Below are 46,961 nucleotides of genomic sequence, written 5' to 3' on the forward strand. Positions count from 1 at the left end.
GGATTTGAACAACATTACAGCGGCGGTGGCGGCCCCGCCTAACATGGTGCGCCGGCTGATCTTTCGTTTACTCATAAAATCACGGTTAGCGAACCTCCGGCCCCCCATGCCGGTTATCCGGTACAAATAATTTTTTTGCAGGCATGGTCACCTTTGGTAAAGATGCTGCGTTCATCACTGTTTGCGCGGTAATAATATTGTTGGCATGTAAGAGGTAAGCGGTAAGGCTGTATACCTCATTATCCGTTAAGGTACCCGGCGCATTGTATGGCATGGTTCTGCGTACATAATCAAAAATAGTAGTGGCATAGGGCCAGTAGTTACCAATGGTCTTTAGCTTGTTACGGTCTGCGCCGGCGCTGTCATTCATCAATACAGGGCCCTGGAGCTTCACATCCACCGGTTCTGCACCGGCGCCATGGCAGGCGGCGCATTTGGCCATGTAAATGGTTTTGCCGGTAGCGGCATCACCGGCGCCGGGTGGTAATCCTTTTCCATCCGGCCGTACATCTATATCCAGCTTTGCTATTTGTGCCTGCGTGGCCGGCCGGCCCAATCCAAAGGTAGCCGGCCAGTTAGCAGTATCCTGTAAAACCACTGTGCTGTTACTATTGTGCTTACAGGATATGCAGAGCAGCATATAACCGTACAGCATATACGTTTTAATATTTACCTGCATCCAACGTACTGGGTTTTACCTGGTAGGGCCGGTTTATGCGGTCCAGCACTACGTAAATAGAATCTTTATGCTCATCCACGCCTTTCAGTATTACGTGCGATCCGTCTGTTGTTTCATATTGCAGCACCATACGGTTCCGGTGCTCATTTTTGAGCGGCACTGCAAATTCACGGTCGCGGCGCGCTGTCCATACTGTTTTATCGATCATGTGGTTCTCATCGCCAATATGCGCCCAGGCTGCCTTCGAGATCCAGTTACTGCCTGAGGTATCTTTGTCGCGTTTGCGGTTTTCTTTAGCCAGCGGCCTGCCTGCATTCAGATCATAGTTCTGATCGCCGCCCACACCGGCTACGCGGTTCCTGCGGTCGGGGATAGCTTTGAATTTATCCTGCAGGTATAATACATGATCAATGCTATCTGCATAGTAATGGAATACCCGCTGCCCGCCACCGGTACCGGTAAGCTCAAAGGTGCGGTTAATATCCCGCATAGGATCGCCACCACCGTTAGAGAGATCAATGAACGTTGCACGGTTAACCGTATACGTAAGGCTGGTCCATTTTTCAAAGGTTACCCGCTGCCAGCGGATGCTATCCGTAGGATCGTAAGGAATAACCCTGTTATTAATGCGGAACTCCGTTACCCGGTAGTTGCCTCTTAAAGCACGCACACCGGCCGTGGAGGGTTGTTTGTAGGGATCATACTTATAGTTCACCAGCTGCAGGTAATACAACACACCCAGGAACAATACTATCACACCGGCTTTCAACGCTACGCGCGCATATTGCCAGCTTTTTGATAATACGGGGAAATGGTATACCGGAACGGTATATTCTTCTTTGATCCAGTAGCGGTACAGCTTAGGCACATCCTGCACCAGCAAAAAGCCGCCTAACAGCACAAAGTAAGAGCTGTATACGTGCACACCGCCATCATAGGCAAAGTTCACATATACAATATCGCCTAAAGCGCCTACCAGCAGGGCTGCGCCCAGGGTAGTGGTTTTGCGGAAGAACAGCAGCGTACCGGCCGTTACCTCCACTATGCCTGCAAATACCTGGTACCAGGGTACTATGCCAATGATAAGCCAGTAGATCTTTTGTGCGGAGAAATCGCCAAAGTTAGTGTTCAGCAATCCCAGGGAGGGGAAAGGCATTTGCACCGGCAGCAGCTTGGTAAAGCCAAAACCAATAATACCGATGCCTGCACGGTAACGTACCACTACCCGCAGCCAGTAATACAGCTGGTTATATTCCAATGGCGGATTTTTCCGGCGGCTGTCGATCACTGTCCATATCAGCCCTCCTGCAACAGATACCAGGAACGTAATGATCCAGTTAGCATAACCGTATAAGGGACTGCCAAAGATGGTGTTGCCAAAAACATTGATCCCTGAGCCAAACCGCGCAATATCATACAGGTCGCGGTAATGCAGGCGCGCCCAGTTAATATGAAATACATGGCTATACCATTCCGCATTATTGGGAATGGAGATGGCCACAAAAAAGATGAATGCAATGCGGAAAGCAATCAGCTCATATGTTTTCCAGGGCGTGGAAATGCCGGGCAGGGGCGGAAGCTGGTTGTTCCGTGCAGCATGTATTTCAGGAATGGTGATGGTAGACATAACAATATTTTTCAGATGAACCGATTATAGTTTGATGGACCTGCTGCGGCCTTTTTTAGTTACCTCTTCCAGCAGGTATTTCTTATGCACCCTGTCTAATACCACGTACACGGAATCTTTGGCCTGGTTAGCGCCGGACAGGATGAGCGTACTATCATTGGGGCGCTCATAATGCAGCAGCCATTGCTCCGTACGATGGTGCGGGTTGCGGTTTTGCAGCACCAGCAGCTGATGTACGGTATCGGCCTGATAGCTGTAGTAATGCCTTGCAGCACTGCCCTGCAGCTCAAAGCTGCGGTCCTCGTCGGCAGTATAAATGCTGTCCACATTCGTGGAATCAATAACCACCGGGCGGTTGGAGCGGATGCTGAGCGTATTCCATTTTTCGAATACCACATCCTGCCAGCGTACAGGATCAATATCACTGTAGGGCAATGTCTGATGATTGTAACGGAACTCGCGTACGTTATATAAACCTTGTGCGCCAGCCAAACCAGGCGCCGCAGGGTATTGATATGGATCATGCTGGATGGCGGCATAGGTTTGCGCGCCATAGATAACGCCAAAGAACAGCACTACAAAAGCTTTCAGCGCCAGGCGGGCATACCGCAGCCTGGGCCGGGTGAATGAAGGCCGGTAATTATTGGGTGCGGTAGGGCGGCCAAAAGCAAGCAGGTTGGTAAGCTTGGGCACATCATATGCAAACAGGAACAACGCAATTAATACCAGGTAAAAGCTATACACCGCTTCACCACCGCCATAAGCCAGGTTAGACATAAACACGTTGCCGGTAAAAGCCAGTACAATGAATGCACCCAGCGTAGTGGTTTTGCGGTATAGCAGCAGCAGGGCTGCGATGATCTCCACCAGGCCCAGGAAAGTTTCATAGCCCGGTACAATGCCCAGGCTTAAGGAAAATAATTTCCACTCCGTAAAATCACCGTAAGGTGTATTCAGGTTACTCAGGGAAGGAGGAGGCGACTGCAGCGGGAAGAATTTTATGAACCCGTAGGCCAGCAATGCAATGGCCAGGCGGTAGCGCAGCAGCACGCGCAGCCAGTAGTACAGGGCATCGTAATTGGTGCTGTACTGGTTCTTCTTATCTAAATAGCTCCATATTACGGTGCCGGCAGCTGCAATGCCCAGAAAGATCGCCCAGTCTGCAAAACGCGTTTGCCCGGCAAAGAAGCTTGGCGTGTAATGCGCGATGTTAAAAATATCTGCATACTGCAGGTGCAGCCAGTTAATGGCAAAAAGGTCCCGGTAAAATTTCCAGTCCAGCGGTAGTACCTGTACCAGGAAATAAATAAAGAAGAACCGGAAGAGGATCTTCTGATATGCTTTCCACCCCGTGGATGCAGGAGGCGTATGTGCGGGATTGTAGGTGGCTGTTGTCATGTTTTAAAATTTATGATGACACATTAATATCCTTTGTTCTGTTCAAGGTCTGTATCGTTCAGCACTTCACCGGCAGGTATGGGCAGCACCAGCTTGTTAACATTGGTAACACCCAATACAGCGGCGGCCCTGTTGGTACGCACCAGGTCGTACCAGCGGTGCCCTTCAAAAGCAAATTCCAGCCGTCTTTCATTTTCAATGGCCAGCAACAGGGCGCTTTGCGTGGCTGCTTCGCTGGGCGGCACACCGGCCCGGCTGCGTACTGCATTCAGATCGCTGACAGCGCCGCTTAAGTTATTGAGCTGTGCACGCGCTTCTGCACGTATCAGCCACAGCTCCGCAATACGTATTACAAATGCAGGATCCGTAGCAGGGCTGCGGTAGTACAGGTTGCCATACCAAAGACCGGCAGATGTTTTTGCTACCAGCGCGCTGCGGTTACCGCCAATAGCAGGATCATTTACCAGCGCCAGGAAAGCATCATTGGGCGCCCATTGGCGCGTGCCGCCATTAGCGGGCGGCTGCCAGCTGTTGCGGTGTGAGTTGGGATAGGTGGCGCTGTAAGAAAGCTCCAGCACAGATTCAGAGGTGGCAGTGGCATTGTTGGCAAAAAATGCGCTGTAAGGCTGCACCAGCTTATAGTTGGCAGAATCGGCAATCACTTTGGTGGCATAGGCTTCTGCATCGGCCCATTGCTGGCGGTATAAATGATAGCGCGCGCGTAAGGCCCAGGCAGTTTTTTGCGTGGCGCGGAAACGGTTGGTGGTGGCCGGCAGCAGGGAATCGGCTGCTACCAGGTCGCTCAGCACCTGGTTATAGGTTTGATCCAGGCTGCTGCGTTTAATGCCATATTTATCAGCCGGGGTAATGGTAGGTGTAAGCGTGATCTGCACCCCGCCCCAGGTACGCGCCAGGTCAAAATAGCCCAGGGCCCTTACAAAATAAGCTTCCCCGGTAAACTGGTTTTTCAGCTGCTGTGTAAGCAACGGATCTGTAACAGCCGGTACTTTGGCAATGATATGATTGGCGCGGTTAATAGTGGCGTAAATGCCGGACCATGCGCTGGCAATATTGGCATTGTCGGCCCGCACATTATGGCTGATGAACTGCTGTATAATGGATTGGGAGCCGGTCCATACAATATTATCGCCGGATAAATACCCGATGGAAACAAAGTTGCTGCCATAATAGGCGTCGGCGGATAAGGCCCTGTAAAGCCCCCTGGTTGCGGTTTCTGCGGATGCTTTATCCGTGATCACTGCTCCGCTTTCATCTGAAATAGCATCCTGCGGCTGCACGTCCAGGAATTTTTTGCAGGACAGCAGCAGCACGGAGGCCAGTAAAGGAAGGATGTATTTATGTGTTTGCATTGTGTTCTTTTTTAACGGTTCATTAAAGCGTTACATTCACTCCAAACTGCACGGTGCGGGGCTGTGGCGCCGTGCCCAGGTCAAGCCCCTGTACGTTCTGCAGGGAGGTTACATTCACTTCCGGATCAGGCCCTGAGTACTTTTTAAGCAGTAACAGGTTGCTGCCGGTGAAGTATACCCGCACGGTCTGGAAACCTGCACGGGAAGTAATGCTTTTAGGAACCGTGTATCCCAAGGTGAGAGAGCTGAGCTTCAGGAAAGAGCCATCTTCCAGGAAACGGCTGTTCTGCTCCAGCGTATAGTTGTTACCGTAAGCAGTAACGCGGGGCACATCGGTGATATCGCCGGGTTTTTGCCAGCGTTTTAGCTGGTCGGCAAATAATACGCGGTTGGCGTCGCGGGTACCGCCTCCTTCGCCAAAGAAACGGTTCAGGTTATATACATCGTTGCCATACTGGAAGGTGAAGGCAAGGCCCAGGTCAAAACCCTTATAGGTGAAGTTGTTGGTAATGCCGCCAAAGAATTTGGGAATAGCGCTGCCCATGATCTGCCGGTCGGCCACGGTGATCTGCCCGTCCTTATTCACATCTTCAAACACGGCGTTACCGGTTTGCGGATCCACATACAGCTGTTTATACAGCCAGAAGGAGTACATAGAGTAACCCTGCTGCAGCCTTACCCAGTCGCGGTTGTAGTAAGTAACCGGTACGGGCAGCTTTTCGATCTTATTGGTATTACCGGAGATATTGAAGTTGGTTTGCCAGGTAAAATTGCGGTTGCGGATGTTGATGGTATTAATGGCTACTTCATATCCTTTGTTACTGATCTCCCCGGCATTGCTGGAGTAGGAATTAAAACCGGAAATAGCGTTCACCGGTAATTGCAATAATGCATCGGTGGTGTATTTGGAATACAAATTCACCTCAATGCCTATACGGTCATTCAGCAGGCCCAGGTCCAGACCAATGTTGGCCTGCCTTGTTTTTTCCCAGCGCAGGTCAGGATTGGAGAGCTGCAAAGGGTAAATACCCGGCTGGTCGCCGCTGGTAGTATTATCAGGGTATCCTGCGCCGCCGGACCATAAGCCCTGAGCGGCAAAGTTGTTAATACCATTCTGGTTACCGGTAAGGCCAATGCTGCCGCGCAGCTTAAGGTCGCTGATGGTGTTCACCTCTTTCAGGAAATTCTCTTCCTTCAAACGCCAGGCGGCGCCTACTGCCGGGAAATACCCGAACTGGTGATTGGCGCCAAAACGCGAAGATCCATCTGCACGCATGCTGAACTCTACAAAATATTTGTTGGCATAATTATAATCTACCCTGCCAAAGAAAGAGGCCAGGTTGGCCTTGCTCCATAATTGTGAGGAGGTGCGGGTAGCAGCAGCAGAGATGAGCTTAAACGCGTTACTGGGAAAACCGGAACCCTGTGCAGAGGTAGTGCTTTGGATATTACTTTGTAAAGTATTACCTACGAGGATACCAAAAGTATGTACCGTGTTCAGTGTTTTGCGGTAAGTTAATGTTTGCTCATTGATCCAGGTAGTGTTCTGCGTAAGTGCAGAAGTGGCCAAACCATTGGTAGGCGCGGCGCCCAGCTGGGTAAGGTTGTTCCAGTACTCTGATTCATCATAGTGGTTATAATCCAGGCTCCAGCTGGTGCGGAACTTCAGGTCGGGGATGATCTCTGCCTCTGCATAGATATTGCCGATGTAACGCAGGCTGGTAGTATTTACATCGTAATTATTCAGCAGCACATCCAGGTTATCAAAGCCCGCATAACGGGCTGGCGTACCATCCGGATTCACTTCCGGTAAATAAGTAGGCGTGTGCAGGGCTGATTGTAATAAGCCACCCTGCGGGCCATCGCCGGAGCGGGCCTGGTTGCGGAAGCTGCGATACAGGCTGTTGCTGGTGCCTACGGTAATTTTATCGCCTATCTTCTGATCAAAGTTGAACTTTAAGCTGGCGCGGTTAAAATCAATGGGCTTAATATCCGCCTGCTGCTGCGTGTAGCCGGCGCCGATATAATATTTATTGGTAGGGCTGCCACCCTGCAAAGCCAGGTTATAATTATGCAGCAAGCCGGTGCGGAACAATTTATGCAGGCGGTCGTAGGTTTGCTGTTGTTCCGGTGTGCCGCGGCCACCGTCTGATACAGGACGGAAGGGCACCTGTGCATATTTTTTTATGCCTGCCTGGTCGCCGGCTGCAATAGCATCAGCTTCTGAGTTCCTGTAAAACTCATTCATGATCTCCGCATGTTGCGGGCCGGTGGTAAGATCCCACAGCTGCGGCGCCCATGCCCAGCCATGTGAAGTATTAAAAGTAACGGTGGGCCTGGTGCCAAACTTACCACGTTTGGTAGTAATGATCACTACCCCGTTGGCGCCGCGTGAGCCGTAGATGGCGGTGGCGCTGGCATCTTTCAGCACTTCAATGCTTTCAATATCTGCCGGGTTAATATCTGCGATGGGAGAGGTAGCGCGGCCACCGGTGCTTACGGTTTGCAGGCTGGTGTTGTTAATGAACACTCCATCCACTACATACAAGGGATCATTACTTGCGTTGATGGAGGTGGCGCCGCGCACGCGTATAAACACTCCATCGCCCGGTACGCCGGTGTTGGAATTAATTTGTACGCCGGCTGCTTTGCCCTGCAGCTGCGCATCTACACCAGCTACCGGAATATCCTTGATGCCGCTTGCATTTACTTTTGAGATAGAGCTGATGAGGCTTTTACGTTGCTGTGTACCATAACCTACTACCACAACATCATTCAGCTGTGTGTTGGCAGCCTCTAATGCAAGCACAATACCGGTGCGCTGGTTGGCGGTTATTTCCGCCTGTTTATAGCCGATGTAAGAGATCTGGAAGGTTACCGGTAAGTGCTGGCCGGTTAAGAAATTAAACTCACCCTTGTCGTTGGTTAAACCATCGTGCGTAGTGTTCTTAATATGTACGGTGGCGCCGGGTAAAGGTGTTTTTGTTTGTGCATCGATGACTACGCCCGAAAGCGTGATGTTATCCTGGTTCTGTGCATAGGTAAAGAGCGGGAGCAGCACGATCCACGATATAATGGCAATCTTCATTATATTTGTATTGGTAATAAATAATAAGGCAGGCAGCTAGTGATCTATTCACTAACAGCCATTAGCTCAGCCTTTTTTTACTCGCCGGAATTGTTGCAGCAATTCCGGTTTTTCATTTTAACGTGCGTTGTAACATAGGCAGTCACGCGGCCTCACACCACCTGCGCGGTGAAGGCCATTTCCTTTAGTTGTGTTCATGTTCCCCGATGTATTATTTAGTATGAATAAGATCCCAAAGACCTGTATACAGCACTACAGCTATGCTGCTGGGTAGTGGTGGGCTTAGCGGCAGCATATTACCTGAAGGTGTTAAATCTGTCACAATATTAGATAAAAAATATTTAGTCTACAAGAGTGGTGGACTATTTTTTATTAATTAATGGATGAACGGTGCGGGTTGGGCGTGGAGATACACTCAACGGAGCGGTAAAAAAACTTTTAAAAAAACACGGTTTTCCCCGGTCCTTTCAATCAGCCCCTTCGTCTTTATACCAGATGGCCATCTATTTTGAAAAACTATATTGTAGTATGTACCCTTACTCGCATTGATTAACACTAAAATGGAAAACTATGAAACCCAAAGTAATGAAAGCATTCATTGCAGGATGTTTGTGCCTGCTGGTGATCGCCTCCTGCAAAAAGGAAGAAGCAGCACAATCCCCATCAAAGGGGAAGGCAAAAACTGAGCTGGCTATTGTGAGCTACTATGTTAATGGCGCCTCCGGTAACGACGCTAATGCCGGCACCAGCACCTCTACTGCTTTAAAGACCATACAGGCTGCATTGAACAAAACAACAGAGGGTGTAGGCGCTACCATTTATGTAGTGGCAGGCACCTATAAGGAAAGGCTGTGGTGGCCGCATTCAGGCGCTTCTGCCGACGAGCCTATTACGCTCACCAACTATAATGACGGCGTGGTGATCCTGGATGGGGTAAATGCAACGAACGATGCACAGGCCCAGATGATCGCTGTTAGCAGCAGAAGCCATATCCGTATTGACGGGATCCGGATAGCGAACAACATCCGCGATTTTGCTGCCGGTATTTATATTATCGGGTCCGGAACAGATGTAGAGGTATCTAACTGCAAGATCTATAACATTGGCTGGACCACTGATTCCACTGCTGTACCTTCTTCTTCCAAGAATGCCAATCCGCTGGTAGTGGTTGGTTCCGGAGCTGATTCCTACAACGAGATCTTTGTAGGAGATAATGAAATATACAGCTGCAATACCGGTTATAGCGAAGGGCTTACCATGGCCGGCAACGTGGAGAACTTCCTTATAGAGGGCAATATTGTACACCATATCAGGAACATAGGTATTGATATGACGGGACATTACTCCTGGACAGGCGCGCCGGATAATGTGAACTTTGCGCGTAACGGTAATGTAAAGTATAACATTGTACATCACTGCGTATCGCCGGTGGCTACCAATGGCGGTATTTATGTGGATGGCGGCAAGTGGATCAATGTAGAGGGCAATACCTGCTATGAGAACCTGGCTGGTATTACGGTTGGCTGCGAGAACAATAACTACACGGCTGATGGCATTAACATCCGCGACAATTTTATCTATAATAACAAGGATGCGGGCATCATTTTCGGTTCCAATGCTCCCAACAGTAAAGTGATCAACTCAAGCATCACCAACAATACCTTCTTCAAGAATTATACGAAAGGAGGATGGGGCGGCGAGATCAGCCTGCAGAACACAGATGAAGCTACCATCAGGAATAACATTGTACAATCCAACAGCAATATTGTTGTGATTGCGCTTTCCGGTTATACTTCTACTAACCTGCACATGGATTACAACCGTTATTATTCTGTTTCCGGCAGTGCAGCAACTGTTACTTTTGACTGGGCGATGACCGCAACAACCTATGGATCGCTTGCTGCTTTTGTAAGCGCCACCGGGCAGGATGTACATTCTACTTATGGCATCCCGTCTTTTGTGAACAGCACCCTGGCCACGCTTAACCTGCATCTTGCCAGCGGCTCTGCTGCTGTGAATGCGGGCGATCCGGCATTTGTGACAGGGTACCAGGAGTTTGATATTGATAAACAAACGCGTGTAAGGAATGGGAGGGTGGATATTGGTGCGGATGAAACGTCGTTTTGAGAAATGTAAAATGTAAAATTTTAAATCATAAATGTAAAAGTGGAATGCAGCAATTTGGTTCCGGCCAAACTTCGCTGCATTCCACTCTATGAACCTCCTTCGTCGGTTTAAAATTTTACATTTATGATTTTACATTCTTTCAGCTCCTTTACAGCGGGCAATTCTCGTGGTAATCGATCAGCTCAATGGGCGTTCTTTGCAGCTCAAACCCGGCATAGGTTGTTAGGATCTCGTTCAGCACGGCTTCTACTTCTTCTACTTCTGTTAGCCGGTTCAGCCGGTTGCGGTACTCTTTAATATTGGGTAAGCCTTTGAGGTAGCTGGCATAACGGCCCCGCATTTCGTTGATGCCTACACGTTGGTTCTGCCATTTAATGGCTTCGCGTAAATGTTTTCTGCAAACGGCTACTCTTTCCTCAACGGTGGGCGGGGGCAGTAATTCGCCGGTTTGTATATAATGTTTTATTTCACGGAAGATCCAGGGATAGCCAATGGCGGCGCGGCCTATCATTACGCCATCCACGCCGTAGCGGTTCTTATAGTCCAGCGCTTTTTGCGGGCTGTCTATATCACCGTTGCCGAAAATGGGAATATGAATGCGGGGATTGTTCTTTACTTTGGCTATCAGGCTCCAGTCGGCCTCCCCTTTGTACATCTGGCTGCGGGTGCGGCCATGGATGGAGAGGGCCTGTATGCCCACATCCTGCAGGCGTTCGGCTACTTCTTCAATGTTCTTGGTTTGCTCATCCCAGCCCAGGCGGGTTTTTACGGTAACCGGCAGTTTTGTGGCCTTTACACAGGCTGCGGTTAAGCGCACCATGAGGTCCACATCCTTTAACACGCCGGCCCCGGCGCCTTTGCAGGCTACCTTTTTTACCGGGCAGCCAAAGTTAATGTCCAGCAGGTCGGGGTTGGTTACATCCACAATACCGGATGCCAGCGCCATGCTTTCCTCATCCCCGCCAAAGATCTGGATGCCTACGGGGCGCTCCTCCTCAAAAATATCCAGCTTGCGGCGGCAGTTAATGGCGTTGCGGATCAGGCCCTCACTGGAAATAAATTCCGTGTACATGAGGTCTGCCCCGTTATCCTTACACAGGATGCGGAAAGGCGGATCGCTCACATCTTCCATGGGCGCCAGCAGCAGCGGGAAATCCGGCAGTGATATGTTTCCTATTCTGATCAAAACTCTTTGTAAATTTGCGCCCGCAAAGATACTCAATTTTCAGGGATGGAACTTAAAGACGCAATTGCACTGGTACAAAACAAGGGGATTAATACGAACAACAGCGCCACATGGGCCGATCTGGGCTGTGGCGGAGGCTTATTCACGGCGGCTTTAGCCAGCCTGCTGCCTGCTAACAGCACTATTTACGCGGTGGACAGGGCGCCTGTAAAATTACAAAACAACGACTTTCCGGCCGGAGTGAAGGTGCAGCCCATGCGGCTGGATTTTGTGGCGAATGAGCTGCCTTTCCAGGACCTGGATGGGATATTAATGGCCAACTCCTTACATTATGTAAGCGATCAGCCGGGGTTTATCCGCAAGCTGAGCCGGCACTTGAAGGAGGATGGCTGCTTCCTGATCTGTGAATATGATACGGATAGCGCTAACCGCTGGGTGCCTTACCCGCTGAGCTATCACACACTGCTACGGCTGTTTCACAAGGTTGGTTATACTACTATTGAACGGCTGCATGAACACCCTTCCATTTACGGCCGCGCCAATATTTATTCCGTGAGGGTTAGCCGGTAAAGCTGCAGCTGCAAAACCCATATATGCAAAGAAAGGCACAGCGTTTCCACTGCACCTTTCTATTATAATTTATTGCTACCTCAGAAATTCATTTCATCTGCACTGGGGCCATAGCTGCCGGGGATGGGCACATCCAGCAGGCGCAGGTACACGCCTAACTGGGCGCGGTGGTGCACGGTTTGGCAGTATGCCATGCGGAGTACCTCTGCCTTGGACCGGGAGCTATAAACCTGGTCGCCATTGCGTAGGGTCCAGCTATCGGCAAGCTGCTCGTCTTTACCGCCTAGCAGGGCAGCTTTGCCCTTGGAAAGGCTCCTGTTAAAATAGGCTAACAGGTCATCGGTGCTTTCTATTACTTCCTGTTTGTAAGGGTTATTGGCAAAATCCAGCCCGCTGGTGTGCAGGGTCATTTCTACCCAGCCTGGCAGCTCCGCTATATGGGTGGCTAACCATTTCAGCGTACCGCTTTTAGGATGGGGTTTCCAGTCAAATTTATCCGCTGGTACGCGTTCCAGCATTTTAAGGGTGGTGCTGGCTTCGTTTTCGAGTTCTGTGAGTAACAGTTGCATTTGTGTCATGGTAGGTAGTTTTTTGTTTGTTGATACAAAGGAACTACCGGGTTGTGACAACCTTATGTCAGCAGGTTTTTAGAAAGTTTAATTATTTTTTCCAGACCAGGTCATTGCCATTACGCCGGTCTATGAGCAGGCTGGTTTTAGTGGCGGCATCCCGTACAAAGATCTTGCGGCCACGCTGCCCCTTTATATAAAATACATTCTCTGTTTCCGGTATCAGCTGTACGGCGGCCCGGCCATTCCGCTGCCCCATTAACTGATTGCCCTGCAACGTAATGGTATAGATTACTTTCGGTGAAAGGTGATAGACGCCGGTATACTTTTGCAGGATGGCTGCCGGCACGGCGGCTGGTGTGGGATCGGCAAACAGCTCAAATATTTCAGATGCAACCAGCTGGAACTGATCCCCGGTTTTCAGGTAGGTTTGCGTTTCAATATACCGCGTATGAATATGCTGCCGGTACAGGTCCAGGTTTTCATCTGCCACATAATTTACAATGTAGGTATTGCCAAAAGCCAGCACATGCGGCTGTGTAACCTTAATGCTGCCCACATAGCCGGCCGGTAAGGGCTGCAGCTCCTTTATCAGGTCTGGCTTGCGTTTTACGGCGCCGTCTTCCGCGGTATAAATACAGCCGGGGTGCAGGTATTTGATCCACACTGCAGTATCGCCGGGTGCAATAGCATCCACCAGGGCCTGGGTAATGCCAATGAGTGTGGCGGAATCTTTTTCAAACTGTTGCGCAAAAGCGCCATTGCTGATCAACAGCAGCAGGAAAAATACTGTACGCATATCCTAATATAAGGCTTTTTAAAAGCGGCTGCGGGGCAAAACCGGCCATACTGATCATGTGGCCATGCCTGATGTCAAGTATTCCATTCCCCTTGTCAAGACCCGCCAGGGAGCATTAACCGAATGCTGTTGCTTTGTGGTGAATAACAAATGATCCTTCACCTCAAAAACATGATCGTATGCAACATGTAGCTTTCAAACAAACCCTGTTAAGAACCGGCCTGCTGGCCTTTTTATGCCTGGCGCTGTTCTCCTTTAAAGCGCCATTCGGGGTAGACAGTTATGAAATTTACCTGAACAACAAGCTAGTATTAAAACAATATGCTTCCAAGGAGATCAGCTTACAAAGCCTGGCGCTGGATAAGGCCAGTCCCGATGATCAGCTGGTAGTGTATTACACACATTGCCGCGGTAAAGCATCCGGTACAGGCCGCAGCCTTACCATTAAAGATGATGGCGGCCGCATTGTAAAAGAATGGAAGTTTGAAGATGGTAAAAAAGGAATGAGCATCCCGGTAAAGGCATTACAGCAGCTGGAAAAAAATAATGCCCAAAGCCACCTCACCCTGTACTACGCAGCATCAGAGCTGCCGGGCGGGCAAATGCTGGCTGCTTTATAGCAGGCTAAATATTCAGCCAGTACACCAGCTTTAGCACCAATGCCCTGTTCTTTACATAAAAAGGCGCGGGCAGGTAGTTATCGGTATATACAATGAACAGGTCCGATGCCGGGCGGTAACGCCACTGGAAGCGGGTATTAAGGTTCATATTCTTCAGCTGTTCATTATACTGCATAAAACCGGTAAAGAACAGGGTGTTGGTCATGGTAACATCCAGGCGGGGACCTACCAGCCAGAATTTATTATTCCCCCAGGGCTGTGGCAGGCGGATATCATTATAGGTGGTGCTTAATGCAATGCTTACATAGGGCTGAAAGCGGTAACCCAGCTCAGTGCCCAGCGTGGTACGCGTACCATCTGCATAATAGCCGCCATAGCGGCCGGAGAAAGAGTAAGTGAAAAGGCTTTGCGGTTTGGATACATAATCTACCCCCACTGTATTCCAGTTATGCTGCGAGCCGGTTGGCAGGCTGTCCTTACCGGTGTTGGTAGGGTCAAAAGGTAATAACAGCTTAATGTAGTTGTTGGATGCCCAGGCTGTGAGTGTATTGCGTTTGCGGAACACAATGGCGTAAGAGAGCATGGTTTCATTATCCGTACGCTTCATGTGCTCATCATAAAAGCTGGTAGATATAACCTGCGGCCCATGGCTCAATACCGGGCCTGTTTTCGGAAAAAAGAGGCGCGTGACCTGCGGCACCAGCTTTATATAACCCTGGCGGGGTACATACCCTACTTCTGCATTATAGTTACGGCCCACGTATTCATGCTGCCAGCCAATGTTCCAGGTGCGGCTGGTATATTGCAGATTAGCCGCCTGCGCCCAGTCATGCCCGCTTTTACCCGGGCTGGCGGATTTTAATAACAATGCTTTACCGGTCCAGAAATTATTGGCGGAGGCCAGGTTATACTCCAGCCCCAGGTTGCGGTTGTAACGGGAATACAAAGGTTTTTCCGAAGGATTATCCGGCGTATAGTTCAGGGATTCTTTGTTGATGAAGAGGAAGCCAACATTGGAGCGGGCAAACACGCGGCGCTGCAAAGCTGCTACGGTAAAATTCTGCGCCGGCAGGCCCAGGCTTTCATCCTTAGCCGTTTGCATGTTCATAAAACCCATGCGCCAGTTGCGGTTCAGCTTTCCGCTCAGGCGTGCGCCAAAACGGATAGGCACTCCTAACCCAATACGGCGCGAGAAAAAAGGCCGCAGTGTAGCGTATCCAAAATTGGTGAACTGATCGCCATTCTCCAGGAAGAATTGCCTTTTCTCGGGGTAAAACAGTTCAAAGCGGTCCAGGTTAGTAACCTGTTTATCTACATCCACCTGGGAAAAATCCGGGTTTACGGTGAGGTCCAGGTTCAGGGAAGAGGTAACGGCTATCTTGGCATCCACACCGGCTTCACGGCGGTAATTATTTTTGGTGCCGGCTGCATAATCTTTATTGATGCCGCCCAGCAAATAGGGAATAATGGAGATATTAGGCCCGGGGTCAGGCGGCGGCACATCCCATACCAGCACGCCGGTATAGGCCAGGGAAGCGGATGGGAACTGCCGTGGCACAGGCGCCCAGCTGCTTTTCTCTGTTGTTTTCAGATCATTGCGGCCAAAGTTAATACCCCATTTACTGATGCCTTTTTTATAACGTATAGTCTTAAACGGTATGGAGGCTTCAAACACCCATTTATCCGGATAGTTCTTCACTACAGAGGTCCATTTGTTATCCCAGCTCAGGTCAACCTTACCGCCATCATACATCAGGCCATCCCACTGGGCCCCGGCGGCATTGGCGCCAAAGGAAAAACCATTGGTCTGGTCGTCAAAGGGATCCATGAACAACAAGAAATTATCATTCTTCAGGAAAGCAAAATCTCGCTTAAGAGATTCCACCATGTAAGGTCCGGGGAGAGCGTTGTAGTTTTCTACCAGCAGGTAAAGGTGCTGCGCATCATAGGTCATACGCACATCTGTACGCACGTTGGCGTAGCTGGTATCCATGGGCAGGATCATGTAAAAGTTGGTAGCAGTATCCGCCTGCTGCCAGCCTGCGTCGTCAATAATACCGTCTACCTTCACCGGGGTAGCGGTTCTGCGTATATGAAGCTGAAATGTTTCGTTCTTCTTTTGCGCCATTGCCGGAAGGCAAAACAGGCAAAGGCAAAGTAAACGTGGAATAGTGCGCACAATAGTCAGTTGCTGGTTTACTGACAAAATACAAAAAACGGTTACTAAATACCAGTTTACACCTGCCGCTCATCATATTGTGCGGGTAAAGGCACTGCTGCAATAATCACAATGGCGTTATTGGAGAGCGCTTCCAGCTCAATTTCCTGTATACCCCACAGCGCCAGTCCATCCCTGGCATTTAGTAACCGGTACTGGACCTCAAAAGCGCCTTCCAGTACAAACACAAATAAGCCCTGATCCGGGGCGGCCAGGGAGTGTACGGCTTCAGCCCGTCCGTTAAACTTCCCTATCCGGCACTGCCGCCCCATGGAGATCAGCTGGTCTTTATGCAGGTTCAGGTCAAAGGCGGTAAGCTGTGTGGCGCTGTATTCCGCAGCTGCGCTGCGTTTGAACCACCACTGCAAAAAATTCACTAAAGCATTTTCGTAGGGATTGCTGATAACCAGCACTGCATCCTGCTGGGTGGTGTAGTACAACGACTGTCCGGCTACCACCTGCCCAGCCTGGCCGGTATTGTCTTTCCAGGTAATGGCGCCTACAGTCGGCAGCAGCAGGATCTCAGCAGCTGCATTTACATGCAGGGTAATACTTTGCTCCGCATCCAGGGTATCTTCATGCAGGGCGTACAGCGCGCCAAAAGGCGTTTTATGCTCATTATAGAATCCATCGGCATTAAAGGTGTAATAGCGCCGGCGCCCTGCATGCTCCTGCAGGCCTCTTTCGTCTGCCAGGAATATTTTCCCCTGTGATTGCGGTAGCATATTAAAGCAGCTTTATATCATGAATATTCAGGAAAGGCTGCAGCGTAAACAGTTCTGTAGCTATGCGCCCTTCCTCATCCGGGGTATCGCTTAAGGCCACCAGCAGCTGGTTGCCGATGGTATCGTACCAGGTAAGCGGTTCCGATAAGAAGTTGATGGCTACCTGGTGCTGCGTTTTTTGCCGGATGTTGCTGTTAATGATCTCGAACTTAAAATTCCTGAACGGTAAAAAGTGTTTTCCTACGGCATTCAGTATATCCGGAACCTTAGCGTTTAAAGGCATGAGATGCCCTGTTACGGCAGGACTTACCAGGAAATGTAATTGCTCCGCACCCGGCACATAGGTAAGCAGCTCGCCAAAGGTGCTGTACTTTTTTTCCTGGTTGTAATACTGCGCCTGCATCAGAAATTCGGTATAGCTATCCTCAAACACATGCTGCTCCCATGTTTTGCGGGATTGTGCATCAATTACTTTCCGGTATAATAAACGGATGCTCTTTTTTGACATCGGTGATCATTATTATCAGGCGCTTACATAAATGGTTTGCGTGAGGGTATAACCACTGCTTACGCTGCCCGTAACAGTAGCCAGCTCACTGCTTAAAGAATCGCTGAACACCATGTCGGCTGTATTGGCGGTGTCCTGCGTGCCGTGTGCTTTATAATCGGCTGCGGTAGTGTATACCGTGTTGCACACATCTGTTGGGAAAGCAATTTGTGTTACCATTAGAGAGGTGCCGCTGGCATTGTACACATGCACATGGATATGCGGTGCGCGGCCGGAGTACCAGCCGGGGAAAATGCTGGTGAAGGTTACCAGCCCGTCTGCATCCGTAGTCTGGCGGCCACGCAGGAAGTGGGAGCCGCTATAGTCTACGGTGGAATAACCGCCGCCCGGGTTTACGGTGTATTCAGAATAATAGCCTACGGATGTACAATGCCAGATATCCACCAGCGCATTGGCCAGCGCATTACAGCTGTTCTTAACGTTCTTGATATAGATCTTAACGGTAAGCGGTACACCGGCCTGCCCATCTACAATATTGCTTCTTACATAAGAAGAAGGGCTTTTAGTGGGATAAGGCCCTGCGGTTTCAGTAGGTGTGGTAGAGCAGCTGCCGTCGCTGCTGGTTTCAGTGCCGGTGGTGGTAGTGGTGGCGGCAGCATCGTCTTTGGTGCAGGATTTAGCCAGTGGCGCTATAGCGGCCAGTCCTAAAGCGGCTAAACTGTTCTTTAAAAAGAGCTTTCTTTCCATACAATGTAATTTTAGAAGGTTCCTGTGGTCGTTGTTGTGGCTTATTGCTGGTGTAAAGATTAAGGGAAGCGGGGAGCTAAAATGTTATCTGCCGTTAAAGGGAAGGTTTGTGCCGATGAACATTGAGGCGATAAAAAAAAGTCCTGCACGCGGTGCAGGACTTTTTAATTAATAATTAAGAATGAATAATTAATAATCGCAGGGAGATATTACGTGCAAGTTTTATACTGCATTATTGCAGTATAAACTAACCGTATACCTGCTTCCATTATTATTCATTCTTAATTATTCATTATTAATTATAACTCTCTTACCCAAATATTGCGGAAGCTCAACGGCTCGCTCTTATCGCCATGGGCCTGCAGCTTAATAGGCGCAGGACCGTGAGCTGCTTTCTCATAAGAAGCTTTACCAATATAGCGGGTAGGGCCCTGCAGCTCAGTATTGTTCTGTACCAGCACGCCATTGTGGATCACGGTTACGCGGGCTGGTGATTTCAGAGAGCCATCGTCGTTAAAACGGGGTGCTGTCCAAAACACATCATACGCCTGCCATTCACCGGGTTTTTTACAGGCATTCACCAGCGGCGGTGTTTGCTTGTACAAGCTGCCGGCCTGTCCGTTCACATAAGTAGCGTTGTTATAATTATCCAATACCTGCAGCTCATATCCATCATCCCCTTTACCAATAGATGCCAGGAAAATGCCGCTGTTGCCGCGCGCCTGGCCGGTGCCGGTAATGTTAGCAGGGATACGGTATTCAATATGCAGCTGGTAATCGGTGAAGGTACGTTTGGTTTCTATGTTGCCCTGGGTTTTATCAACCGTTAAAATACCGTTGCCCACTTTCCATTTGGCGGGCTGTCCTTCATTGTTTACAGATACCCATTCACTCAGGTTGCTGCCATCAAAAAGCTTAATAGCGTCGGAAGGTGCATCGGCAGCGCTTTTGCCGGGTGTAACTACTTTTGGAACCGGAGACCATACCTCTGTTTCTTCAGGTTTGGTTTGAGCGAACGCGGAAGTGCTTAGCAGAGCAGCTGTTGCTGCTACAAGTATTCTCTTATGCATGATCACAAATAATTTAATCCTCTAATTTAGCTTTCAAATTGATAAATTAACAGGATAAATTACCAGAAACTGGACGAACGGTTTTAACGGTGTGCCTGCGCTACCCTTTCCACGGCATGCAGGAGTGATTCGTACGTTTCGTTATAGTCTATCTTTTCTCCGTTCACAAAAAATGTAGGCGTACCATTTACCCCGCTGCGGATGCCGCTTTCAAAATCGGCTTCTACTTTTTGCTGCAGGGCCTCACTTTTCCAGTCCTGCGCAAACTGCTGCAGATCCAGGTCCAGCGCTTCTGCAAAGGAAAGCAGGCTGTTGGCATCCAGGTGATCCTGGTGCTCAAAAATAAGATCGTGCATTAACCAGAACTTGCCCTGCTGGCCGGCTGCTTCCGCTGCCAGCGCAGCGATATAAGCGGCGGGGTGCGCTTCCTGCAAAGGGAAATTGCGGAACACGAACAGGAGGTCCTTTTCTTTTTCGGACAGCAATCTTTTGATGAACGGATGTGCAATACCGCAATGGCTGCATTGATAATCGCCGTATTCAACCAGCGTAACAGGAGCGCTGCGGTGGCCGGTTTGCCGGTCGCTGCCGGAGACAGGGGTTTTTAATGTTGACATAAGCTGTTGTTTTAATGTTGACCATTATCCATGGTTTCCAGCGCTTCCAGGATGCCGTCTGCACCGGGATTAATGCCATCCGGTGAAAGATAGCTCCATTGTATCACGCCCTGTTCATCGATCACAAACAAAGCACGTTTGCTTTGTCCTTCTTCCTCATTATAGGCGCCGTACAGGCGGGATACTTCCCCCTTGGGCTCAAAATCAGCCAGCAGCGGAAAATGCAAATGGCGGTCCTGCTCAAAGGCCAGGTGGCACCATTTACTGTCTACTGAAATGCCGATCACTTCTGCGTTATGCTGCTGAAAAAGCTTGCGTGCCTCATTGTATACTGCCATCTGATCACTGCATACCGGGCTCCAGTCTGCCGGGTAAAAAGCCAGGATCACCCGTTTGCCTTTCAGGTCCTGCAGCTTTAAGCGTTGGTCCGGAGTGCAGTGCAGATCAAAATCCGGGGCAGGGGCGCCTTTTTCTAAAATGGATCCAGCCATAATGTTGTTGTGTTTTAAGTGTTACAACATAAAGCTAATATCATACCGTTGCTACCGGGCAGGGCTATACAGGCTTAACTGCCAGCATGAACCCTGCCCGGCGGGCTATTCAGAGCGGAGTAATAATGCCGGGACCGGCGGCCTGCGTGGATTTTTATTCACATTCCATCAGCATGGATCGTCCTTTCCCATAGTATGGGCGGTCCAGGTATGGCCCTGGCGTGCGATCAGCGCTTCTGCATTTTCCGGCCCCCAGGTACCTGCCTGGTAGTTGGGAAAGTCCAGTGAATCGTGCGATTCCCAGTTCTCTAAAATGGGTGTGATCACATCCCAGGCAGTCAGCACCTGGTCGGAACGCATGAACAGGGTAGCATCGCCGCGTAATGCATCCAGCAGCAGGGTTTCATAAGCTTCCGGTGTTTTCGTAGTGGCGTTATCGTAATGGAACACCATTTCTACAGGGTTCAGGCTCATTTCCAGTCCCTGCTTTTTAGCGGTAAAGCGCAAACGGATATCCATTTGCGGCTGTATGTTTATGATCAGGCGGTTGGGCGTAAGGTTATCCGCATATTTATCCGGGAAGGTGGAATGCGGTACCGGCTTGAATTGTATGGTAATGGAGGAAGTTCTTTCCTGCATACGCTTGCCGGTGCGTAAATAAAAGGGCACATCCTGCCAGCGCCAGTTATCCAGGTAAAATTTAATAGCGGCGTAGGTTTCCGTATTGGAATCCGGTTTTACGCCGGGTTCTTCCCGGTAGCCCGGCACTTTTTTACCCTGCAGCCAGCCCGGCCCGTATTGCCCGCGCACCGCATATTTATATACTTCCTCCTGCTTAATGGGGCGTATGGCGCGCAGCACATCTACCTTGCGGTTGCGGATCTCCTCTGCTTCAAAAGATACCGGCGGTTCCATGGCTATCATACACAAGATCTGCAGCAGGTGGTTCTGGATCATATCGCGTAAAGCGCCGGCGCCTTCATAATAGCTGCCGCGCTGCTCCACGCCTACCTGCTCTGCCACGGTGATCTGCACATAATCAATATAGCTGCGGTTCCATAAAGGCTCAAACAGCGCATTGGCAAAACGGAAGGCCAGTATGTTCTGCACCGTTTCCTTGCCCAGGTAATGATCTATACGGTAGATCTGGTTTTCCGGGAACGTGCTGGTGATCATATTATTCAGCGCCGTAGCGGTTTCCCGGTTAGAGCCAAATGGTTTTTCTATAATAATGCGGTCGGCCTGCGGATCGGGCGCCAGGCCTACCCGGCCCATGTTGGTGGTAATGGGGCCAATGAAATGCGGCGCTACAGATAAATAAAATAAGCGGTCGGCACGCGCACCCCGGGTTTGGTCCAGCTGCTGCAGCCGTGATAGCAGCGTGCTGTAAAACACCGGATCGTTAATATCCGACTTCAGGTAATGCACCCGCGATTTGAATGCATGCCATTTGGTGTCTTCCGGCGTACCGCTGCGGGAAAACTCCACTAATCCATCCAGTAAATGCTGGTGATATGCAGCATCGTCATAGTCTTCCAGTCCTAACCCAATAATGTTAAAGCTTTCGGGCATCCAACCTTCAATAAACAGGTTGTAAAAGGCGGGGATCAGCTTCCGTTTAGACAGATCGCCCGTGCCGCCGAAAATAACAATAACGGAAGGGGTTGATTTTTGTGCAGGTTTCATCTAAGCATCCATTTATAATAATTAATAATTAAGAATGAATAATTAATAATCGCTATGCATGTGCTGCACGTAAACACAGCCTTCTTCATTATTAATTGTTAATTATTCATTCTTAATTATGAAAGGTACTAATTACCAAAGTAATATTCATGTTTGCCATGCGGAAATGCGGTAGCCGGAACCTGCCCCCCGATGCCACCCCCATTGCCCGCCTTTGCCGGTATGCAACTTTGTAATTTTAATCTCTATATTTATGCGGGCAGTTTTAACCAATTAATAATAGACATCAAGCCATGTTGGCCAATGAAGGGCGCACGGATGAAGAATTATTGCACTTGCTGCAAAACGGGGACGAGCAGGCATTAACATGGCTGTACAGGCGCCACTGGGAACCTTTATTCCTGGCCGCTTACCAGGTGCTGAAAGATAAAGAGGCCTGTAAAGACCTGGTGCAGGAGCTGTTTACAGAGGTATGGCAAAAGTGTAATCACATTCAGCTTACCGGTTCCTTTAAAGCCTACCTGGCTGCCAGCATCCGTTATAAAGTATTCCGTTATATACGCCAGCATCCCGCGCAGGAAACCCTGTTTGAGCACCTCACGGAAAGAATGCAAACCCCCTCCCCGGAAAGTGAGCTGGCCGCTAAAGAATTACAGGCACAGTTAAATACGCTGGTAGCTGCGTTGCCGGAAAAATGCGCTGCCATTTACCGTATGAGCCGGGAACAACATTTGTCTTACAAGGAAATAGCCAGCCGCCTGAATGTATCCGTAAAAACGGTGGAGAACCAGATCAATATTGCCCTGCGCCGTTTGCGTACAGGCCTGCATTACAGCATAGGCCCGCTGTTGGTGCTGGTAAAGCTGCTCTCCTGAAATCTTCTCCATTACTGGTGTTTTTTTAACATGCCTTGGGGGTAGTGGATCTTATTTGTCACTACTCTACAAATACTCCCTATGGACCGGCAGGCTTTTTTTATGCTTATAGATAAATGGATGGATGGCTGTGCAACGGATGCAGAGGTACAGGCGCTCATGAACTATTACTACAGCTTCCGGGAAGCGCCGGAATGGGAAGGGCATTTATTGGGCGCAAAAGCACAGCTGGAGGCCGAAATGGAGCAGCAGCTGCTGTTAAACATCCGGCAAATACCACAGCAGCCGGCTATTATACCGGTAAGGCGTATCGGTTGGTTACGCATAGCAGCAGCAGTTGCATTGCTGATAGCTGCGCTGGGCATTACCTGTTATATGGTATGGAAACCCCTGCCGCCGGTGCAGCAGCAGGCTTTTAGCACACAACCGGGGCAGCACCGGCAGCTGCAGCTGCCCGATGGTACTAAGGTATGGTTAAGCCCCGCCTCTTTCCTGCAATACCCGGAAAAGTTCAGCGGGCATACGCGGGAAGTGACCCTGCATGGAGAAGCTTTTTTTGATGTAGCGGCTAATGAGGAACAGCCTTTTATTATTCACAGCGGTGCGGTAGATACCCGAGTGCTGGGCACCTCTTTTAACATACAGGCGTATCCGCAGCAGCCTAACATAGGCGTAACCGTTGTAACGGGCAAGGTGGCGGTGAAAACTGCAAAAAGTGAAGCGGTGGCGGTAACACCGCAGCAGCGGGCTGTTTTTAACAAACAAACCGGCAGCATTCAGCGGGAGGAAAATGTGGATACGGCACAGCTGTTACTGCGCCGTGACGGTATCCTGAAATACAGGGGCGCTGCGCTGGCTGCCGTGGCAGCGGAGCTGGGATATTATTATAATGTCAGCATCAACATAGCAGGTAGTACGGAGGGATGTTTTTATTTCGGGGAATTTAATACCAATGGCCAGCTGGAAAAAGCATTAAAACAACTATGCCTTACACTCAATGCCACGTTAGAAAAAAAGGGAGATACCTATGTGATCAAAAAGGTGCGTTGCTGAACAGGCATCCGCCCCTCACGTAGCAAAAAAAAGTCCTCCCGGAAAAAAGGAGGACCCATTAGTTAAGTTTTTACACCGCGTATGTTCAACGGCCTCGTAAACCAAAAACATAGCGGCTTTTACTCAACCATAATCGACGTAAATGTATGAAAAAATGTACACCGGTAACCAGGCTGCTTACCAAAAGCTCGCTGTGCATCCTTGTTATCTTATGCAGTACCACACTCTCACTCATGGCCAAAAGACCGGCCGCACAATTACTGGAGAAAAAGATCACGTTAAGGATGGAGCAAAGCGCCTTATACCAGGCGCTGGACCGTATCGGCGCTGCGGCCAACATCTCATTCAGCTATGCGGTCAGCAAAGAGGTATTGAGCAGCAGGGTTAGTATTAACGCCCGCAACCAGAAGGTAAGCGTAATCCTCAAAAAAATACTGGACCCTTTTGCGCTGGAGTATTTTGTGGCAGATGATAAAGTGATCATACGCCATGAGGCAGATAAAATAAACACGCCGCCGCTTACGACCCGCGCAACAACAGCCGCCGTAACCAAACCGCTGAAAGGGCGGGTGGTAAGTGAAAAAGGCGATCCGCTGCCCGGCGTATCCATCCAGGTTAAAGGCAGCAACCAGGCCATTGTAACCAATGATCATGGCGAGTTTGAGCTGAAGAACGTACCGGATGATGCGGTGCTGGTAGTATCATTCATTGGTTTTATAACACAGGAAGTAGCCTCCGGCACACAAACGGAATTAGGCATTGTGCTGGCGGAAGACACCAAAAAGCTGGGCGAAGTAATTGTGGTAGGTTATGGTTCCCAGAAAAAGACCAGCTTAACCAGCGCCGTGGCCACCATTAAAGGCAGTACCCTTGCAGAACGCCCGGTACCCAATGTGGTGAATGCTTTGCAGGGACAGGTGCCTGGTTTGTTTGTACAGCAAACAGACGCTATGCCCGGCAGCGGCAGCACCAAGCTGAATATACGCGGCATCAGCACCCTTTCCAATAACCCGGTGCTGGTGTTGGTGGATGGGGTAGCCGGGCAGCTGGAAACCCTGAACCCGCAGGATATTGATAACATCAGCGTATTAAAGGATGCCTCTGCCACCGCAATTTACGGGGCACGCGCATCGGGCGGCGTATTGCTGGTCACTACTAAAAGAGGGCGGCAAAATACCAAACCCGTACTTTCTTATGATGCATATGTTGGTACACAGCAGCCCACCTATTTACCCAAGCTGGTAAATGCCGTGGACTTTATGAAAAAGTGGAATGAATCGCAGCTGAATGATAACCCAGGCACCACGGTTCGTTTTTCAGATGCCGACATTGCGAAATATGCCAGCGGCGAAAAGCCCAGCACCGACTGGATCAAAGCCATCTTCAAGGAAAACGCCCTGCAAACGCAGCACAACATCAGCGTATCCGGCGGCAGTAAGAATACCGATTACCTGGTATCCCTGGGTTACCTGCGGCAGGAAGGTTTGGTGCAGGGCGTGCTGAACCAGCGTTACAGCTCCCGCATCAACATCAACACACAAATAACAGATAACCTGAAGTTTGGCATTAACACCGTGTACATGAATGCGCCCAAGAGTTTTGCAGGCGCAGGTATTTATACCACGGCTATGCACTGGGCTTACATCCTGAACCCCACGGAATGGCCCTACACACCGGAAGGCCGCAACCGGCATTACCGCGGCGGCTCCCAGCCGGTGGCTATTATTAACGATGGCGGGTTTGAACATTACAAGGATAATTACCTTAACACTAATATGAGCCTGGAATATGGCATCACTAAAGGCCTATCGCTGAAAGGGCAGTATGCATACAGCACCCGCGATATTAAACACAAAGTGTTCCGGGCTACTTACCGCCTGTATGATGATAATGAGAACCTGGTGTTAACGGACCAGTCGCCCAACTCCTTAACGGATAACCAGAGCACGGAGGTGAACCAAACCTTTATTGCTACCATGAATTACGGGTTAAACATAAACCGCCATGATATTAAGGCCCTGGCGGGTTTTAGCCGGGAAAGCTATTCGTATGAAAGCCTGGGCGCAGGCAGAAGCGATTTTTTGAACAACAGCATTCATACCATTAACGGGGGCAGCGCAGATAAAGATTTCTGGCAAACCAGCGGCTCCGCCAATGAATGGGCTATTCAATCTTATTTCGGACGTTTGAACTACAGCTATAACGACCGTTACTTATTTGAAGCCAGCGCGCGTTATGATGGCTCTTCCCGTTTTAAAAACAACCGCTGGGGTTTCTTTCCCTCCTTTTCTGTGGGCTGGCGTTTGTCGGAAGAAGATTTTCTGAAAAGCTCCCGTACCATCAGCAACCTGAAGCTGCGCGGCTCTTATGGTAAGGTAGGCAACCAGAACGCCACCGGCCTGTATCCCTGGGCCAACATTATTGGCACCGGCGCTATTTATTTTAATGATAAAGCGCAAACCACTACCTACTATAACAACACGGCCAACGCCAACCTTACCTGGGAAGAAAAAACTACGGGCAATATTGGTGTGGATGCCGGTTTCCTGGATGAAAAAATTACGTTCACGGCCGATGTGTTCAGGGAAAGGACCGCAGGCATTTTACTAACACCCAGCGTACCCTCCACCTTTGGCCGTGACGCGCCTATTATGAACCTGGGGCGCATGAGCAACCGGGGTTATGAGATCAGCATCGGTTACCAGAATCGCGATCATGCATTGAAATATGGGGTGCTGGTAAATTTCTATGACGCCCGCAACAAGATCCTGGACCTGGGCGGCACACCGGACATACTGGATGTGAACCCGGTAATGGTAGGCCAGTCGCGCTGGACCTGGTACGGGTATAAGGCCATTGGTTTATACCAGTCGGAGGATGATGTAAAAAATTCTCCCAGCTACAAACCGCAGAACAAGCCCGGTGATATTAAATACCAGGACCAGAACGGCGATGGTAAGATAACCCCGGACGACCGGGTAATATTAGGCGATGCAGACCCGCACCGCATGTTTGGGATTGCCGCCAATGCCAGCTGGAAGCAGTTTGACCTGAGCCTGCTGTTCCAGGGCGTGCTGAAAAATAAAACCTACCTCACCGGTTATGCAGTAAGCCCATTCAATTACGGCGGCAGCTTTACGCAGGACCTCATGGATTCCTGGACGCCGGATAACCGCGCTGCGCGCTATCCCTTAATGCGGCAGGACCTGAGTGTGAACTACGACTTTTCCGACTGGTGGTTATTTGATTCAAAATACATGCGCCTCAAGAACCTGCAGCTGGGGTATACGCTGCCACAGAACTTACTGCAACGGTTGAAAATAAACCAGCTAAGGTTGTATGTGATGCTGGAAAATGTGTTCACCATTAAGTCAAAGAACTTTCCCAAAAGCTTTGACCCTGAAATTGACAACTGGCAAAGCGGCGTGAACTTTCCGCAAATGAAAACCTATACGCTGGGCCTTAACCTGAAATTCTGATAACATGAAAAAGATACTCACTTATACGGCTATATTATTTTTTACCCTGCTCAGCGCCTGCACCAAGGACTTCCTGGACCGCTCGCCGCTGGACCAGTATTCGGATGAAACCTACTGGACGACCCCGCAGGATGCCATAAAGTTTGCCTCCCGGGTATATGAGTTTATGCCTACAGCTGATTTTTTTGTGTGCTATGAAGGCATGAGCGACAACGCTTTTTCCAAAACCGCTTCCTGGGGTAATACGCTGCGTAATGCGCAGCTGATAGGCAACAGCACTTTTGTAGTAACCACCGGTAACCTGGGTGATGAATGGCAATATGGCCAGGTGCGCCACTGCTTTGAATTCTTTCAGAATATAGATAAGGTGCCGGACCTGGACGAAACCCTGAAAAAACGCCTGGTAGGCGAAGTGAAAGTAGCGCTGGCCTACCGTTATTTTATGATGGCCACTTTGTACCGCGATGTACCGCTGGTAATGAAAGTGTTTACTGATATAAAAGAATCTGATGTACCGCAGGATAAAAAGGCAGCTGTAATAGCACAGGTATTAAAGTGGCTGGATGAAGCTGCGCCTGACCTGCCTGCTGCCTATAGCGGCGATGATAAAGGCCGGTTTACAAAAGGCGCTGCCCTGGCATTGAAGGCGCGGGTATTACTGTACAACGGTGATTATGTGAACGCTGCTGCCGCCGCCAAAGCGGTAATGGACCTGAACGTGTATAGCCTGTATTCCGATTATTACAACCTGTTCCAGCAGGAAGGGGATTATTCCCCGGAGGATATTATGAGCTTTATTCACGTAAAGGAAATTAAAGCCAATGGCCTGCGGGATATACTGGGCGTAAACTCCGTATGTACAGGCACGTTATACCTGAACCCTTTGCCTGCTTTGGTGGATGATTATGAAAGCGCTGCGGGTTATTACCCTTACACCAAAGACCCCGCGTATGATGTACATGCACCTTACAATAACCGCGATCCGCGCTTGAACGCTACCATCTATTATCCCGGCAGCACATTGCCCAATAACAAAGTATATGATCCGTTTAACAATACCCTGGATAAAATAGGCGGCGATAAAGCCACCTATACCGGTTATGCCTTTAAGAAGATGTTTGATAAAACAGAATCTGAAGCGCGTGATAATGGGGGCAACGACTGGAAAATACTGCGTTATGCAGAAGTGCTGCTCACTTATGCAGAAGCTGCCAATGAGGCCACCGGACCCGGTGCAGCCGTGATCAGCGCCATAGATCAGATAAGGGCCCGTGCGCATATGCCCACGGTAGCCGCCACCTTTGCGCTTAACGGCTGGACGATAAACCAGGAAACCATGCGCACATTCATACGCCATGAGCGGCGCATAGAGCTGGCCGGTGAAGGGCACCGCTACTTTGATATACTGCGCTGGCGTATAGGACAGCAGGTATTAAAAGGGCCCATTTATACGCTGGATGCCTCACAAGGGCTTACGGCCATAGACGCCAGCAACGGCAAAACCAATAAGTATCCTAAAACAAAGCTGGAAGAAAGATATTTTAATTCAGATAAGTTTTACGTGTGGCCTATACCGCAAAGTATCCTGGACCAGGCCCGTAACCTGCAACAGCAGCCGGAATGGAAGTAACCAATTAAATCAAGATAAGTGAAAAAGCAATTCATCATCAGCCTGGGCACAGGATTGTTGCTGCTGCTGGGCAGTATTGTTCATGCGCAAACAGCCGCGCCCAAAGGAAAAGACCTGCATGCTTTGCAGCAGTCATTTGTGGACCTGCGTTTTGGCATGTTCATCCATTTTAATATTCCCACTTTTATGCAGGATGACTGGGCCGACCCGGATGCATTGCCGGCGATCTTTAACCCTACTAAGCTGAATTGTGAGCAGTGGGCGCAGGCGGCAAGATCGGCCAATATGAGCTATGGCTGCCTTACCACCAAACACCACAGCGGGTTCTGTATCTGGAATACCAAAACCACGGATTATAATGTGATGAACAGCCCTCTGAAAAGGGATGTGGTAAAGGAATATACAGATGCTTTCCGCGCCAAAGGGTTAAAGGTAATGTTGTATTACTCCATACTGGATACGCATCATAAGCTGCGGCCGGGCTGCATTACCAAACAGCATATTCAAATGATAAAGGCGCAGCTGCGGGAGCTGCTGACACAGTACGGCGAGATCACAGCGCTGATCATTGACGGCTGGGATGCTCCCTGGTCGCGCATTTCATATGATGATGTGCCGTTTGAGGAAATTTACAACCTCATTAAATCCATACAGCCTAATTGCCTGGTGATGGATTTAAACGCCGCGAAGTATCCTGCTGAAGGATTGTTCTATACGGATATTAAATCTTATGAGCAGGGTGCAGGGCAGCATATTTCCACTGCCACTAACCGCTTGCCGGCGCTGGCCTGCCTGCCCATTAATGATGCCTGGTTCTGGAAACCGTATTTCCCTTCGCAGCCTGTAAAAGACCCGGCCAAGCTGATAGCCGACGATATTGTACCGTATAATAAAGCCTGGTGCAACTTTATTTTAAATGTAGCGCCTAACCGCGAAGGTTTAATAGATGATAATGCGCTGGCTGCTTTAAAAACCATTGGGCAAAGCTGGAAAAATGAAGGGGCCGTAAGCCCGCTGCCCGCGGTGGAAGCTCCCATTATATCCACTAACCTGGCTAAGAAACAGGCTACAGCCGGCAGCTGGAGTAATGATATGAACATTATGGATTTTGCGAATGACGATAATTTCAGGAGCACCTGGCAGTCGAACCCCAGCGTAAAGGCGCCCTGGCTGGAAGTGGATCTGAATAAGGAGCAGGGTTTTAACATGATCACGATTGTGGAAGACAAACCCCGCATTAAAAAGTACCGCCTGGAATATAACCTGAACGGGGAGTGGCTGCCCCTGTTAAGCAGTGAAAGCAAAGGCCGTGTAAATGTGCACCGCTTTAACCGGGTATGGGGCAACCGCATACGCATTTTAATAGACACGTACAGCGAACCGCCGGCCATTGCAGAACTGGGCGTGTATAACGAAAGAAAATAGCGCAAGCATACATCCGTTACCGTTAACCTTTTGCAGCGGCTGACTAAAAAGAATGTAAAATCATAAATGTAAAATTTAAAATGTAAAAGTAGAATGCCACGATTCCAAGTATGGACTTATGTTCCCGGTATTTTACTTTTACATTTATGATTTATCTCGTTCATAAAGTCTTTTAAATGGTCTCTATGAACCTCCTTCGTCGGTTTAAAATTTTACATTCTTTTTAGTCAGCCCTGTTTAACAGGTATTTGTACCGGGCAGCAATGATAGCCCGTTCTTTTGCTGAAAGTGAATCAAGCGGAACCGGTTTATCCTGCGGGCGCGACTGCTTTTGGTTAATGGCGCCTAACAGGCTCCATTTCCGGGTCATTTCTTTGGGTTCGGCAGCAGGAAGATCGTAGCGGGTAAAGTCTATTACTTTTTCAGGCGTATTATTCTTCCAGTCCTTTAGTAATGCCAGGCGAAAGTCTTTATTCATAAACCATCTGATCTCCTTATCCGCATCAGAACCGCCAATACCAGAGCCCCGCTCAACAAACCGGTAATTGAAATCATTGCTTTTATAATGTTTGCGCCATAGCAATCCAAATTCGCCCTGGGTAATTAATTTAGTATCCGGCCAGCGTTCCCTGATGGCCATTAGCCAGTTTTTCAGGGTAGCGGGATCATAAGGCAGGCTCAGCTCCCAGCAATTGGTAACCCAGCCAAAGCCGTTGAGTGCAAAGCCATCATCAAAATGAATAGCTGTTGTGTGCATCATTTCCTTTAATCCTGTTTCGTTGCCATATTTGCCAATGGTTTCAATGGGGCCAACGCCCATACGGCTGTTAAATCCCTCCTTAAAACCTTCCCTTCTGGCCGCAAGAAAATCAACCGACCAGCCATCTAAATTTACACAGTCAATAAAATCGTTCCTGTTTTGCGCAGGTTTGCAGAAATGTTCTTTTGAAGGATAAAAAGGATATACTACCGCTCCATCGCCATCCTGGTTATCAATACTGAACTGGCTCCATATATTTCCCTGGCACACGTGGATGCCCTCTGTTTCCGCAAGGTATTGTTGATTTTTTGCCGACATAAATCCTGCAACAATACTCAGGGGACGGTAACCGTTACCCACCATCTTCCCAATAATTTGCAAGGCATCATGTACATCCCTGTTCACCTGCTCTGTGGTATTATAAGCATTGGCAAAATAAGCGCCGGGTATAAAAGTAACATCATCGCCATATTTATAATGGTAGGCCACCACCAGCTTCCTGATCTCCCGGTAATTTGCGGTGGTATCGTTCAGGGCAAGCCAGCTGAATGACCAGGTCATTTTTCCGCCCGGAAAGCCTTCGGCCAATGCGTTCCTGAATGCTATCACCCTTGCGGGTGTATGCAGCGCGCGTTCATCTTCACCAACATTACGGTTCCTCGAAACCTCTATCTGGTTAACCCGGATAACGGTATTAAAGGTAAGGAAGCGGTTACCCATCAGGGTTAGTGCCTTATTACCCTGTGCTTCCGCACCTGAAAATAAAAACAGCAGGAACGCCAATGGCAGTATCGTCTTAAAGCTCATATTCTAATTGGGTTTATATTCAAATAGACAGGTAGGACCGGTGCAGGGGGGTAAATTATTAAAAAAGAAAAGCCGGCTGATAAAAAGAGTCCTTTAAAAAATGCTGTGGAAAAGAGGGCGTAAGTGACTGATCCTGATATAAAAATAAGAAGATTATACATGATAAATAATTTTTTTATCTTTATATCAACACATACTAATTTATCCATTCTATGAAAAAGCTACTCGCCGGCCTGGCACTGTTCTATTGCAATGCCGCCTTTTCTCAAAACATCACTGCCGCTGAAAAAAGGCTGGTGGATGCATTTAAATCGTTAAATCATTGGGTGAGTTTTAAAGATGCCAGCAACAAGGATTCCCTGCAGGAAGCCAACCGTTATTTCCGGGAAAGCCTGCTGGCCGTTACTTCCACCGATCCTGCTTCCTTAACCTACGATTTTAAGGCGCTGGAACGGGAAGGATTAAAGATTGCGAGCTCTGAGGATAAAACGTTCCGCATATACTCCTGGCCTTCCGGCGGCGGTACTGCGCGTTTTGGTAATATTTATCAATACAAGATCGGCAATAAGGTAACGGCAGTGTTAAAAGAGGATGTTGCCGGTGCACCGGGTTACTGGTATTCTGAGGTATATCCGAAAAAAGCAGGCGGTAAAAATTATTACATCGGCATCAGCAACGCCACCTACTCTGAACATGATACTTACCAGGGCATCCGCATTTTTGCTACCGACCGCAATGGCTTGAACGATACCCTGTCCATTATTAAAACAGATAAGCAGCTGAGCCCTGAGCTGGGTTTTACCTACGATATTAATACCGTGGCAAAAAAACGCGGCAAACCGGTGGACCTGATCGAGTATGATGATGAAACAGGTACGCTTACTTTCCCCGATGTGGCGGAAGATGGTACAGTGAAAAATAAAAAGCTGAAGTACCGTTTTGTGGGCCGTTATTTTGTGAATGTGAAGGAATAGGTTATTCCGGCAGCTTTTCCGTTAAATACTTCCAGTACCGGCGCGGCATATGCTGAATATGCAATTTCATATTCCTGCGGGCCTGTATGTTGGTGCTGCCAAAATAAGTTCTCCATAAAGATTGGTAAAGGTCTTCCTGCTCATCATGCAAGGTGCGCAGGGAGGCCTTGTCATTTAAGGTAGCTGCAAAATCAATGGTTACTTCTGTTACGCTGTGCAGATCGTAATACAATCCATACTTACGCCGGGTATCGTAAATAAGCCAGCGCTGATCGGCATAGCGGTCTTCGAAATGTTTACGGATCAGGGGCAGCACATTGAAATCCGGTTCCACGGTGGCGTAGAACAGCCCATCTTTTGTTTTCAGAAAACGGATAAAGGCTTCCATACGGTGTTTTTCCCGGCCCATTTTACGCACCACCTGCTGGATCCACAATACGTCGGGGTGGCTGTAATCTGTTTCAATGGATTGCCCGGACTGCAGGGCGTATCGGATGTAGCGGAACAGCACATTCTCCATGCCCGGCTGTTCTGACAGCAGCACGCGGTAAATGTTTGCAAACGCATCTGCAGATAATTTTTCTTCCAGCTTTTTAACAACGCGCATGGCTTTGGCAGTATCCGTATGCACGGTATGCTGCCCGCCAAACAGGCTCACAGGGGCTGCGCCCTGCTGCTGAATGTCCGGATCTTTTATTTTGTACTCGTAGATCTCGAATACCGCGGTAAAAAAGCCTTCAAAGCTGCTATCGTATAAAACGGTTTGCATAGCTAAAACAATTTCAGCTGCGGTGAAAAATTCGGCTGGTATTTGCTGCTGCCCTCATTTAAAATAAATTCTTTGATCTGCATGGGCTGGTAATCTTTCAGCACAGGCGCATCGCTGGTAATAATAAAGTATTTAGCGCGGTTCACGGCAATGCCTATTTTTTGCAGATGATGCATGCCCAGGCGGCTGAACTTGCGGGCTTCGCAGATCTTGCGGGCTGATTGGATGCCGATGCCGGGGATGCGCATAATAAGCATATAATCGGCCGTATTAATGTCAACCGGGAATAACTGCAAATTGCGCAAAGCCCAGCTGAGCTTGGGGTCTATCTGTGCATCCAGCAGCGGTTCCTGCGGGGATACAATTTCATCTACCCTAAAGTGGTAGAACCGCATGAGCCAGTCGGCCTGGTACAAACGGTTTTCGCGGATAAAGGGCACCGGCGTGCCTATGGCAGGCAACCGGTTATCGTTACTTACCGGTACATAACCGGAATAGTACACGCGTTTTAAATGGATCTTCTGATAAAAAAAATGCGACATGTACAGGATCTGCAGATCTGTTTCCGGCGTGGCGCCAATGACCATTTGCGTGCTTTGCCCGGCAGGCGCCAGGGTAGGGGCCTTTTTGAAAAGCTTTTTTTCTTCCTGGTTCTGTGTAAGCGCTTTGTCAATGTAACGCATGGGTTTCAGCATGTCGTTACGGTTCTTATCCGGTGCTAACAGCCGCAGGCTTTCTTTGGTAGGCATTTCCACGTTCACGCTCAGCCGGTCGGCATACAGGGCGGCTTCCTGCATCAGCTCATCACTGGCGCCGGGAATGGTTTTCAGGTGAATGTAACCATTGAACTTATGCTCTGTGCGCAGCTTTTTAGCTACCAGCACCAGGCGCTCCATGGTATAATCCGCGTTCTTGAAAATGCCGGAGCTCAGGAACAGCCCTTCAATATAATTACGGCGGTAAAAGTTCATGGTAAGGTCTACCACTTCCTGCACGGTAAAAGCGGCGCGTTTAATATCATTGCTTTTACGGCTGATACAATAGGCGCAGTCATAGATACAGTAATTGGTAAGCAGTATTTTCAGGAGGCTTACACATCGCCCGTCCTCTGTGTAGGCATGGCAGATGCCGTTCGAGGCATTGCCCAGCCCTTTGTTCTCATTCTTGCGGTCGCTGCCGCTGCTGGCGCAGCTCACATCATACTTGGCCGCATCTGATAATATGGTTAGCTTCTCACTGATCCGCTCGCTCATGGTACGCTGGTTTAAGGAGGATGGCACTCTCAAACATCCTTCTTCAAATATAGGATAAATGCTAAAAAAATTAGTATTTTATTTATCGTTTTGCTACTCATTTTTTCAACACTCTGCCACAGAAATAATAGCTTTGGATCCGGAAATGAATACGGATATGGATGTACACACACCCTTTATGCAGCGCTGCCTGGAGCTGGCTGCAAGGGCTGCTGCGGAAGGCGAAAGCCCGGTGGGCAGCATTATTGTGAAGGATGGTATAATATTGGGCGAAGCTTATGAAAAAAGCAGGCAGCTGAAAGATATAACCCGGCATGCCGAAGTGCTGGCGGTGCTGGATGCCCTGCAGCGGCATGGCAGCTGTGCCGGCGCTACCCTGTACAGCAACGTAGAGCCCTGTGCGTTATGCGCCTATGTGATCCGCCACCACCGGATAAGCCGGGTAGTGTTTACCAATACCTGCGGTCAGCTGGGCGGTACGGCGCGGTTTAATGTGCTAACGGCTGATGATATTGCGGCCTGGGGGCCGCCGCCGGAAGTAGTGGTGTATCCTGCGCCGTGATCCGCTTAACCCTATAGCCCTGCTAACTTTTTATAGTGGCTTTCCTGTTTACAGCTGCTGTTTTCAGGGAAATAAACTACTGCGGCAACATATTTCTTATTATTTTAGTAAGTATACCTATAACCTGAATCTAAACCATCAACCAAAACCGCTTATGAAAACTGCAGCCGACAAAGCAGCTATCCGTAAAAATATTGCTACGTACCTGGTGCTTACCACCCTTTTTTGTCTGCCGATTTATATTTTGTGCGCCCGTAAAGGCAGCCTTAGCGGGGGATACCCTCCTGCGGGATATGCATTAATGGTGATGTGGTGCCCCGGGCTGGCAGGCCTGCTCACCTGCCGGCTAAGAGGTATTCCCATTGCCTCCCTGGGCTGGAAATGGGGCCAAACCAAATACCAGCTATGGTCTTATGCGATCCCTATTTTATATGCATTGGTTACCTACCTGGTGATCTGGATCAGTGGTAAAGGCGGTTTTTACGACCATGAATTGGTGGCTAAGATAGAACAGGGCTTTGGCTTTACCCTGCCGGACGGTGTAACGATCGTTTTGTTTACACTACTGGCAGGCACCTTTGGCATGGCCCGTTCTTTAAGCTCTGCCCTGGGTGAAGAAATTGGCTGGCGTGGCTTTCTTACCCCGCAGCTGGCAAAGATCAATTCCTATACCGGTACCTCGCTATGGATGGGGTTGATATGGGCTTTATACCATTACCCCTTACTGTTATTTTCCGATTACAATTCCGGTGGCCCCAAATGGTTAGCCCTGTTATGTTTTACGGTGATGGTAGTATCTTCCTGTTTTATTTTTACCTGGATGCGGTTAAAGTCCGGCAGCTTGTGGACCGGCGCCATTTTGCATGCCAGCCATAATCTTTTTATACAGGTTATTTTTACACCGCTCACCACAGATACCGGCAACACCAACTTTTATATAGATGAATTTGGAATAGGCCTGCCCATTGCCACCGTGATTGCTGCATATATCTTCTGGCGTAAACGTAAAGAGCTGCCGGAGCCGGAAAATACTTAAGATAACACCATTTTATAAGCGCGGCTGGCTCTAATTTTGTCTTGTCAAATTATTAAAAACAAACGTTCATTATATGACACAGACAAATAAAATAGCGCTGGTAACCGGCGGCAGCCGCGGCTTAGGTAAGGATATGGCCCTGAGCCTGGCACAAAAAGGCCATCATGTAATTATTACCTATAACAGCCAGCAGGGCGCTGCACAGGAAGTGGTAAAAGCCATTGAACAACTGGGGGTAAAAGCTGCTGCCCTGCAGCTGAACACCGGCGATGTAAAAAGCTTTGATAAGTTTTTCAACGATCTTAAAGGCATTCTGAAAAGCACTTTTAATGCAGACCAATTCCATTACCTGGTGAACAACGCAGGTACCGGCATTCACCAGTCCTTTGCAGATACTACTGAAGCGCAGTTTGATGAGCTGCTGAACATACACTTTAAAGGCGTATTCTTTCTTACACAGAAAGCATTGCCCATTATAGCAGATGGCGGGGCCATTGTAAATGTATCCAGCGGCCTGGCCCGTTTTTCCACACCGGGGTATTCAGCCTATGCAGCCATGAAAGGCGGTATTGAAGTGCTTACCCGTTACCTGGCCAAGGAGCTGGGCGCAAGGGGTATACGCGCTAACATCATTGCACCGGGCGCTATTGAAACGGATTTTGCCGGCGGCGCTGTGCGCGACAATGCACAGGTGAATGCTGCCATTGCTTCACAAACTGCATTGGGCAGGGTTGGCTTACCGGAAGATATTGGCAGCGTGGTAGCCTTCCTGTGCAGCGATGACGCCCACTGGGTAACTGCCCAGCGCCTGGAAGCCTCCGGCGGTATGTTCCTGTAAACCCACCTTTTTTATGTGTGCCACACCTCAAAGGTGTGGCACACTTGTTTTGCTTTTTTTCCCTTTCGCGTAAATAATTTTCCGGATCGGACACCAAAGAAAAAGCCCCCTGCACCATCTTGCGCCATCATTTCAAACAAAATTTGGGGTATGGCGAAAGTTTTTAACTATTGGGCATTTTTACAAAGGACAGTATTAATACTTGTTTTGTGCAGCTTGGGCTTTGCGGGCGCTTTTGCAAATGATAATGAAAATGAGAACGGGGGCACTATCAAAGGAACCGTTACCACCTCCGATCATCAGCCTGCAGCAGCAGTATCCGTATTGCTGAAGGGCAGCAAAAAAGCAGCCCGTACCAATGACGACGGCACTTTTGTATTACGAAATGTACCCCCCGGCACTTATACCGTAGAAGTATCACTGATAGGTTATGAAACGGTTTCCGAAACAGTAACGGTAAAACAGAACGAGGTTATCAGCGTGCAGCTGCAGCTGAAGGTATCGTCAAAAAGCCTTTCAGAAGTGGTGGTAACGGGGGCCTATAGCCGGTTTACCCCAACTAACAGTGAATATGTAGCTAAGCTGCCACTTAAAAATATTGAGAACCCGCAGGTCTATGCCGTAGTAGGTTCGGAAATGATCAAAGAACAGGTAATTACCAGCTATGACGATGCGTTGAAGAATGCGCCGGGCCTCAGCAAGCTATGGTCGTCTACCGGCCGTGGCGGTGATGGCGCCGGTTATTACACCCTGCGCGGATTTGCAGTGCAGCCCACGCTGGTGAACGGCCTGGCCGGCTTAACTAACAGCGGGCTGGATGTAGCGAATGTGGAAAGGATCGAAGTGATCAAAGGCCCTTCCGGCACCCTGTTCGGCAGCACGCTGGTTTCTTACGGCGGCCTTATTAATACGGTTACCAAAAGGCCCTACGATCATTTTGGCGGCACCGTAAGCTTTGTTTCCGGCACCTATGGCCTGAACCGTTTTACGGCTGATATTAATACTCCGCTGGATAAAGATCAGACAGTATTGCTGCGCGTAGTAGGCGCTTACCATGATGAGAACAGCTTCCAGGACGCCGGCTTTAAGAAAACCCGTTTTCTGGCGCCCTCCCTTACTTACAAGGCTTCAGACAAGCTTACCTTTTTGCTGAATGCAGAATTTCTGAGCGCAGAAGGCACGAACCCGACCATGCTTTTCTTTGACCGTGCCTCGCCGCTGAAAGCTAAAAACCTGGCAGAGCTGGGATACAATAACAAGAACTCTTTTACCAGTAACAACCTTTCCGTTAAAACGCCTACCACTACCTTACAGGCGCAAATGCAGTATAAATTATCAAACCAATGGACCTCGCAAACCATCTTGTCCAGGAGCAGCGCCAAATCACAGGGCTACTACTCTTACCTGTATGAGATCTCCAGCTCCCTGCCGGACTATCCCAATGTATCCAGCACCTTTGGACGTTATGTGAGCGACCAGAATTATACTACTACGGCTACGGATATACAGCAGAATTTTATTGGCGACTTTAAGCTGGGCAGCCTGCGCAACCGCGTAGTGATCGGTGTGGATTACCTGAAACAGGATGCTACTGATAACGGCGCCGGTTATGTGCTGAACGGGGTGGTGAACATGACCGGTTTTGATTCAGGTGTTTTATCCAGGCAGCATACAGATTCCCTGTTGCAGGGCGCTGCTGTAACCAACAGCAATCTTTCACAGGAAGTGGTCAGCGGTTATATTTCCGATGTAATTAACTTTTTGCCCCAGCTTTCTGCTATGGCCAGCCTGCGGGTAGACCATTTTAAAACAGGCGGCCTTAGTATTACGGAAGATGCTAAATACAATCAAACCACCTTATCGCCGAAATTTGGCCTGGTATACCAGCCGGTGCAGAACATCGTATCCCTTTTTGCCAACTATATGAACGGGTTTACCAACAGCGCACCCCGCCGGCAAAATGATAATACAATTAAAACCTTTAAGCCGGAGCATGCCAACCAATGGGAAGTGGGTGTTAAAACCAACCTGGTGGCGGATATACTGACTGCGACCGTGAGCTATTATGATATAAAGGTTTCCAATACTATTATGCAGGACCCTGCCCGGGTAGGCTTTTATACACAGGGCGGTAAACAATACAGCCGCGGTATAGATGCCGATATTGTGGCCAGCCCTGTTAACGGGTTGAATATTGTGGCTGGTTACAGCTATAACAACAGCAAGGTGACTGCAACAGATGCCAAAGATTATCTGAACCGCCGCCCGGAAGGCGCTGGTCCCAAACATATTGCCAATGCCTGGATCAGCTATAAATGCCCGGATGGTCACCTGCAGGGCTTTGGAGCAGGATTTGGCGGCAACTATGCCGGTGAGAATATGGTGCTGAACCGGGAAGTGACCGGTGTTTTCACCCTGCCTTCCTATACGGTATTGAATGCGGCATTATTTTACGATACCAAAAAATTCAATATTTCCCTTAAGCTGGATAATCTGACGAATAAAGAATATTACAAAGGCTGGTCAACCATTGAGCCGCAAATGCCCCGGCGTTTTTCTGCCAGCGGCACCTTTAAATTCTGATCTTTATGAAGGGGCAAAAGCAGCAATCTAAATTGCGCTGGGCGCAACATCAGCAACGATGGTTCGGCAAATGGCATGTGTACCTGGGTATTATTGCCGGGCTTATAGTAGCTATTACCGGCATTACCGGCAGCATACTGGTGTTCCAGCAAGAGATAGACCGTGCGCTGAACCCGGCGCTCTTTAAAGTAAGCAGCGGCATGCATAAAATGGAGCCGGATGAAATAATGGCGCTTATTAAGCAACGTTACCCGGCCATTCACACCAGTTACCTGTATGGACCGGAAGAAGGGCCGGCGCTTGCCCCCTATATGATCTATGACTATGTAAAAGAGCAGCAATATTTTTTTGATCCCTATACCGGTGCATTCAATGGGCAGCGGTCTTATGAAAGCGGTTTTATACATACCGTTACAGAAATCCACCGTACCCTGCTGATACCTGCCGCCGGACGGTATATAGTAGGATTATCGTCCCTGGTGCTGCTGATACTTACCATCAGCGGGCTGCGTTTATGGATACCTGCAAAATGGAAGCAGCTAAAAAGTGTGCTGACCGTAAATTTTAAAGGCAGCTTTAAACGGCAAAATTATGACTGGCATAATGTAACCGGGTTTTATTCTGCACCGGTAGTTTCTTTGCTGTCATTAACCGGTTTTTGTATCACGTTCTCTGTGCTGGTAATCCCTTTGTTATTTGTATTAAGCGGCAGATCCCCGCAGGGAGCGGCGCAGGTGCTGGGCGCCAGATCGGTGTATGTGAAAGGCGCTACTACCCTGCCTTTGTCAAAAGTAATGGCTATCAGCAAACAAGCTATGCCCGGCTGCAGGGTGGGCGGTATTGCCTTACCGGCAGACAGCACCGGTAATTTCCGTTTGGACCTGGTGAGCAAAGGCAGCTTGCACAGCGGCAAAAGGGAAATGCTGATACTGGACCAATACTCCGGTAAGATATTACTGAACAGCCGTACTGATTTTCCGAATGTGGCCAATGCTTATTTAAGCTGGCTGGTGCCCCTGCACTTTGGCACTTTTGGCGGGTTACCTACCCAGCTGCTGGCCTTACTGGCCGGGCTAATGCCGGCGGTATTATTTGTTACCGGGTTTATTATCTGGTACCCGCGCTGGAAAAAACAGCGGCATAAAAAGCCGGCTAAAGCTGTTGTGGCAGCGCCGGTTGAAGCAATGGACGCTGCAGCGGATGATGATGAAACTATTACGCTGGTGTACCGGCAAAAGATCCATACAGTGGCGGCAGCCCCGGTTATAAAACCATCTGTTGGCAGCGTATTCCGGCTGAATGTCAAAAAGGGGTGTGTATATGCGTTATGGTTTGTATTAACAGGCGCGGTAATGGGTGCGTTGTATGGTGCGGTATCGGGTATTATAGTGCAGCCGGCTGTATTTACCATTGCGTTTTGCTGCACGCTGGTGGTGGCGAATTTTGCAGTAGCCTTGCTTAGTATAATATTTAACCTGCTTTTTCTGGCTCCGTTTAAAAAGGGCAGCAGGGGCGTGCTGCGTTACTTTTCTTTATCGCTGGGTTTTTTGATCGTGTTTGCCAGCGTGTATATGCTGCTGATGAATACCGGTATAAAGATCTTTTAACCCGCATAACACCGCGTGGTGTTATGCGGGTATTATAAACAGCCTCTTTTGAGTATATGTTAAATAAGATCGCTTAAAATCCGTAACGGATGCCCAGCTGGATCTGCCAGGGATTACCGCCCGGCGAAATAACGCCGGAGTTCACATTCACATTGTATTTATAAGTGGAGGTAGCTTTATCAAAACCGCCCAGGGAGTAAATGTTCTGCTTACCCAGCAGCTTGGACACGCCCCAGTCCCTGTTCAGCATGTTGGCTACGTTAAAGAAATCGCCGGATACTTCCAGGCTTTGTGATTTATACAGCTTGAACTTCTTGGCTATTCTCAGGTCCCATACACCGTAAAAACCATTTACCCCGCCATTGCGTTCCGCTATTTTACCGCTGCTTTTGCTGAGGTATTCTTTAAAACGCTCGTTTGCCAGCGGGTTATTCAGGATGGTGTTGATGCCGGTGCGGATCTTTTCCGCCACGTTAGGATCATTCCTGTCAAACACATAAGCCAGGTCATTGGAGTTCACAAAATCGCCGTTTACATTACCGCCTACAGCCAGGGAATAACGTGTACCGCCTATACCGGAATAGCGTATGCCCACATTCACACCCCAGAAGCTGGGCAGGGTGCCGTACACCACTATCTTATTGCGGAACTGCACATCGGAATAGGTCATTTTGCTCAGGTCACGCGGATCATCCTTTACCATCAGCGACAGAGTAGCGGTATTGGCCACATCGCCGTTATAGGAGGTGTTGTCCTTGGTATCGTTCCAGGTGTAGCTGGCGCTTACTTCACCATCCCTGAAATAACGGAAGGTACCATCTACCACAAAGGCGAACTGGTTCACCTTACCGGCGCTGTTAAGCTCCAGCACACGGCCTACATTGGTGCTTTTACGGCCCTGCATCCAGTCGGTAGCGCCATTGCTGGCTGTAATGCTGGCAGCAGGCACATATACACCGCGGTTGGCTTCATTGGCCAGGCGGAAGTAAGGCTGGTCAACCATGTTACGGTCTACATACATGTAGTTATTCCGTGCAATGGTGGTAAAGAAGGTAAGACCCATTTTAAAGCGGTCAGTAAAAAAGTGGTTGTAGGAAATGTTGGCCTTGTATACTACGGGTATACGTGCATCTTTACCATTCATGTTAATGGTGCCCTGGCGGGGCAGGTTCAGCTGGTCAAACATTTCCTTGCCCGGTGCTGCTGCCGGATTTTTGCGGTACTCTACAAAATCGGGCCGGGGCACAGCGGCGCCCTGCACATCAATGGTTAATACTTTGGTGCCATCAAACAACATGTTGTTGATCATTGCATAGTTGTTGATGTCGGAGCCAAAGATGGCTGCGCCAAAACGCAGGTAGTCCCTGTGCTGTTCATTAATATCCCAGTTGAACTGGATGCGCGGCTGCAGCTGGAATGTTTTCAGTGAGTTATCGGTACGCAGGCCCAGCTCATTATATACTGTTTGGTTAAAGTTGGGATGGTTCAGGTACGTGGTGTAGTCTGCGCGCAGGCCGGCTATCATTTCAAAACCTTTGAACAGGTTTGTCTGGACCTGTGCATACAGCGCGGCATTAATAATGTTCTGGTTCACGGCCGGATCATCTGCCAGGGCTACTTCCCGTGCATAACGGTAAGGCGTTTGATTCTCAAAGGCATTGAGGCCGGTGAAATAAAAACGGCCGTTCATTTCACTGCCGTATAATGAGTTCATATGGCTGTACTGTATGTCTGCGCCAAATGTATAGTTAGCTTTGTTGGTGCTGAAGTATACGTTATCCACCAGCTGTACTACGTGATTATAAAAATGTTCCGGTGAGTAACGTTGTCCGCCCAGCTGTATATCGGTGTATACAGAATCACTGCCAATGAGTGAGCCTACCCGTTGTACAATGGCGCGGGGTATATTTTGTTTGGGCAGCTGGCTGCCGGGCGAGCTTTCTTCAAAAGTGTACAGGTGCTGCACTTTCAGCTCGTTGGTTAAACGCGGATTTAATACCGTGCGCAGGGTAGCCAGGATGCTGTTGTTCACGGCCTTTGCATTGGCATATACTTCATACAGGTTAATGGCGGTATTATCATCCCGGCCTAAAGGTGCACGGTCGTTCACATAGTTATCGCGGATAGTAAGCAGGTTCTTTTCATTCAGCTGCCAGTCAATACGCGCAAAAATGGCATCAGTGCCTCTCTTCTTATCAAAGGATCCGAACTGTGGTGCGGCAGATACGCCGTAGCTGCTGCGGGCAATATCCAGGTAGCGGTCCAGGGAAGATTGTGTAACGTTGAGCCGCTTTTCATCGGCGGGTGTTTTAAGATCTGCCAGCTGCAAGGGGCGCGCATCTTTCTGGTGATCCCATGCTACAAAGAAGTGCGCTTTGTCTTTAATGATGGGGCCTCCTAATGAGAAGCCGTATTGGTAGGTAGAGAAATCGTTCTGGCGTTTATTGCCGCGGGTATCATAGGGGCTGGATAACCAATCCGTTCTTCCGAAGATAAATGCGCTGCCGGAAAAAGTATTGGTACCTGCTTTGGTAACGGTGCTGATGGTGCCGCCACCGCTGCGGCCATAGGTAACATCATATTGGTTGGTTACTACCTTGAACTCGCGGATGGCTTCCATGGAAAGGGCGTAAGGGCCGCCGATACGGCTGTTGGTGCCGCTGCTGGAGGTGGGGTTCTTGGCGGTAGTGCCATCAATAGTAATGTTGGTAGAGGAGCCTAACTGCCCTGCCAGGTTGCTGCCGCTGCTTAAAGGTGAGAGGTCAATGAGCGATGTAAAATTGCGGCCGTTCACCGGCAGGCGGTTAATGTCTTTAGCGGTAACCGTGGTAGCTGCACCAAAGTTCTCTGTTTTGTTCTTTAAGCCACCAGCCGTTACCGTTACTTCATCAATATTTACCGTGGAGCTTTTCAGGTCAATATTAATGCGCACCAGGTCGCCCTGGTTCAGCGTATAGCCGGTACGCTTTTGCTCACCGTAACCCATGGAGGTAACGGTGATGGTGTACGGACCGCCCAGTGGCAGCTCTTTCAGAATAAACTCTCCTTTGGCATTGGTAACGGTGCGGGTGCTGAAGCCGGTAGATTCATTCCGTATCAGGATGGAAGCACCGGGAATAGCCTGTTTGGCGTCATCGGTAATGGTTCCGGTAAACGAGGCTTGCGTGGTTTGTGCAAATGCGTGGTGCACAATGCTGCCAAATAACAGCAGGAAGAAGGTCGCTAATATAGGTTTCATGGGCGCGAAAATAAAAGAGTGAATATAGGCTTGCAATGATGCAATGAATCATAACGTAAAGTTCACATTTCCCTGCGCTGATGCTACTGTAATGAGTATACGCGGATAAGTTACAATGTTTTGTATGGATATAAAAACAAATAACCTGCCGGTTCCTGTTGAGGACGGCAGGTTATGAACTGCTGATATAATTGATATGGCTGTTAAATGGTAGGCATACCACCCGTTACCTGTACGGTTGCGCCTGACATGTAGCTGCCTTCCTGGCTGGCCAGCAGCACAAATGCGGGGGCAACCTCTGCCGGTTGGCCGGCTCTGCCCAGCGGGGTGTTCTTACCAAATTCTTTTACATGATCTGCCGGGAAACTACCGGGAATTAAGGGTGTCCAGATAGGGCCGGGTGCTACACAATTTACACGGATGCCTTTTTCGCCCCATAGCTGCGCCAGGGTAGAAGTGAAGTTTTGAATAGCTGCTTTGGTGGCGGTGTAAGGTACCAAGGTAGGCCGTGGCGTGTAGGCATTAACGGAAGTAGTGTTAATAACAGCGCTGCCGGGTTTTAAATACGGCTCTGCTGCTTTACACAAATAAAACATGGCATAGATATTTGTTTTAAATGTGTAATCCCAATCTTCGCTGGGTATTTCCTGCAAGGATTTATACTCCATCTGGTAAGCGGCATTATTCACCAGTATATCTATACCGCCCAGCTCCTGCACGGCTTTTTCAATCAGCTGTTTGCAGTGTTCTTCCTCGCTGATGTCGCCAGGTACTAATACGGCTTTGCGGCCTACATCTTCCACCCATTTAGCGGTTTCGCGGGCATCTTCATCTTCTTTCAGATAAGAGATCAGCACATCGGCGCCTTCCCGTGCAAAGGCTATTGCAACCGCTTTACCAATACCGGAATCGGCCCCGGTAATAAGCGCTTTACGCCCTTCCAGGCGGCCGCTTCCTTTATAAGTGGTTTCACCGTGATCCGGTTTGGGATCCATTTCCTGTTCAGTGCCGGGCATGGTTTGCTCCTGTGGAGGAATTGATTGAGGGTATTGTTGCTTAGGGTCTTGTACCCCGGGCCTTTCAACTGTTTTCGTTGCCATGATTGAATGATTTTATGATGATGAATGTTTTTCTATAGAAGCGGGGGCTATTATCATGCCAGTGGCGGGGTATAGAGGGAGAGTGGGGGCTATGCTACAGGCTGCTCTACAAAATTTTTCCACACCCTGTCCTATTTCCCTTTTCTCATTTGTTATACCCACATAACATCAAAAACAAACACAATGAGAAAGCTAACCGTATTCAACTTTATCACCCTTAACGGCTACTATAAAGGCCCCGGCGGTGATATCAGCTGGCATAAGCAGATAACAGGCGAAGAGGAAAGTGAATATGCCAAGAAAGGTGCACAATCCAGATCTGCGCTGCTTTTCGGGCGGGTAACCTATGAAATGATGGCTGGCTACTGGCCTACGCCGGCCGCCCTGCAGCAAAACCCGGGCGTAGCAGAGGGGATGAACAGGTCCGAAAAGATCGTTTTTTCGAAAACACTGAAAAGCGCAGACTGGAACAATACCACCCTAATAAAAGACGACCTGGTGGCCGCGGTGAAACGGTTGAAACAACAGCCCGGCGGTCCTATGACCATACTGGGCAGTGGCAGCATTGTAGCACCGCTGGCAGCAGAGAGCTTAATCGATGAATACCAGTTTATGCTGGACCCCCTGGCGCTGGGCAGTGGTACTCCCATTTTCAATGGCCTGCAGCAGCAGCAGCTGAACCTGCAATTAAAGGACACAAAAGTATTTAAAAGCGGTATCGTGCTGCTTTGCTATCAACCGGCTAAATAGTATATTAACTAATAAAACCCAAACCATATGGAAGAGTTTCTTGTAATAATGCGCCTGGATATTTTAACCAAAGAAGCGCAGCCTTCCCCGGAACAATTGCAGGTGTATATGCAGCGGTATCATGATT

36 protein-coding genes are annotated in these 46,961 nt (G+C 49.1%); 15 read left to right on the forward strand and 21 right to left on the reverse strand.

Annotation, left to right across the window (positions count from 1 at the left end):
• Positions 1-85: 85 nt before the first annotated feature.
• Genes VIM87_RS03745 through VIM87_RS03765 form a run of 5 tightly spaced genes read right to left on the reverse strand, consistent with a single transcriptional unit; the run spans position 86 to position 8,162 of the window.
• Complete coding sequence (locus VIM87_RS03745) at positions 86-679, reverse strand: c-type cytochrome (RefSeq protein ID WP_331995675.1); 594 nt, start codon at positions 677-679, stop codon at positions 86-88.
• A complete protein-coding gene (locus VIM87_RS03750) occupies positions 663-2,306 on the reverse strand; it encodes a hypothetical protein (RefSeq protein ID WP_331995676.1) in 1,644 nt (547 codons plus the stop codon). The genes VIM87_RS03745 and VIM87_RS03750 overlap by 17 nt, the downstream gene beginning before the upstream one ends.
• 24 nt (positions 2,307-2,330) lie before the next feature.
• Positions 2,331-3,704: a DoxX family protein gene (locus tag VIM87_RS03755; protein WP_331995677.1), complete on the reverse strand. Its 1,374-nt coding sequence runs from the start codon at positions 3,702-3,704 to the stop codon at positions 2,331-2,333.
• A gap of 23 nt (positions 3,705-3,727) precedes the next feature.
• Entirely contained in the window at positions 3,728-5,074 is a 1,347-nt protein-coding gene (locus VIM87_RS03760) for a RagB/SusD family nutrient uptake outer membrane protein (protein WP_331995678.1), read from the reverse strand.
• Between the two features lie 22 nt (positions 5,075-5,096).
• Positions 5,097-8,162 carry a TonB-dependent receptor gene (locus VIM87_RS03765; protein WP_331995679.1) on the reverse strand — a complete coding sequence of 1,022 codons (3,066 nt, stop codon included), beginning with the start codon at positions 8,160-8,162 and terminating at the stop codon, positions 5,097-5,099.
• Between the two features lie 570 nt (positions 8,163-8,732).
• Between VIM87_RS03765 and VIM87_RS03770 the strand changes: the two genes are divergently transcribed.
• Positions 8,733-10,289, forward strand: coding sequence for a right-handed parallel beta-helix repeat-containing protein (locus tag VIM87_RS03770; RefSeq protein WP_331995680.1), 1,557 nt, complete (start codon positions 8,733-8,735; stop codon positions 10,287-10,289).
• A gap of 148 nt (positions 10,290-10,437) precedes the next feature.
• On the opposite strand, the gene dusB is transcribed toward VIM87_RS03770, so the two are convergent.
• The gene (gene dusB, locus VIM87_RS03775) at positions 10,438-11,475 is read right to left on the reverse strand and encodes a tRNA dihydrouridine synthase DusB (protein WP_331995681.1); all 1,038 of its coding nucleotides are present in this window, start codon (positions 11,473-11,475) and stop codon (positions 10,438-10,440) included.
• A 45-nt stretch (positions 11,476-11,520) separates the two neighbouring features.
• Here dusB and VIM87_RS03780 point away from each other — a divergent pair, with 45 nt between their 5' ends.
• Entirely contained in the window at positions 11,521-12,045 is a 525-nt protein-coding gene (locus VIM87_RS03780) for a class I SAM-dependent methyltransferase (RefSeq protein ID WP_331995682.1), read from the forward strand.
• 80 nt (positions 12,046-12,125) lie between these two features.
• Here VIM87_RS03780 and VIM87_RS03785 read toward each other — a convergent pair whose 3' ends face one another.
• Together VIM87_RS03785 and VIM87_RS03790 are read right to left on the reverse strand one after the other, a co-directional pair.
• A complete protein-coding gene (locus tag VIM87_RS03785; RefSeq protein WP_331995683.1) occupies positions 12,126-12,623 on the reverse strand; it encodes a DinB family protein in 498 nt (165 codons plus the stop codon).
• An 82-nt stretch (positions 12,624-12,705) separates the two neighbouring features.
• Positions 12,706-13,413 (reverse strand): DUF4440 domain-containing protein, encoded by a 708-nt coding sequence (locus VIM87_RS03790; protein WP_331995684.1) that lies wholly within the window; start codon positions 13,411-13,413, stop codon positions 12,706-12,708.
• A 179-nt stretch (positions 13,414-13,592) separates the two neighbouring features.
• Here VIM87_RS03790 and VIM87_RS03795 point away from each other — a divergent pair, with 179 nt between their 5' ends.
• Complete coding sequence (locus VIM87_RS03795; protein WP_331995685.1) at positions 13,593-14,033, forward strand: hypothetical protein; 441 nt, start codon at positions 13,593-13,595, stop codon at positions 14,031-14,033.
• 4 nt (positions 14,034-14,037) lie between these two features.
• On the opposite strand, the gene VIM87_RS03800 is transcribed toward VIM87_RS03795, so the two are convergent.
• The 8 genes from VIM87_RS03800 to zwf all read right to left on the reverse strand — a co-directional run bounded on the left by VIM87_RS03800 (position 14,038) and on the right by zwf (position 22,095).
• Positions 14,038-16,212 (reverse strand): carbohydrate binding family 9 domain-containing protein, encoded by a 2,175-nt coding sequence (locus VIM87_RS03800; protein WP_331995686.1) that lies wholly within the window; start codon positions 16,210-16,212, stop codon positions 14,038-14,040.
• 56 nt (positions 16,213-16,268) lie between these two features.
• Complete coding sequence (locus VIM87_RS03805) at positions 16,269-16,976, reverse strand: hypothetical protein (RefSeq protein ID WP_331995687.1); 708 nt, start codon at positions 16,974-16,976, stop codon at positions 16,269-16,271.
• Between the two features lies 1 nt (position 16,977).
• Positions 16,978-17,484: a hypothetical protein gene (locus VIM87_RS03810; protein WP_331995688.1), complete on the reverse strand. Its 507-nt coding sequence runs from the start codon at positions 17,482-17,484 to the stop codon at positions 16,978-16,980.
• A gap of 15 nt (positions 17,485-17,499) precedes the next feature.
• On the reverse strand, positions 17,500-18,231 hold the full coding sequence (locus VIM87_RS03815) for an intradiol ring-cleavage dioxygenase (protein WP_331995689.1): 732 nt from the start codon (positions 18,229-18,231) through the stop codon (positions 17,500-17,502).
• Positions 18,232-18,530: 299 nt separating this feature from the next.
• On the reverse strand, positions 18,531-19,301 hold the full coding sequence (locus tag VIM87_RS03820) for a DUF1080 domain-containing protein (RefSeq protein ID WP_331995690.1): 771 nt from the start codon (positions 19,299-19,301) through the stop codon (positions 18,531-18,533).
• Positions 19,302-19,384: 83 nt separating this feature from the next.
• Positions 19,385-19,918, reverse strand: coding sequence for a DsbA family protein (locus VIM87_RS03825; protein ID WP_331995691.1), 534 nt, complete (start codon positions 19,916-19,918; stop codon positions 19,385-19,387).
• Between the two features lie 11 nt (positions 19,919-19,929).
• The gene (locus tag VIM87_RS03830) at positions 19,930-20,409 is read right to left on the reverse strand and encodes a peroxiredoxin (RefSeq protein WP_331995692.1); all 480 of its coding nucleotides are present in this window, start codon (positions 20,407-20,409) and stop codon (positions 19,930-19,932) included.
• Positions 20,410-20,577: 168 nt separating this feature from the next.
• Entirely contained in the window at positions 20,578-22,095 is a 1,518-nt protein-coding gene (gene zwf / locus VIM87_RS03835) for a glucose-6-phosphate dehydrogenase (RefSeq protein ID WP_331995693.1), read from the reverse strand.
• 293 nt (positions 22,096-22,388) lie between these two features.
• Here zwf and VIM87_RS03840 point away from each other — a divergent pair, with 293 nt between their 5' ends.
• From VIM87_RS03840 to VIM87_RS03860, 5 genes are all read left to right on the forward strand, one after another.
• A complete protein-coding gene (locus VIM87_RS03840; RefSeq protein ID WP_331995694.1) occupies positions 22,389-22,970 on the forward strand; it encodes an RNA polymerase sigma-70 factor in 582 nt (193 codons plus the stop codon).
• An 81-nt stretch (positions 22,971-23,051) separates the two neighbouring features.
• On the forward strand, positions 23,052-24,023 hold the full coding sequence (locus tag VIM87_RS03845; protein WP_331995695.1) for a FecR family protein: 972 nt from the start codon (positions 23,052-23,054) through the stop codon (positions 24,021-24,023).
• Between the two features lie 146 nt (positions 24,024-24,169).
• Positions 24,170-27,502, forward strand: a complete 3,333-nt coding sequence (locus VIM87_RS03850) for a TonB-dependent receptor (RefSeq protein WP_331995696.1) — start codon at positions 24,170-24,172, stop codon at positions 27,500-27,502.
• A gap of 4 nt (positions 27,503-27,506) precedes the next feature.
• Positions 27,507-29,132 (forward strand): RagB/SusD family nutrient uptake outer membrane protein, encoded by a 1,626-nt coding sequence (locus VIM87_RS03855; RefSeq protein WP_331995697.1) that lies wholly within the window; start codon positions 27,507-27,509, stop codon positions 29,130-29,132.
• 18 nt (positions 29,133-29,150) lie between these two features.
• Positions 29,151-30,557 carry an alpha-L-fucosidase gene (locus VIM87_RS03860; RefSeq protein WP_331995698.1) on the forward strand — a complete coding sequence of 469 codons (1,407 nt, stop codon included), beginning with the start codon at positions 29,151-29,153 and terminating at the stop codon, positions 30,555-30,557.
• Positions 30,558-30,780: 223 nt separating this feature from the next.
• Here VIM87_RS03860 and VIM87_RS03865 read toward each other — a convergent pair whose 3' ends face one another.
• Positions 30,781-32,124, reverse strand: a complete 1,344-nt coding sequence (locus VIM87_RS03865) for a DUF3863 domain-containing protein (RefSeq protein WP_331995699.1) — start codon at positions 32,122-32,124, stop codon at positions 30,781-30,783.
• Between the two features lie 212 nt (positions 32,125-32,336).
• Between VIM87_RS03865 and VIM87_RS03870 the strand changes: the two genes are divergently transcribed.
• On the forward strand, positions 32,337-33,098 hold the full coding sequence (locus VIM87_RS03870) for a hypothetical protein (RefSeq protein WP_217604554.1): 762 nt from the start codon (positions 32,337-32,339) through the stop codon (positions 33,096-33,098).
• A gap of 1 nt (position 33,099) precedes the next feature.
• On the opposite strand, the gene VIM87_RS03875 is transcribed toward VIM87_RS03870, so the two are convergent.
• Both VIM87_RS03875 and VIM87_RS03880 read right to left on the reverse strand, forming a co-directional pair.
• Positions 33,100-33,867, reverse strand: coding sequence for a TIGR03915 family putative DNA repair protein (locus VIM87_RS03875; protein ID WP_331995700.1), 768 nt, complete (start codon positions 33,865-33,867; stop codon positions 33,100-33,102).
• A 2-nt stretch (positions 33,868-33,869) separates the two neighbouring features.
• Positions 33,870-35,120: a putative DNA modification/repair radical SAM protein gene (locus tag VIM87_RS03880; RefSeq protein WP_331995701.1), complete on the reverse strand. Its 1,251-nt coding sequence runs from the start codon at positions 35,118-35,120 to the stop codon at positions 33,870-33,872.
• A gap of 157 nt (positions 35,121-35,277) precedes the next feature.
• On the opposite strand from VIM87_RS03880, the gene VIM87_RS03885 reads away from it, so the two are divergent.
• From VIM87_RS03885 to VIM87_RS03905, 5 genes are all read left to right on the forward strand, one after another.
• A complete protein-coding gene (locus VIM87_RS03885; RefSeq protein ID WP_331995702.1) occupies positions 35,278-35,682 on the forward strand; it encodes a nucleoside deaminase in 405 nt (134 codons plus the stop codon).
• A 154-nt stretch (positions 35,683-35,836) separates the two neighbouring features.
• Positions 35,837-36,718: a type II CAAX endopeptidase family protein gene (locus VIM87_RS03890; protein WP_331995703.1), complete on the forward strand. Its 882-nt coding sequence runs from the start codon at positions 35,837-35,839 to the stop codon at positions 36,716-36,718.
• A gap of 73 nt (positions 36,719-36,791) precedes the next feature.
• Positions 36,792-37,556, forward strand: a complete 765-nt coding sequence (locus VIM87_RS03895) for an SDR family NAD(P)-dependent oxidoreductase (RefSeq protein ID WP_331995704.1) — start codon at positions 36,792-36,794, stop codon at positions 37,554-37,556.
• Between the two features lie 150 nt (positions 37,557-37,706).
• The gene (locus VIM87_RS03900) at positions 37,707-40,139 is read left to right on the forward strand and encodes a TonB-dependent receptor (protein WP_331995705.1); all 2,433 of its coding nucleotides are present in this window, start codon (positions 37,707-37,709) and stop codon (positions 40,137-40,139) included.
• Between the two features lie 5 nt (positions 40,140-40,144).
• Positions 40,145-41,746, forward strand: a complete 1,602-nt coding sequence (locus VIM87_RS03905) for a PepSY-associated TM helix domain-containing protein (protein WP_331995706.1) — start codon at positions 40,145-40,147, stop codon at positions 41,744-41,746.
• A 73-nt stretch (positions 41,747-41,819) separates the two neighbouring features.
• Here the strand turns inward: VIM87_RS03905 and VIM87_RS03910 are convergent, their stop codons facing one another.
• Both VIM87_RS03910 and VIM87_RS03915 read right to left on the reverse strand, forming a co-directional pair.
• A complete protein-coding gene (locus VIM87_RS03910; RefSeq protein ID WP_331995707.1) occupies positions 41,820-44,984 on the reverse strand; it encodes a TonB-dependent receptor in 3,165 nt (1,054 codons plus the stop codon).
• A 203-nt stretch (positions 44,985-45,187) separates the two neighbouring features.
• A complete protein-coding gene (locus tag VIM87_RS03915) occupies positions 45,188-46,084 on the reverse strand; it encodes an SDR family oxidoreductase (protein ID WP_331995708.1) in 897 nt (298 codons plus the stop codon).
• A 183-nt stretch (positions 46,085-46,267) separates the two neighbouring features.
• Between VIM87_RS03915 and VIM87_RS03920 the strand changes: the two genes are divergently transcribed.
• Positions 46,268-46,834 (forward strand): dihydrofolate reductase family protein, encoded by a 567-nt coding sequence (locus tag VIM87_RS03920; protein WP_331995709.1) that lies wholly within the window; start codon positions 46,268-46,270, stop codon positions 46,832-46,834.
• The last annotated feature ends 127 nt before the right edge of the window (positions 46,835-46,961 follow it).

The sequence above is a fragment of the Chitinophaga sp. genome, from assembly GCF_036569125.1.
Classification (GTDB): domain Bacteria; phylum Bacteroidota; class Bacteroidia; order Chitinophagales; family Chitinophagaceae; genus Chitinophaga.

Bases quoted from the DNA above. Each gene is read 5' to 3' on its own strand.
- VIM87_RS03745 (WP_331995675.1), bottom strand. From the start codon at position 679: ATGCAGGTAAATATTAAAACGTATATGCTGTACGGTTATATGCTGCTC.
- VIM87_RS03750 (WP_331995676.1), bottom strand. From the start codon at position 2,306: ATGTCTACCATCACCATTCCTGAAATACATGCTGCACGGAACAACCAG.
- VIM87_RS03755 (WP_331995677.1), bottom strand. From the start codon at position 3,704: ATGACAACAGCCACCTACAATCCCGCACATACGCCTCCTGCATCCACG.
- VIM87_RS03760 (WP_331995678.1), bottom strand. From the start codon at position 5,074: ATGCAAACACATAAATACATCCTTCCTTTACTGGCCTCCGTGCTGCTG.
- VIM87_RS03765 (WP_331995679.1), bottom strand. From the start codon at position 8,162: ATGAAGATTGCCATTATATCGTGGATCGTGCTGCTCCCGCTCTTTACC.
- VIM87_RS03770 (WP_331995680.1), top strand. From the start codon at position 8,733: ATGAAACCCAAAGTAATGAAAGCATTCATTGCAGGATGTTTGTGCCTG.
- VIM87_RS03780 (WP_331995682.1), top strand. From the start codon at position 11,521: ATGGAACTTAAAGACGCAATTGCACTGGTACAAAACAAGGGGATTAAT.
- VIM87_RS03785 (WP_331995683.1), bottom strand. From the start codon at position 12,623: ATGACACAAATGCAACTGTTACTCACAGAACTCGAAAACGAAGCCAGC.
- VIM87_RS03790 (WP_331995684.1), bottom strand. From the start codon at position 13,413: ATGCGTACAGTATTTTTCCTGCTGCTGTTGATCAGCAATGGCGCTTTT.
- VIM87_RS03795 (WP_331995685.1), top strand. From the start codon at position 13,593: ATGCAACATGTAGCTTTCAAACAAACCCTGTTAAGAACCGGCCTGCTG.
- VIM87_RS03805 (WP_331995687.1), bottom strand. From the start codon at position 16,976: ATGCTACCGCAATCACAGGGGAAAATATTCCTGGCAGACGAAAGAGGC.
- VIM87_RS03810 (WP_331995688.1), bottom strand. From the start codon at position 17,484: ATGTCAAAAAAGAGCATCCGTTTATTATACCGGAAAGTAATTGATGCA.
- VIM87_RS03815 (WP_331995689.1), bottom strand. From the start codon at position 18,231: ATGGAAAGAAAGCTCTTTTTAAAGAACAGTTTAGCCGCTTTAGGACTG.
- VIM87_RS03820 (WP_331995690.1), bottom strand. From the start codon at position 19,301: ATGCATAAGAGAATACTTGTAGCAGCAACAGCTGCTCTGCTAAGCACT.
- VIM87_RS03825 (WP_331995691.1), bottom strand. From the start codon at position 19,918: ATGTCAACATTAAAAACCCCTGTCTCCGGCAGCGACCGGCAAACCGGC.
- VIM87_RS03830 (WP_331995692.1), bottom strand. From the start codon at position 20,409: ATGGCTGGATCCATTTTAGAAAAAGGCGCCCCTGCCCCGGATTTTGAT.
- zwf (WP_331995693.1), bottom strand. From the start codon at position 22,095: ATGAAACCTGCACAAAAATCAACCCCTTCCGTTATTGTTATTTTCGGC.
- VIM87_RS03840 (WP_331995694.1), top strand. From the start codon at position 22,389: ATGTTGGCCAATGAAGGGCGCACGGATGAAGAATTATTGCACTTGCTG.
- VIM87_RS03845 (WP_331995695.1), top strand. From the start codon at position 23,052: ATGGACCGGCAGGCTTTTTTTATGCTTATAGATAAATGGATGGATGGC.
- VIM87_RS03850 (WP_331995696.1), top strand. From the start codon at position 24,170: ATGAAAAAATGTACACCGGTAACCAGGCTGCTTACCAAAAGCTCGCTG.
- VIM87_RS03855 (WP_331995697.1), top strand. From the start codon at position 27,507: ATGAAAAAGATACTCACTTATACGGCTATATTATTTTTTACCCTGCTC.
- VIM87_RS03865 (WP_331995699.1), bottom strand. From the start codon at position 32,124: ATGAGCTTTAAGACGATACTGCCATTGGCGTTCCTGCTGTTTTTATTT.
- VIM87_RS03870 (WP_217604554.1), top strand. From the start codon at position 32,337: ATGAAAAAGCTACTCGCCGGCCTGGCACTGTTCTATTGCAATGCCGCC.
- VIM87_RS03875 (WP_331995700.1), bottom strand. From the start codon at position 33,867: ATGCAAACCGTTTTATACGATAGCAGCTTTGAAGGCTTTTTTACCGCG.
- VIM87_RS03880 (WP_331995701.1), bottom strand. From the start codon at position 35,120: ATGAGCGAGCGGATCAGTGAGAAGCTAACCATATTATCAGATGCGGCC.
- VIM87_RS03885 (WP_331995702.1), top strand. From the start codon at position 35,278: ATGGATGTACACACACCCTTTATGCAGCGCTGCCTGGAGCTGGCTGCA.
- VIM87_RS03890 (WP_331995703.1), top strand. From the start codon at position 35,837: ATGAAAACTGCAGCCGACAAAGCAGCTATCCGTAAAAATATTGCTACG.
- VIM87_RS03895 (WP_331995704.1), top strand. From the start codon at position 36,792: ATGACACAGACAAATAAAATAGCGCTGGTAACCGGCGGCAGCCGCGGC.
- VIM87_RS03900 (WP_331995705.1), top strand. From the start codon at position 37,707: ATGGCGAAAGTTTTTAACTATTGGGCATTTTTACAAAGGACAGTATTA.
- VIM87_RS03905 (WP_331995706.1), top strand. From the start codon at position 40,145: ATGAAGGGGCAAAAGCAGCAATCTAAATTGCGCTGGGCGCAACATCAG.
- VIM87_RS03910 (WP_331995707.1), bottom strand. From the start codon at position 44,984: ATGAAACCTATATTAGCGACCTTCTTCCTGCTGTTATTTGGCAGCATT.
- VIM87_RS03915 (WP_331995708.1), bottom strand. From the start codon at position 46,084: ATGGCAACGAAAACAGTTGAAAGGCCCGGGGTACAAGACCCTAAGCAA.
- VIM87_RS03920 (WP_331995709.1), top strand. From the start codon at position 46,268: ATGAGAAAGCTAACCGTATTCAACTTTATCACCCTTAACGGCTACTAT.